Source organism: Pseudomonas frederiksbergensis, from assembly GCF_003732275.1.
Lineage (GTDB): Bacteria > Pseudomonadota > Gammaproteobacteria > Pseudomonadales > Pseudomonadaceae > Aquipseudomonas > Aquipseudomonas frederiksbergensis_H.
The window spans coordinates 1210817-1267390 of record NZ_MOBM01000038.1 but is presented as its reverse complement, the minus strand read 5'-3'; the positions used below and the strand labels follow the sequence as shown (position 1 = coordinate 1267390).

At 56.1% G+C, this 56574-nt stretch carries 55 protein-coding genes and 3 pseudogenes (2 of these 58 only partly in view); 24 read left to right on the top strand and 34 right to left on the bottom strand.

Going from position 1 to position 56574, the window contains the following annotated elements:
- On the bottom strand, nt 1-758 hold the 5' end (the start) of the coding sequence (locus BK662_RS25220; RefSeq protein WP_123359490.1) for a UvrD-helicase domain-containing protein. 1717 nt of this gene lie to the left of the window's left edge; the window shows 758 of its 2475 coding nt (coding positions 1-758); the start codon lies at nt 756-758; the stop codon falls past the left edge of the window.
- Between the two features lie 279 nt (nt 759-1037).
- Here BK662_RS25220 and BK662_RS25215 point away from each other — a divergent pair, with 279 nt between their 5' ends.
- Nucleotides 1038-1733, top strand: a complete 696-nt coding sequence (locus BK662_RS25215) for a pirin family protein (protein WP_123359491.1) — start codon at nt 1038-1040, stop codon at nt 1731-1733.
- A gap of 204 nt (nt 1734-1937) precedes the next feature.
- Here BK662_RS25215 and pgm read toward each other — a convergent pair whose 3' ends face one another.
- From pgm to BK662_RS25195, 4 genes are all read right to left on the bottom strand, one after another.
- Entirely contained in the window at nt 1938-3584 is a 1647-nt protein-coding gene (pgm, locus tag BK662_RS25210) for a phosphoglucomutase (alpha-D-glucose-1,6-bisphosphate-dependent) (RefSeq protein ID WP_123359492.1), read from the bottom strand.
- A 110-nt stretch (nt 3585-3694) separates the two neighbouring features.
- Complete coding sequence (locus tag BK662_RS25205) at nt 3695-5095, bottom strand: aminotransferase-like domain-containing protein (protein ID WP_123359493.1); 1401 nt, start codon at nt 5093-5095, stop codon at nt 3695-3697.
- A gap of 67 nt (nt 5096-5162) precedes the next feature.
- A complete protein-coding gene (locus tag BK662_RS25200; RefSeq protein WP_185047168.1) occupies nt 5163-6653 on the bottom strand; it encodes a hypothetical protein in 1491 nt (496 codons plus the stop codon).
- 567 nt (nt 6654-7220) lie between these two features.
- Nucleotides 7221-8243 (bottom strand): zinc-dependent alcohol dehydrogenase family protein, encoded by a 1023-nt coding sequence (locus tag BK662_RS25195; RefSeq protein ID WP_123359495.1) that lies wholly within the window; start codon nt 8241-8243, stop codon nt 7221-7223.
- Between the two features lie 268 nt (nt 8244-8511).
- Here BK662_RS25195 and BK662_RS25190 point away from each other — a divergent pair, with 268 nt between their 5' ends.
- On the top strand, nt 8512-9426 hold the full coding sequence (locus tag BK662_RS25190; protein WP_123359496.1) for a LysR family transcriptional regulator: 915 nt from the start codon (nt 8512-8514) through the stop codon (nt 9424-9426).
- Between the two features lie 547 nt (nt 9427-9973).
- Here the strand turns inward: BK662_RS25190 and BK662_RS25185 are convergent.
- Nucleotides 9974-10975 carry a DUF2971 domain-containing protein gene (locus tag BK662_RS25185; RefSeq protein ID WP_123359497.1) on the bottom strand — a complete coding sequence of 334 codons (1002 nt, stop codon included), beginning with the start codon at nt 10973-10975 and terminating at the stop codon, nt 9974-9976.
- Nucleotides 10976-11082: 107 nt separating this feature from the next.
- On the opposite strand from BK662_RS25185, the pseudogene BK662_RS35385 reads away from it, so the two are divergent.
- Nucleotides 11083-11375: pseudogene (locus BK662_RS35385) on the top strand (DUF892 family protein); the annotation flags it as partial.
- Between the two features lie 46 nt (nt 11376-11421).
- On the opposite strand, the gene BK662_RS25175 reads toward BK662_RS35385, so the two are convergent.
- The 10 genes from BK662_RS25175 to BK662_RS25130 form a co-directional block, all read right to left on the bottom strand.
- On the bottom strand, nt 11422-11922 hold the full coding sequence (locus BK662_RS25175) for a hypothetical protein (protein ID WP_148057942.1): 501 nt from the start codon (nt 11920-11922) through the stop codon (nt 11422-11424).
- A 185-nt stretch (nt 11923-12107) separates the two neighbouring features.
- On the bottom strand, nt 12108-13331 hold the full coding sequence (locus tag BK662_RS25170; protein WP_123359500.1) for a maltoporin: 1224 nt from the start codon (nt 13329-13331) through the stop codon (nt 12108-12110).
- 204 nt (nt 13332-13535) lie between these two features.
- Nucleotides 13536-14537, bottom strand: a complete 1002-nt coding sequence (locus tag BK662_RS25165; RefSeq protein ID WP_123359501.1) for an ABC transporter permease — start codon at nt 14535-14537, stop codon at nt 13536-13538.
- 37 nt (nt 14538-14574) lie between these two features.
- Nucleotides 14575-16137, bottom strand: coding sequence for a sugar ABC transporter ATP-binding protein (locus tag BK662_RS25160; protein ID WP_123359502.1), 1563 nt, complete (start codon nt 16135-16137; stop codon nt 14575-14577).
- A gap of 86 nt (nt 16138-16223) precedes the next feature.
- On the bottom strand, nt 16224-17177 hold the full coding sequence (locus BK662_RS25155; protein ID WP_123359503.1) for a substrate-binding domain-containing protein: 954 nt from the start codon (nt 17175-17177) through the stop codon (nt 16224-16226).
- A 66-nt stretch (nt 17178-17243) separates the two neighbouring features.
- Nucleotides 17244-18197, bottom strand: coding sequence for a sugar ABC transporter substrate-binding protein (locus BK662_RS25150; protein ID WP_123359504.1), 954 nt, complete (start codon nt 18195-18197; stop codon nt 17244-17246).
- Nucleotides 18198-18283: 86 nt separating this feature from the next.
- Entirely contained in the window at nt 18284-19009 is a 726-nt protein-coding gene (locus tag BK662_RS25145; RefSeq protein WP_123359505.1) for an SDR family NAD(P)-dependent oxidoreductase, read from the bottom strand.
- A gap of 118 nt (nt 19010-19127) precedes the next feature.
- The gene (locus BK662_RS25140) at nt 19128-20441 is read right to left on the bottom strand and encodes a sugar MFS transporter (protein ID WP_259695944.1); all 1314 of its coding nucleotides are present in this window, start codon (nt 20439-20441) and stop codon (nt 19128-19130) included.
- 137 nt (nt 20442-20578) lie between these two features.
- The gene (gene iolG, locus BK662_RS25135; RefSeq protein ID WP_123359506.1) at nt 20579-21580 is read right to left on the bottom strand and encodes an inositol 2-dehydrogenase; all 1002 of its coding nucleotides are present in this window, start codon (nt 21578-21580) and stop codon (nt 20579-20581) included.
- A gap of 92 nt (nt 21581-21672) precedes the next feature.
- Nucleotides 21673-22527 carry a sugar phosphate isomerase/epimerase family protein gene (locus BK662_RS25130; protein WP_063321102.1) on the bottom strand — a complete coding sequence of 285 codons (855 nt, stop codon included), beginning with the start codon at nt 22525-22527 and terminating at the stop codon, nt 21673-21675.
- Nucleotides 22528-22781: 254 nt separating this feature from the next.
- Between BK662_RS25130 and BK662_RS34860 the strand changes: the two genes are divergently transcribed.
- The 3 genes from BK662_RS34860 (at nt 22782) to BK662_RS25115 (ending at nt 24814) form a co-directional block, all read left to right on the top strand.
- Entirely contained in the window at nt 22782-22943 is a 162-nt protein-coding gene (locus tag BK662_RS34860) for a hypothetical protein (protein ID WP_185047169.1), read from the top strand.
- Nucleotides 22944-23288: 345 nt separating this feature from the next.
- On the top strand, nt 23289-23672 hold the full coding sequence (locus BK662_RS25120; protein WP_123359508.1) for a nuclear transport factor 2 family protein: 384 nt from the start codon (nt 23289-23291) through the stop codon (nt 23670-23672).
- Nucleotides 23673-23749: 77 nt separating this feature from the next.
- Nucleotides 23750-24814 (top strand): maleylacetate reductase, encoded by a 1065-nt coding sequence (locus tag BK662_RS25115; protein WP_123359509.1) that lies wholly within the window; start codon nt 23750-23752, stop codon nt 24812-24814.
- 54 nt (nt 24815-24868) lie between these two features.
- Here BK662_RS25115 and BK662_RS25110 read toward each other — a convergent pair whose 3' ends face one another.
- The gene (locus BK662_RS25110) at nt 24869-25783 is read right to left on the bottom strand and encodes a LysR family transcriptional regulator (RefSeq protein ID WP_123359510.1); all 915 of its coding nucleotides are present in this window, start codon (nt 25781-25783) and stop codon (nt 24869-24871) included.
- A 205-nt stretch (nt 25784-25988) separates the two neighbouring features.
- Here BK662_RS25110 and BK662_RS25105 point away from each other — a divergent pair, with 205 nt between their 5' ends.
- The 4 genes from BK662_RS25105 (at nt 25989) to BK662_RS25090 (ending at nt 29311) form a co-directional block, all read left to right on the top strand.
- A complete protein-coding gene (locus tag BK662_RS25105; RefSeq protein WP_123359511.1) occupies nt 25989-26849 on the top strand; it encodes an intradiol ring-cleavage dioxygenase in 861 nt (286 codons plus the stop codon).
- A 79-nt stretch (nt 26850-26928) separates the two neighbouring features.
- Nucleotides 26929-27234, top strand: coding sequence for a Dabb family protein (locus BK662_RS25100; protein ID WP_123359512.1), 306 nt, complete (start codon nt 26929-26931; stop codon nt 27232-27234).
- Between the two features lie 84 nt (nt 27235-27318).
- Entirely contained in the window at nt 27319-28122 is an 804-nt protein-coding gene (locus BK662_RS25095; RefSeq protein ID WP_123359513.1) for an SDR family NAD(P)-dependent oxidoreductase, read from the top strand.
- A 100-nt stretch (nt 28123-28222) separates the two neighbouring features.
- Entirely contained in the window at nt 28223-29311 is a 1089-nt protein-coding gene (locus BK662_RS25090; protein WP_123359514.1) for a Gfo/Idh/MocA family protein, read from the top strand.
- 109 nt (nt 29312-29420) lie between these two features.
- Here BK662_RS25090 and BK662_RS25085 read toward each other — a convergent pair whose 3' ends face one another.
- A complete protein-coding gene (locus BK662_RS25085; protein WP_123359515.1) occupies nt 29421-30335 on the bottom strand; it encodes a LysR family transcriptional regulator in 915 nt (304 codons plus the stop codon).
- A gap of 106 nt (nt 30336-30441) precedes the next feature.
- Between BK662_RS25085 and BK662_RS25080 the strand changes: the two genes are divergently transcribed.
- The 6 genes from BK662_RS25080 (at nt 30442) to BK662_RS25055 (ending at nt 35817) form a co-directional block, all read left to right on the top strand.
- Nucleotides 30442-31299 carry a sugar phosphate isomerase/epimerase family protein gene (locus BK662_RS25080; RefSeq protein WP_123359516.1) on the top strand — a complete coding sequence of 286 codons (858 nt, stop codon included), beginning with the start codon at nt 30442-30444 and terminating at the stop codon, nt 31297-31299.
- 79 nt (nt 31300-31378) lie between these two features.
- On the top strand, nt 31379-31783 hold the full coding sequence (locus tag BK662_RS25075) for a nuclear transport factor 2 family protein (RefSeq protein WP_185047170.1): 405 nt from the start codon (nt 31379-31381) through the stop codon (nt 31781-31783).
- Entirely contained in the window at nt 31780-32745 is a 966-nt protein-coding gene (locus BK662_RS25070; protein WP_123359518.1) for an LLM class oxidoreductase, read from the top strand. The genes BK662_RS25075 and BK662_RS25070 overlap by 4 nt, the downstream gene beginning before the upstream one ends.
- 25 nt (nt 32746-32770) lie before the next feature.
- Nucleotides 32771-33985 carry a multidrug effflux MFS transporter gene (locus tag BK662_RS25065; RefSeq protein WP_123359519.1) on the top strand — a complete coding sequence of 405 codons (1215 nt, stop codon included), beginning with the start codon at nt 32771-32773 and terminating at the stop codon, nt 33983-33985.
- A 34-nt stretch (nt 33986-34019) separates the two neighbouring features.
- Entirely contained in the window at nt 34020-34580 is a 561-nt protein-coding gene (locus BK662_RS25060) for an NADPH-dependent FMN reductase (protein ID WP_123359520.1), read from the top strand.
- A 244-nt stretch (nt 34581-34824) separates the two neighbouring features.
- Nucleotides 34825-35817: an LLM class flavin-dependent oxidoreductase gene (locus tag BK662_RS25055; protein ID WP_063321084.1), complete on the top strand. Its 993-nt coding sequence runs from the start codon at nt 34825-34827 to the stop codon at nt 35815-35817.
- An 89-nt stretch (nt 35818-35906) separates the two neighbouring features.
- Here BK662_RS25055 and BK662_RS25050 read toward each other — a convergent pair whose 3' ends face one another.
- Together BK662_RS25050 and BK662_RS25045 are read right to left on the bottom strand one after the other, a co-directional pair.
- Complete coding sequence (locus tag BK662_RS25050) at nt 35907-36620, bottom strand: NAD(P)H-dependent oxidoreductase (protein WP_123359521.1); 714 nt, start codon at nt 36618-36620, stop codon at nt 35907-35909.
- 31 nt (nt 36621-36651) lie between these two features.
- Nucleotides 36652-37899: an acyl-CoA dehydrogenase family protein gene (locus BK662_RS25045; protein ID WP_123359522.1), complete on the bottom strand. Its 1248-nt coding sequence runs from the start codon at nt 37897-37899 to the stop codon at nt 36652-36654.
- A 128-nt stretch (nt 37900-38027) separates the two neighbouring features.
- Here BK662_RS25045 and BK662_RS25040 point away from each other — a divergent pair, with 128 nt between their 5' ends.
- Nucleotides 38028-39020 (top strand): GlxA family transcriptional regulator, encoded by a 993-nt coding sequence (locus tag BK662_RS25040; RefSeq protein ID WP_123359523.1) that lies wholly within the window; start codon nt 38028-38030, stop codon nt 39018-39020.
- A gap of 202 nt (nt 39021-39222) precedes the next feature.
- Here the strand turns inward: BK662_RS25040 and BK662_RS25035 are convergent, their stop codons facing one another.
- The 5 genes from BK662_RS25035 to BK662_RS25015 all read right to left on the bottom strand — a co-directional run bounded on the left by BK662_RS25035 (nt 39223) and on the right by BK662_RS25015 (nt 44128).
- Nucleotides 39223-40086, bottom strand: a complete 864-nt coding sequence (locus tag BK662_RS25035; protein ID WP_123359524.1) for an enoyl-CoA hydratase/isomerase family protein — start codon at nt 40084-40086, stop codon at nt 39223-39225.
- A gap of 26 nt (nt 40087-40112) precedes the next feature.
- Complete coding sequence (gene acuI, locus BK662_RS25030; protein ID WP_123359928.1) at nt 40113-41099, bottom strand: acrylyl-CoA reductase (NADPH); 987 nt, start codon at nt 41097-41099, stop codon at nt 40113-40115.
- A gap of 69 nt (nt 41100-41168) precedes the next feature.
- Nucleotides 41169-42065, bottom strand: a complete 897-nt coding sequence (locus tag BK662_RS25025) for an alpha/beta fold hydrolase (protein ID WP_123359525.1) — start codon at nt 42063-42065, stop codon at nt 41169-41171.
- 111 nt (nt 42066-42176) lie between these two features.
- Nucleotides 42177-42965, bottom strand: a complete 789-nt coding sequence (locus tag BK662_RS25020) for an SDR family NAD(P)-dependent oxidoreductase (protein ID WP_123359526.1) — start codon at nt 42963-42965, stop codon at nt 42177-42179.
- A 68-nt stretch (nt 42966-43033) separates the two neighbouring features.
- Entirely contained in the window at nt 43034-44128 is a 1095-nt protein-coding gene (locus BK662_RS25015) for an alkene reductase (RefSeq protein ID WP_123359929.1), read from the bottom strand.
- Nucleotides 44129-44349: 221 nt separating this feature from the next.
- Between BK662_RS25015 and BK662_RS25010 the strand changes: the two genes are divergently transcribed.
- The gene (locus BK662_RS25010; protein ID WP_123359527.1) at nt 44350-44928 is read left to right on the top strand and encodes a TetR/AcrR family transcriptional regulator; all 579 of its coding nucleotides are present in this window, start codon (nt 44350-44352) and stop codon (nt 44926-44928) included.
- Between the two features lie 132 nt (nt 44929-45060).
- Here BK662_RS25010 and BK662_RS25005 read toward each other — a convergent pair whose 3' ends face one another.
- The 3 genes from BK662_RS25005 to BK662_RS24995 are packed head-to-tail and all read right to left on the bottom strand — an operon-like array spanning nt 45061 to nt 47436.
- A complete protein-coding gene (locus BK662_RS25005; protein WP_123359528.1) occupies nt 45061-45957 on the bottom strand; it encodes an alpha/beta fold hydrolase in 897 nt (298 codons plus the stop codon).
- 12 nt (nt 45958-45969) lie between these two features.
- On the bottom strand, nt 45970-46971 hold the full coding sequence (locus BK662_RS25000) for an NADP-dependent oxidoreductase (RefSeq protein WP_123359529.1): 1002 nt from the start codon (nt 46969-46971) through the stop codon (nt 45970-45972).
- Between the two features lie 9 nt (nt 46972-46980).
- The gene (locus BK662_RS24995) at nt 46981-47436 is read right to left on the bottom strand and encodes a DUF2147 domain-containing protein (RefSeq protein ID WP_123359530.1); all 456 of its coding nucleotides are present in this window, start codon (nt 47434-47436) and stop codon (nt 46981-46983) included.
- 195 nt (nt 47437-47631) lie between these two features.
- Here BK662_RS24995 and BK662_RS24990 point away from each other — a divergent pair, with 195 nt between their 5' ends.
- Entirely contained in the window at nt 47632-48315 is a 684-nt protein-coding gene (locus tag BK662_RS24990; RefSeq protein WP_123359531.1) for a TetR/AcrR family transcriptional regulator, read from the top strand.
- 153 nt (nt 48316-48468) lie between these two features.
- Here BK662_RS24990 and BK662_RS24985 read toward each other — a convergent pair whose 3' ends face one another.
- From BK662_RS24985 to BK662_RS24970, 4 genes are read right to left on the bottom strand one after another with little or no spacing between them, the layout of a single operon-like run.
- Nucleotides 48469-50175, bottom strand: a complete 1707-nt coding sequence (locus tag BK662_RS24985) for a GMC oxidoreductase (RefSeq protein WP_123359532.1) — start codon at nt 50173-50175, stop codon at nt 48469-48471.
- A 56-nt stretch (nt 50176-50231) separates the two neighbouring features.
- Nucleotides 50232-51692 (bottom strand): class I adenylate-forming enzyme family protein, encoded by a 1461-nt coding sequence (locus BK662_RS24980; protein ID WP_123359533.1) that lies wholly within the window; start codon nt 51690-51692, stop codon nt 50232-50234.
- A 38-nt stretch (nt 51693-51730) separates the two neighbouring features.
- Nucleotides 51731-52648 carry an alpha/beta hydrolase gene (locus BK662_RS24975; protein WP_123359930.1) on the bottom strand — a complete coding sequence of 306 codons (918 nt, stop codon included), beginning with the start codon at nt 52646-52648 and terminating at the stop codon, nt 51731-51733.
- A 5-nt stretch (nt 52649-52653) separates the two neighbouring features.
- Nucleotides 52654-53628, bottom strand: a complete 975-nt coding sequence (locus BK662_RS24970; protein ID WP_259695945.1) for an enoyl-CoA hydratase/isomerase family protein — start codon at nt 53626-53628, stop codon at nt 52654-52656.
- Nucleotides 53629-53716: 88 nt separating this feature from the next.
- Between BK662_RS24970 and BK662_RS24965 the strand changes: the two are divergent.
- Nucleotides 53717-54283, top strand: a pseudogene (locus tag BK662_RS24965) (SDR family NAD(P)-dependent oxidoreductase); the annotation flags it as partial.
- A gap of 4 nt (nt 54284-54287) precedes the next feature.
- Nucleotides 54288-54413 (top strand): annotated as a pseudogene (locus BK662_RS35935) (SDR family NAD(P)-dependent oxidoreductase); the annotation flags it as partial.
- Between the two features lie 50 nt (nt 54414-54463).
- Here BK662_RS35935 and BK662_RS35390 read toward each other — a convergent pair.
- Entirely contained in the window at nt 54464-54589 is a 126-nt protein-coding gene (locus BK662_RS35390; RefSeq protein ID WP_259695946.1) for a hypothetical protein, read from the bottom strand.
- Between the two features lie 183 nt (nt 54590-54772).
- Here BK662_RS35390 and BK662_RS24960 point away from each other — a divergent pair, with 183 nt between their 5' ends.
- On the top strand, nt 54773-55066 hold the full coding sequence (locus tag BK662_RS24960; RefSeq protein ID WP_123359535.1) for a hypothetical protein: 294 nt from the start codon (nt 54773-54775) through the stop codon (nt 55064-55066).
- A complete protein-coding gene (locus BK662_RS24955) occupies nt 55063-55722 on the top strand; it encodes a winged helix-turn-helix transcriptional regulator (protein ID WP_123359536.1) in 660 nt (219 codons plus the stop codon). Before BK662_RS24960 ends, BK662_RS24955 begins: the two co-directional genes overlap by 4 nt.
- 278 nt (nt 55723-56000) lie before the next feature.
- Here BK662_RS24955 and BK662_RS34865 read toward each other — a convergent pair whose 3' ends face one another.
- A complete protein-coding gene (locus tag BK662_RS34865) occupies nt 56001-56171 on the bottom strand; it encodes a hypothetical protein (protein ID WP_185047171.1) in 171 nt (56 codons plus the stop codon).
- 108 nt (nt 56172-56279) lie between these two features.
- On the opposite strand from BK662_RS34865, the gene BK662_RS24950 reads away from it, so the two are divergent.
- Nucleotides 56280-56574, top strand: partial view of an outer membrane protein transport protein gene (locus BK662_RS24950; RefSeq protein WP_123359931.1) — the 5' portion only. 953 nt of this gene lie beyond the right edge of the window; the window shows 295 of its 1248 coding nt (coding positions 1-295); it begins with the start codon at nt 56280-56282; its stop codon lies beyond the right edge, outside the window.

Sequence of the window (56574 nt, the reverse complement as noted above, 5' to 3'; positions counted from 1 at the left end):
GGGTTGCTGTCGACCTCCTCGTCGCCGCCTTGCGCGCGGTGACTGAGGTTTTCGAAGGCTTGCAGCCGCTCGAAACCCGGCAGGCTGCGGACCATCGGCAGGATGCGCGAATGGAAAGTGCGCACCAGATCCCGCGCTTCTTTAAGGTTGATTCCCCGGCCCCACACTGCAAACAGCTCGATCAGCTTATTGATGAAGTCCTTGCGCGATTCGCGAGTGAAGGTCACCACGGTCATCGAGCTCAACTCAAACCCCAGGTAGTGGCTGAGCAGCAGAATTCGCAGCACCAGGGTGGTCGACTTGCCCGCGCCCGCCCCGGCGATCACCGAGGTCGACGGTGTGTCGCTGAAAATCATCTTCCATTGGGCGGCGCTCGGTTGGGCATGCGCGGGCAGCAGTCGCGCCACGTCGGCCTTCATGCGCTTCTTCAGCTCAGCACTCAATGGCAGGCGCCAATCGTCGAACAGATTGTCATCGACATTGGGCGGTCGATGTTCGGTTGAGCGCGAGTCACGAATCAACAGAACCTGCCGACCTTCCTCCAGCCCCTCGAGTTTGCCTTCCTTATAGCCGTACTCCACGCCGGCGCTGTGACCGCTGCGAAAACCGTCGGCTTGGCCATGCAGCCAGGACGCACGGTGTTGCGCGCGCAGACGGGTAAGACCGTGGCCAAAGAACCGGGCGGCCAGGCGCTTGAACAAAGGCATCTCGGCCAAGGGACGAAGTTCGGGGGGAAGATCGGGGGTGTGTTGCGGCACGCTGACGGACTCCAGGGTGTGAGGCTGTTGAGGGCTATGGTGTCTGCATTTGCCGTTGAGTTCTAGTGAAATGCTTATAGGTCATTGGCTTATACGATGAAGTGAAGGCTGGGTGAGAATGTTTCGAGGTTATTTGATATCAGCTAATTCGATTGTATTGAGGCATTTTTTACGCTTTTTATCGATGATTGCCTGATAGATGATGCTTGCCATCAACCACCGGTTCTCGTTTGTGGCTCAGGCGTTCTGCCCCATGACGAACCTTTTCAGGAGACGATCATGCTTGAACTCAGACCTTTCAACTCGCTGGGTGGCGCGCATCATGGCTGGTTGGATGCCCATCACCACTTTTCGTTCGCCGAATACCACGACCCCAAACGCATGAACTGGGGCAACCTGCGGGTGTGGAACGACGATGTGATTGCCGCCGGTACCGGGTTCCCGCAACACCCGCACCGCGACATGGAAATCATCACCTACGTTCGTGAAGGCGCGATTACCCACCAAGACAACCTTGGCAACAAGGGCCGCACCGAAGCGGGCGACGTGCAGGTCATGAGCGCCGGCACCGGGATCGCTCACAGTGAGTACAACCTGGAAGCGACCGAGACCCGGATTTTTCAGATCTGGATCATCCCCAACGAAGTCGGTTCGGCGCCGTCGTGGGGTGCCAAACCGTTCCCTAAAGGCGAGCGCGAAGGTTTCGTGACCCTGGCCAGCGGCAAGGCCGGCGACGATCAAAGCCTGCACATTCGCGCTGATGCGCGTCTGGTGGCGGCGAATCTGAAGGCCGGTGAGTCCGCGGAGTATCACCTGGATAGCGGCCGTCGCGCCTATCTGGTCCCAGCCACTGGGGTCATTGAAGTCAATGGCTTACGTGCACAAGCTCGAGACGGTGTTGCGATTGCCGATGAGCAGGTGTTGCGCGTGACCGCGATTGAGGACAGTGAGATTGTGTTGGTGGATGTGGCTTGATGGGGTAAAGGCGGGACAAAAAAGGGGCGACCGTTAATGGTCGCCCCTTTTTTCATTTTCCATTTGTGGCGAGGGAGCTTGCTCCCGTCCGGCTGCGAAGCAGTTGTATCCAACCAGCGAGGTGTACCTGTTACACCTCGCCAACCGATTTGGGGCCGCTTCGCGCCCCAGCGGGAGCAAGCTCCCTCGCCACAGGGCCCTCAATCACTTCGCAGAAATCGCGCCATCCACAAGTGTCTGAGCTTCCGCTACCAACTGTTTGAGGTGGTCGTCGCTGACAAAGCTTTCCGCATAGATCTTGTAGATATCCTCAGTGCCCGACGGACGCGCCGCGAACCAACCGTTCTCGGTCATGACTTTCAGACCGCCAATGGCCTGGTCGTTGCCCGGCGCATGACTGAGGATGCTCTGGATCGCTTCACCCGCCAGTTGAGTCGAGGTGACCTGATCCGGCGACAATTTGCTCAGCAGCGCTTTCTGCTCAGGGTTTGCCTTGGCATCGACCCGTACCGAGAAAGGTTCGCCCAGCTCATCGGTCAATGCGCGATAGGCCTGGCTAGGGTCACGGCCCGTGCGAGCGGTCATTTCCGCGGCCAGCAATGCCGGAATCAAGCCGTCTTTGTCGGTACACCAGACACTGCCGTCCTTGCGCAGGAACGACGCGCCAGCACTTTCTTCACCGCCAAAACCGAGGGAGCCGTCGAACAGGCCGTCGGCAAACCATTTGAAGCCGACCGGCACTTCGTACAGACGACGGCCCAGACGCTTGGCAACACGATCGATCAAGCCACTGCTGACCACGGTTTTACCCACGGCCGCATCGGCGCGCCATAGCGGACGGTTCTGGAACAGGTAATCGATCGACACCGCGAGGTAGTTGTTGGGTGCCAGCAAACCGCCGGACGGGGTCACGATGCCATGGCGGTCGTGATCCGGGTCACAGGCAAAGGCCACGTCGAAACGCTCTTTCAGGCCGATCAGGCCTTGCATGGCGTGGCTGGACGATGGGTCCATGCGGATCTGCCCGTCCCAGTCGACGGTCATGAAACGGAATGTCGCATCAACCTCTTTATTCACCACCTCCAGGTCCAGGCGGTAGTGCTCGGCAATCGCCGACCAGTAGCGCACCCCTGCTCCGCCCAGCGGATCGACACCCAGACGCAGCTTCGCATCGCGGATGACGTCGAAGTCGATCACATTGATCAGGTCGGCGACATAGGTGTTGAGGTAATCGTGACGATGGGTGGTGCTAGCCTTCAGCGCCTGCTCGTAGCTGATGCGTTTGACACCGGCGAGTTTGGCCGCCAGCAACTCGTTGGCCTTGGCTTCGATCCACTTGGTGATGTGGGTATCGGCCGGGCCGCCGTTGGTAGGGTTGTACTTGTAGCCGCCGCTTTGTGGCGGGTTGTGGGACGGGGTGATGACGATACCGTCCGCCAGGCCCGAGGTGCGCCCACGGTTGTAGCAAAGAATCGCGTGGGAAATGGCCGGGGTCGGCGTGTATTCGTCGCCTTCGGCGATCATCACCGTCACACCGTTTGCCGCCAGGACTTCCAGGGCACTGGCACCGGCCGGCGTGGACAGCGCGTGGGTGTCGATCCCGACGAACAGCGGACCGTCGATGCCCTGGGCTTCGCGGTACAGGCAGATCGCCTGGCTGATGGCCAGAACGTGCCATTCGTTGAAACTCAGGTCGAACGAGCTACCTCGGTGTCCGGACGTGCCGAAGGCGACGCGTTGGGTAGAAATGGCTGCATCGGGCTGGCCGGTGTAATAGGCCGTTACCAGTCGCGGGATGTCGACCAACAGTTCTGCCGGTGCCGGTTTGCCCGCAAAAGGACTGAGTGTCATGCAAAACCTCTGAGAGAGAGTGGTTCGGGAATAGAACGCAGTTTACTGACAGTTTGCCCCTGGCGCGATGTTATCGATTGTCAGGTTCAGGGGAGGATTTGCACTTCGACTCAGTCGAGCGATTCCAGACGCAAGGCATCCCCCAAAAGTCCCAGTGCGTCGGCGAGGTCGTGGTGCCCACCGAAGGTGTGGCTCAGGCGCAAGTGCTGCCGGTGCAGGCCCTGCAAGCTGAACAATTCTCCCGGCGCAATGACTACATGCTGCTTGAGTAAACGCTCGAACACTCGACGCACATCAACCTGGCGCAACGAGCGGATCCAGATCGTCGCCCCGCCTTGGGGTTCAACGAAGTGCAGCGCATCAGGCAGACGTTCTTCAAGCAACTGAGTCATCTGCACCATGCGTTCCTTGAGTAATCGACGCAACACCAGCAGGTGTTGATCAATGCGTCCGTTGCTGTACAGCCGCGCAATGGCCTTCTGACGAATCAGCGACAAACGGAAAGCGCGTAGCAAAAAGTGCCGTTGCAATTCGGCACGCAGTTGTCGTGACAACAGATAGCCGAAGGGCGCCTCCGACCCGATGATCTTCTCGAATGTGGAAAACACGATCAGCCGATCCGGGTCCAGCAGATCGCGAAACCGCAGGCCGCCAGGCTCGAATTCGAGCTCGCCGTAACAGTCATTTTCCAGCACCCAACTGCCATGTCGTTCCAGAAGTTGTGCGGTGGTTTGCCTGTGGCCGTCAGGCGCCACACTGCCCCGGGGCATGTTCAGCCCCGATGAAAGCATCACCAGCCGCACCCGCTTGGTCTCAAGCAGCTCCTTCAACTGCTCAAGATCCAGGCCGCCATTGGCTTGCAGCGGCAGCTCGATCACCTGCACGTCCGCGTCCTGGAGCAGGCGCAGAATGACCCAGTCGCAAGGCGATTCGACCACCACCACAGCGTCTTTGAGGTCAAGGATGGCGATCAATATTTCCAGGACTCCTCGCAGGTCGGCGCCGATATAGACATCATCGGCATGCCAGCAACGTGTCGGCGAAGTGGTGTAGCGCGCCGCGAGAGCTGTACGCAGCTCCAGCTCGCCGCAGGGTTGCGAGGACGGTTGTGGCTGGCGCGGATACTGGCGCAGCAGTTCTCTCTCCAACAGCAGCAACGGGCTATCCAGGGGTTGTAATGACGCCGGCTCATCGGCGCTCAGCACCAGCATGCCGGGACGTCTGGCGTTGACATAAACCGTTTCGAGCAGGTCCTTGCCGCTACCGGGTATGCCGATTGAGGACACGGGGAGTGCGTAGTAGCCGGACTTGGCCACCGAGTAGACGCGCCCTTCCTTCTCCAACAGCGAGTAGGCGTACTGAATGGTCGAGATCGACACGCTCAGGCGGTGCGCCAGCTGTCGCAATGAAGGCAGGCGCACTTGCACGTCACTGCCCGGCTCATTGATCAGGTTAGTCAGGTAACGGTACACCGCCTGATACGCAAAATCGGTATCTCGTGGTCCTTTCATGGGTAATGGCCGAACAGGCTGCGAACGTCGTGACGCATCCTTGCTGAATCCGTCAAACCTGGCACTTTCACCGGCCCGTCGACCATTCGCCAGCCACGGTCGCTCCACTATCGGGTTCCGTGGTTTCAGCTTGCACTCCCACGTCGCCGCTTTCCATGACGAGCGCCCCGCCCTCATCCCGAACCAGCGGCCCCATGCGGTAAAGCGTACCGATCAGGCTCACGGGCAACCCGCTGACATCGACCATCCACTGCAGAACCTGCTCGGGTGCCGGACCGCCCTGCATCGCCCGGTGCAAGTCCGGTAACGCCACGAGCATGCCGGGATGGCATTGACGAAGAAAATGCTCAAGCGCCGCACCGTTATCGGCAAAAGGGGCGAACAGCAGACACACCAATTGAGCCTCGCTCAAACCGAGGTTCTTTTGTGCTTCGGCCGCCGCCAATGCGCGCTGGTCGGTCATTGTCATCGGGTTGCCGAAGGTCTCCATTGCCTGTTCGCAAAAGCGCTCTGGAACCTGTTTACGACGCATCATCACCAGCGCCCGCTGCAGGTATTCGCCGACGCCCCTCTCGTAGGTGCGACCGTGTACAAAGCACGCTTGCAAGCCACGAGGATGCGCGGATATCGACAGACTTACGTAGTCGTTATCACTGAGCTGAGCCGACAACTCGTCAGGTTGGAACCCGAGGAAATCGGTGAGCAGTGGCCAGCGATCTTCCAGATTACTGACCAGCATGTCGTGAATATCAATGAAGGTCGTGCGGCGACAGGTTTCAAAACGATCGGAGGGACGCCACGCAGCCTGGGCCGATTCAGGATAAAACTCGCGGTAGCAATCGCTGCCCAGTTCATCGAGTCGCGCGAACAGACACTCGTAGCCCGTTTCATGAGGGTCCGGTGTCTTGAGCCCGGCTTTGGCCGCCGCACGATTCAATCCCTCGAGAAACTGTTTCTGCCGACGGGGCGTATCGCTACTGATCAATGCATCCACCCCCTTGTCCCAGCGGGCGATCTGTCCGTAAAACTCACCGGTCGCCAGGTACCCGTCATCCCACAGATCAAGCGGCCCGTCCCAGGCACGGCGGTGCCCGACCATCAGCAGATTGAGCCGATTCGACTCGCGACCGGCTTCGGAAATCGGCGCCAGATGGTTGAACGGCAGGACTTCACGATTATCGACCATCAACACTTCGACCCGGGGATCGTCGTAGAGAAACAACGCAGAGCAGCTGCGATGAATATTTTCCAGGGCAGTCGAAGCAGTACCGTTCAAGCGCAAAGTCGCCACTCGCAATTGAAACGTCGCCGGAGCCCTGCCGGCGATACTCAGCTGCGCGGCGCGCAGTAGCGCCAGGGTGTAGCAGCTGTCGCGAGACCCGGACTGGATTGCCAGCACTTTGTAATCGCCAATACGCTCAAAACCTCCTGCGGACACCACCAGGCGCTGAATCAGCAATTGCAATGCCGTGCGCTCGGCGCGAGAGAAAAAACCCAGCAAACGCTGCAACATTTGCTGGTAAACATAGTTCATTGCCTGATCATGGGTAGCGGTCATCATTATTTACCTGTAACTCATAAGTTCAGTGCCACGCAAACAACGAAATGGAGTGCGCAACAGGTTATCTGTCATGAAATGGAATGCCGGGGTTGTTGTTCAAATGCTAGCACTTAAGCACTGTGTAATTATTTGAAATGATTGAATCTGACGGGCACCCCAAGGAGATACAAATCGCCGCAACGCCAGGCAGAATGGGCCTCTTGCGCTCCCGCGCGATTTCCTAGGAAATTTCCGACAGCGTCCCACAGACACTTAGCACAGGAAATAAAGAAAGAAGTTGCCAATGAATGTAAGACAACTGAGCGGCGCCGCATTATTTGTTGAGCATATATTGCCGGCGCGCATTGAGGAGTTTCAGCCAGATACTCAGCCATGACTCTTTCCTTGAGATGAAAATAATCATTCAATTATCAGGGCTTATATAATGATTAGAAGATACAGATTGAGAGCAAAAACCAGTTCAGTTGCTGAACCAGACCACCGACAGATCGATGGAACGTCTCATTTTGGAGCGACTGCCAGCAGAAGAGTCCGTGTTCACACGGACTCTTGCAGAGGAAGGGCTCAGGCAGACTCGACCTGAAGGGCGACCCGTTCGCGGCATGGGCATTCGTCCATATAGCGGTGGGCTTCGACAAACTCGGAAAATGGGAACACCCGGGTCTTGAGCGGCAGCAGCACACGGTCCGCGGTCAACTGGTTGATGTCACGCAGGGCACGTTGCAGTGCGGCCTGGTCCTGGATGATGCCCAGTTCTGGCTTGCCGGTGAAGTTACCGATGCAATGCACGAAGAACTGAATGTTCTTCTGGAACGCCGCGCAGGCGGGGAATGGCGTCTGGTTACCCCCTTGCAGGCCATAGAGCACCAGGCTGCCGCGAGGCGCCAGCACATCGCCGAGCAGCGACATCTGCGGCCCGCCAAGGCCATCGAACACTACGTCCACACCGCGATTGTCGGTAATTTTGTTGATCCGCATGAGCAGATCTTCTTCCTCGGTAACGATGACCTTCTCGGCGCCGAGGGACAGCAGGTACTCACGCTCATCCGCGGTTTTAGTCGCAGCGATCACTCGCACACCGAGGGCTTTGCCCAGTTGCACGAACGACGGTCCGGCACAGTGACTGGCATCGGTCACCAGGGCAAATTGCCCGGGTTTTACTCGCGCCAGATCGGCGTAGGCAAAATAAGCGATCAATAGTGGCGTGTAGTGCACGCTGGCTTCGATCGGGCTGAGCACGTCCGGGTAGAGAGTCAGTGCCGAGCGCGGCAGAACGATCTGTTCGCCGTAGACCGGGTAATCGTTGGGACTCTCGGCCGGGAAGCTGGCGACCTTGTCACCAACAGCCAGGTCATCGACGCCTTCGCCGACCATCGTGACCACGCCGGCCATTTCATGACCGAGGCCAGAAGGCAGACGAGCATGGGATGAAGCCAGGTTCTGGCGCCAGAGAATGTCGTACCAGCTGATGCCAATCGCTTCGACGCGCACCTGCACTTCGCCCGGCGCAGGCAGGGCTGCCGCATGCTCTTCGCATTTGAGCACCTCGGCCGGACCAAACTTGTGAAAACGGATCGTGCGGGACATCGCAAACCTCGTCAAAGAAACCTCTAATGCCCTGAACTTTATCTGGGCTTTCTACCCAAGACCATCAGTGGCTATTAATAGTCGACATGCCTGTCATTGATTCCGCAGCGACGGCGACATCATCCAATGCCGTAAAAACCGAAGCAGCCTTTCAGAAAAAACTGAATTACCCTGTGCAGAGTACCAGCCTTTGCCCGTAAGATTCATGCCGGCCATTGTTCTCATATGGTCGCTCACGTCAAGTTTGCTGAATCTGCCAGGACTCCAGATGAATCGTAATGACCTGCGTCGTGTCGACCTGAACCTGTTGATCGTTTTCGAAACACTGATGCACGAACGCAGCGTGACTCGCGCTGCGGAAAAACTGTTCCTCGGCCAACCGGCCATCAGCGCGGCGCTCTCGCGCCTGCGCGGGCTGTTCGATGACCCGCTCTTCGTGCGCACCGGCCGCAGCATGGAGCCTTCCGCCCGGGCGGTGGAAATCTTCGCCCTGCTCTCGCCGGCCCTGGATTCGATTTCCACCGCTGTCAGTCGTGCGGCGGAATTTGACCCGGCGACCAGCACCACGGTGTTCCGCATCGGCTTGTCGGACGATGTTGAATTTGCGCTGCTGCCAATGCTGCTCAAACGGCTGCGCGCTGAATCGCCGGGGATCGTGCTGGTGGTGCGTCGGGCCAACTACATCCTGATGCCCAGCCTGCTGGCTTCGGGCGAGATCTCCATCGGCGTCAGCTACACCGCCGACCTGCCGGCCAACGCCAAGCGCAAAGTGCTGCGCCGCAGCATGCCGAAACTGTTGCGAGCCGACACGGTGCCGGGGCCATTGAGCCTGGATGATTTCTGCGCCCGCCCCCACGCGTTGGTTTCGTTCGCGGGCGACCTGAGCGGCTTTATAGATGAAGAGCTCGAGAAACTCGGCCGCAAACGGCATGTGGTGCTGGCTGTACCGCAGTTTAACGGGCTCAGTACGCTGATCAGTGGCACCGATATTGTCGCGACCGTGCCCGATTACACGGCTGAAGCGTTGACCGCGGCTGGCGGTGTACGCGCCGAAGATCCGCCGTTGCCGGTGCGCAGTTTTGAATTGCACATGGCTTGGCGCGGGTCGCAGGATAATGACCCGGGTGAGCGGTGGTTAAGGTCGCGGATTCAGATGTTCTTCGGCGATCCTGAGAGTCTTTAGGTTTCGTCGGGCAGGCTGTTTAGCTGATCATTTCTGGCTTTTCATAGACCATGGAGATCTACACACTTCCAGAGGATGAGATACCTGGGGGCATATCGGAGGGCATGCTTTGGGGACGTTGAAACAGATGCCCCCAGTTCAAGGTCCAACACTCCCTTCGCGAAATATCACTCGCGGCTGTCCCCAGCCGCCGTAGAGCGCTATACAGCTACCTCAGTTGATGATCGACGGAGCGTTCTCAGTCATCAGATCGGAGGCTAGATCTTAGCCCGCAATCGTCATTTTCAGGTAATGAATGGCGGATACGCGTTTCACCTACATTCTCATTGAGCCATTTCCCAACAACCGGATGAGGCATGTCGACGATAAGGGCACTCACAGAGTTTCACAGCTTCGCCCACGAAAAGCATTCCATCCGGAACAAGGTCTACAAGATTAGCGTTCGGCGTGTAGCATCCCCTCTTCCGTCAGGTAGCACCAAAGAATGCCAAGTCAGGTGTTTCGTACCACCAGTGGCTCCCACTTCTCGTCCAAGCGAAGTTTCTGGTTACTCATGGATTAATTCCCACCGAGGCATGTTGCCCTGCTGCCGTCCCCCCCTGGAACACCAATCGTCCAAGCTGGTAGGCAACGAGACCATCCGGTACTCGTTTGGCGCAAGCGTGACTTTGTAGACTGGTATATCGATGCCTCTGCAGATCTTCAAGATCTCGAGCGCATCAGCATCTGGGATTTTGGCCCCTAGATGAACGGCCTTGAGGGGCGCGGGAAAGTTGGAGCCTTTCACCTCTCTATCGCCATCTGGAACTACCCAGCGCCACTCACGCTCGTACTGCCAGTCGACAGCCTTGCACAACGATGCAGCAATGCCAAAAAGAGCGTTGTAGTCTTTGCCCAAGTTGTGGGCTCTGAGGATCGGGGTGACGTCGAACAGCTTGTCTGTATAGGCAACCGGCCATAGCGTGAGGGTGGGAAGCTCATTCCGATGGAGCCTTGTGAAGTCGTACTCCATGGCAAAGCCGGTGTGGTTGTGGCCATAGTGACTCCACATCAGCACCGAATCCACACGCGCACTTAGGCTGCAGATTTTGTAGCTGGTTTTGAGCTGATCAATGAGGGTCGGGAGCTGCCCGGCCTGGTGATTCGGCGCCAAAACCTCTACTTCATGGAGCCATTGATCCACGTTCAGGCGGGGTGGCTCCTGAGCCGATGCCAGTGCTACTACCGCTGCAATGGGGTCATCGGAGGCCAGAGCAGTGACGACCTGATCATCGCTGAAGCTCAGTTCATCGAGTTTTTTCCAAGCAGCGAGCTTCCGGTAATCAATCCAGAACGCCGTGTCGTATGGGTCGTTGAACTCATTGGCGACGCCCAGATAGAGGGTTTTCTCAGCCAAATTTTTGAATGCGTACTCGCCGCATTTTCTGATTTTGAAAAGCCGATTGGGCGTGTGCAGAATTTTCCCGTTGACTAGCTTCGGGATGTCCATATCACCGATAGTGGCCGACGAAATGTTCTCAATGAAATCTCTTACCCATTCCCTATCCACACGAATTCCTTTGGCTATGTGCTGTGCTGATGCCGGAGAAATTACCACACCTAGAACCCCAGTTTGCCTACGCTGCCAGCATCCTTAGCAGCTTGTCACAATCATCAAAACTGAATGATGAATGTCTTTCCCGCCTTGGTGGCAGTTCTTCGAACCTCAAGGATGTGACCGGAAAGCTAATGGCGTTGGGACAAGCCATAGGCGGTTCGAGCATGAGTGATGAAGTAATCAAAGGTGAGATGGCTGGCTACGTTTTTGAGAACGTGGAAACCGCTACTTATGCGGTGCTGATTTCAGCAGCGGATGCCCCCTTGCGATGCAAGCCAGAGCAGTCTGCGAGCAAATTCAGTTTGGCCTTAACGTGCAGCGAACGCTGAATGCCGCTCAGTGGCTGTACTAGCCCCCATAGATGTTTGCCCTCGGCAGAGTGCTCCCACTTTCCTGAGCTATTTACTGGCGGCTGCTTGCTTTGGATCTTTCAAAGTCTCTTCGCCCAACGCCAGCATCACGCTAAGTAAAGTGAGACTGAAAACCATGACAAGCGTACGAGTTACATTCTCAGCGCTCAACGAGTCCGGTTCGACCCAGTGCCAAACCGTTAAGAATCCCAGTATCGCTCCTAGACCCGTTCTGCCTGCTGTCAAAAAACTTCCACCAATGTCACCTAAAAAAAGATGCACAGCGTCGAGCCAACGCTGATACCGAGCGGACATGAACCTCCACTTGTATTTAACGATTGCAGCCACCGCGAATGCTAAACACAGCCACGCGTAGTAGCCCATCAAAAAAGGGGCGGCGAGTAAAAGGTCTAGCATTGCCTTGAACTGTGCTGACGACTCTGAATTTAACAAAACTGGCACTCCTCCCAATGCGAAGGCGAGTGCCAGCTCCCGGGATGCCCTAGCAACAACGTGCAATTTTGGACGTGTTTTTTTAACCTTGAACATATCAATCCTCATCGTGCGTACTCGTTGGATCCGCGCTGGCTTTGCTCGGAGCAGCAACGATTAATGAAGACAACGAAAGCATGTGCAGGTCTCCCTTACAACTCGATAGTCGAAGCCCTACCTAGAGATAGCTGGCGGTAGGGCTTCCCGGAGGTCAGTTGACGTAACCCTGTTGGCTGACGCGCCTATTTCCACCAATACTCAAGCTGCACACCAACGTTCGAGCCATGCAAGGCGTTACCAAATGCACCTGTATCCGAAAGCGCTGACCCGGCGGCCATTTGATTCGCTGCGCGTTGGGCCGCTTCGTTCCAGGACGCATAGGTGTAATACAGACGAAGCTCTGGACGATTCCAGTAGCCAGGCCCTGCAGGAGACCAAGTTGGCGCAATGGTGAATTTCGTCAGTTTGCGCGTCCCACCGGGAGCCTCCACTTGGTCTCGGCCAATCTCAGTGCTCAATTTGAATTGATCAGTGAACGCATAGACCGGACGTACCCCCACAGAAAGCCAGTTTTGGTCATCCCCATCTGTACGTTTGTCCTTTTGGTAAACCACCTGGAACTGCCCACTGAATCGCGGAGTCATTTGCCAGTCGAAGTACTCCACAACGCGCCAACTCTGGTTGCTGTTGTCCAAGGTTGGGTCGCCGGTGTAACTCAAAGCCGTTCCCGGGCCTCGTCCGTACTGCACCGCGAAAGTATTGAGCCCTCCAAGAAAGCCTTTCTGCTTGTGTTGCGCGATGGCCGACCAACCACTGTGGGAGTCATCATCCTTGCTATCTGGCTTGTCGAGAAAGCTCACGCCCAGTTGCACACCACCGCCGGGGTTGGTATCGAAGCCACTGACGGTGAAATCGTGGCGGTTGATGTAGTCCTCTTGGAACAGGTTGTCTTTGCGCGAAAAAACGTAGCTGTACTTGAGATCACCGATACCTACTTGATCAAAGCCGAAACCATTCGAACTCTGGTTCCAATAGAAGTAGTCACTCATTTCGATGCTGTTTCGATTGTAGTAACGGCGGCCCGCCCAAAAGGATCCTCCGTTAAGAGCGGGCATTTTGCTCCACTCAGCGTACATCTGATTCATTCGTGCAAAGCCATAGTCCCCCGTAAACTTTGGAGTATGGCCGTACTGGTTGTACAACTGAGCCATACCTTCGACGCTAATGGCGGAGCCATCATCGAGCTTGAGAAGATCTTGCCGCAGATCAAGTTCAAAGTACTGTTCGCACTCATTACCCAACCGATACTTAGATTGCGCTCCCGGAAGCTGAAAGCAAGATTGACGGCCGCCCTGCAGGGCGTTACCTGTACCAGTACGAAGATAGCCGCTGAAATCCAGCGCATTTGCAGATAGGGGCATCGCTACAGCCACACCTACACTCCAGAAAACAGTCTTGAACGTCATATTGCGTCTCCACTTCTTATTTTTATTGGGCACAGCCGAACCCTGCCCGGAAGATTCCTCTTCCAGCGACGTGGTCTTTTCTTAAGTTTGGGTAGTGCGTTTACAGCCTGGAGCCAACCTTGCGATGTCGATCGGGAAAGACACCCACAGATACGGCTCCAGTGTGACGATTACAAGATCACCTTCTCCGGTGCTTCAGCCAAATCATGATTTGCCTCTGGATTTGGCATATGTATCGAAACCAACCGCCAGAACAATGATGATTCCAATGACCACTTGCTGGTAGTACGCGGACACGTTCATGATCACGAGGCCATTGATGAGCACGCCGATGAGCAACGCTCCGACAATCGTGCCGCCGACTCCGCCTAAACCACCAAACAGACTGGTACCACCGATCACCACTGAAGCGATAATGCGCAGTTCGTAACCCGTGCCGGCAACTGCCTCAGCCGATCCAAGTCGGGCAGAGAGCAGGAATCCAGCCAGCCCTGCGAGGAAGCCGGTGATTACATAAACACTCAGAACAACGGATTGAACACTTAAGCCTGAGAGTCGCGCTGCTTCGGGGTTACCGCCAACAGCATAAACCTGCCGGCCATATCGGGTGTAGCGCAGAGCGATGTATCCCACTAGAGCGACAACCAGAAAGACCAGGACAGGTACCGGTACGCCCAGTACGTCCCCTCTTCCCCACCAGCGGAAGGCTTCATTGAAACCGCTCACAGGCGCGCCATCATTCACAATGAGTGTCGCACCGCGCCATACGGTCAAACCGCCAAGCGTCACAATGAATGCGGGTACGCCGAACCGAGTCACCACCTTGCCATGGAGGTAGCCCGCCATAGTGCCGACAGCACACGCTGCGAGCATTGCAACGAGCCACCCCATGAAGAAGTCGCCGCCCAGTGCCTGCATCAAAAATGCACCGCTGATGGCTGCGAATGCGAGCAGCGACCCCACTGCAAGATCGATTCCCCCGGTGAGAATCACATAGGTCATTCCCACACCAATGATCCCGTAGATCGACACTTCGGTAAGAATGTTTTTGATGTTTCGCGCCGACAAGAACATTGGGTTGTATAGGGTGAAAATGACGATAAGTGCGACAAGAAACAACAACACGCCATACTTCTCAAAGAACCCGACTATCTCAATCTTTTTCCGGCGTTCCACGACTGATTCACTCGATGCTGGCTTGATCATTTTTATTTACTCGATAGACGATGCGGGTGCGACCCGTTCAGGCCACGCCTTGCTGCGAAAACGATGAACTCACTCCTTGAGCCATACGCGCCATGAGAAGCTCTTCAGTAGCCTCATCAGCGGAGACAATTCCGGTTATTTGTCCTTCACGGAACGTGACAATCCTGTCGCTGACCGCCATGACTTCAGGCAATTCGGAGGAAATGACGATTACGGCTATGCCGGCGCGGGCCATGTCGAACAGAAGTTGATGAACTTCCGCCTTGGCCCCTACATCGATGCCGCGCGTTGGCTCATCGACGATGAGCACCTTCGGCTTGAGGGCCATGCATCGGGCCAAGATCACTTTCTGCTGGTTGCCACCAGACAAGGTTCCAATGGCCACGCTGTCGTTAGGCATCTTGATGCGCAGTCGCTTCTGGTAGTCCTGGATGAGCTGGGTTTCAGCCCGGTCATCGATAAACATGCCCCAACGCTGCAATCCGCCCAGACTCGGCAAACTCATATTCCAACGGATTGAGTGGCTCAAAAAGCAGGCCTGTTGCTTCCTGTCCTCCGGAACAAGCGCAACGCCAGCGGCGATACCTTCTCTGGGAGATTTGAACGGAGAGACTTGGCGCCCATTGACGTAGATCATCCCTTCATCGCATCCGTCGGCACCGAAAATCACGCGAGCCAACTCAGTGCGGCCTGCCCCCACCAGCCCAGCGAAACCAACAATTTCCCCCGCCCGTACATCGACGGACATGTCAAGCAATGGCGTCGCATGAAGACTCCGTCCTCCACCAGCGGCTGTCCTGGAAACACTTTGCACCTTCAGCATCACCTCACCTGGTGCTCCCGTGAGCGGTTTGCGGACAAACTCCACGTCCCGGCCAACCATCAGTCGAACAATGTCATCAACACTAACGTCGCAAACGTCGCCAGAGGTGATGTAGGCTCCGTCGCGAAAAATGGTATAGCGATCACAACAAGCCTTCACTTCGTTGAGCTTGTGCGACACATAGATGATGCTGATCCCTTTAGCCTTCAAATCTGCAATGATTTCGTGCAGCTTGTCGACTTCACGGCCACTGAGCGCAGCAGTAGGTTCATCCATGATGATGAGCTTTGCATTCATGGTGAGCGCCTTGGCGATCTCGACCATTTGCTGCTCTGCCACGCTCAGCTTGCGAACCATCGTCCTTGGCGTAATGTGCAGACCAAGATCGTCCAGAACATGCTGCGCGTCACTGAACATCTGCTTCCAGTCAACGAAACCATGTCGTAGTGGTTCACGACCGAGGTACATATTTTCGGCGACTGACATGTCGGCGATAAGATTGAATTCCTGGTAGATCGTAATGATGCCTACCTCCTGGCGACGTATGGGGGTGTCATGCTCCCCAAGCACGTGACCATTGAATTCAAGTGAGCCTTGACCAGCATCCGCAGGCTGAGCCCCGGCCAGGATCTTTAGAATGGTGGACTTGCCAGCCCCGTTTTCACCCAGCAAAGCATGGGCTTCACCTTTCCCGACTTCGAGCTGTACGCCGTTGAGCGCGACGACACCCGGAAAGGTTTTCTTGATATTGCGAACTTGCAGCAGCCTATCGTTCATCTCGATGCCTCCCAGCTCTGGATTCGCTAGACACGGGAGGAAGCATTGCTCCCTCCCCCATCACCTTCAAAAGGTGAACCCATGGATTACTTGATAGCGCTGAACTGCTCGGCCTGATCAAGGTTTTCCCGAGTAACCATGAATGGCGTAATCGTCACTGACTCAATCTTGGTGCCGTTTCTGATGTTGTCCACAGCCAGACGCAGAGCAGTGCGAATCTGCTTGCTTGGACTCTGCTCGACGATGCCTGTAATCTCACCGGCCTTGATGCTTTTGAGCACTTCGGGATAGGCGTCATAGCCAATAATCCTTATCTTGTCGCTCAGCCCGATACCTCGCACGGCTTCGACTGCTCCAAGCGTCATATCGCCGGTGGAGCAGATGATCACATCAGGTGGGTTACCCGCCGAAGCGGTGAGAATGTTCTCTACCACCGACATCGCCTTGGCCCGATCAGCCTCCCCGGATTGTTCAGCGACGAGCTTGAACTTGCTGCCGGCTGCGCTCAGTGATTGATGCACGCCCTTGGCCCGATCCATCGCAGTCGTGGAACCGATCTGACCGGTGATGAGCACCACATTGGCGCCTGTCGGCAGGTTCTTTACTACCCAGTCGCCCATAAGCCGACCACCTGCCACGTTGTCTGCTGTGACGAATGGCACCGGTGAAGAAGTTCCCTCCACGCGGCGGTCAACTGCAATTACCGGCACCTTCTCGTCCAATACATCGTTGATCGCAGGCGCGAGCGCCGTGACATCGTTAGGCGTCAATACAACTGCGGCCACGCCTTGTGTCAGCGAATTTTCGATATCTGAACTCTGTTTGGAGGATGAAGCCTGGGCATCCTGGACAAGCAGCTTGACATCCAATGTTTTAGCCTCTTGAACAACCTGCTCGTGCATGAAGATGAAGAAGGGAATTGAAAGAGTCTGGAAGCTGACCGCAATCTTTTCGCCAGCGGCAAACGTGGATACGTTCGACATCAGCAGGACAGCGGCCACTGCGGTAGTTAGCACTCGACGTTTATTGTTCGTTTTCATTCTCGAATTCCTCAAATTGCATAGGTACATAAAGCATTCGGATTGACTGGGCGTAGAACAGCCCGGCTATTGAATGGCGCTGTATTGCTCTGCCTGACTCAGGTTTTCCTGGGTGACCATGAATGGCTGAACGATGACCGTTTCGAGTTCACCTTCGCCACGTACTTTCTTCACCGCCATCTGAAGGGCCGTTCTGATTTGTTTGCTCGGGCTTTGCTCCACGATACCGGCGATATCTCCGTCTCGAATGGCTCGCAGCACCTCTGGGTAGGCGTCAAATCCGATAACTTTGACCTTGCCTTTCAGCCCCATGGCCCTCACGGCTTCCGCAGCGCCCAGAGCCATGTCGCCGCTCGCACAGATAATTGCATCGGGAGGGTTTGCACTCAGCGAAGTCAGGATGTTTTCTGCCACCGACATGGCCTTGGCACGCTCCCACTCCCCTGACTGCTCAGCCACGAGTTGGAATTTTCCCCCGCCAGCTTTGAGTCCGTCGTGGACGCCTTTAGCGCGGTCAATGGCTGTCGACGAGCCTGGGGTACCGCCGATGAACGCTACACGAGCACCGTTTTTCACGTTGGATGTGACCAACTCGGCCATAAGTCGGCCACCTGCGACACTGTCCGCAGTGACGTAGGGCACTGGGGTATCGGTTCCTTCGACACGGCGGTCGACTGTCACCAAGGGTACTTTTTCAGATAGCACTTCGTTCAAGGCAGGTGCCAAGGCGGTCACATCATTGGGTGCGACGACCATTGCATCAACACCTTGCGTCAAGGCGTTTTCGACATCAGAGGACTGCTTAGTGGAAGAGGACTGAGCATCCTGCACAAGCAGTTCTACATTGAGAACCTTGGCTTCCTGCGAGGCCTGTTCATGCATGTAGATAAAGTAGGGAATGGATAACGTTTGGAAATTGATGAGAATCTTCTCACCGGCTGCGAATGCTGGTGATAGCTGGAACGTCAAACCTGCTGCCAAAACAACACTGCACAACAAACCACCTTTCTGCGCTTTCATTATTTTTGTTCTCCTCAGAGGGGTATCAAAACTACAACACGGGGTTGCCAGCGCTGCGATGCAAGCTCGGTGCGCGAACAGAGCACTTAGGGGGACGTGTAACCTCCGTCGACTACGAGTTCTGCCCCAGTGATGAAACTCGCTTCATCACTGGCAAGAAACAAAGCCGCGTAGGCAATTTCTTTAGGATCCGCAGCACGTTTCATAGGTGTCGCTGCGACTACGGCTGCCGTGATATCAGCGGCTTGTCGATCAATCATTGGTGTTTCGACCAGCCCCGGATGCAGCGAGTTGACGCGAATACCATTGGCCACGTAGGACAGAGCAGCGTTCTTGCTCATCATGCGTACAGCTGCTTTGCTAGCCTGGTACGCCGACACACCACTGGCACCGACGATGCCCCAGATCGAAGACACGTTAACGATGGAGCCCGCGTGCTGACGCTTCATGACAGGAATGACGGTTCTCATCCCGTAGAACACGCCGTTCTGATTAATATCAATGACCCGGTTCCAGTCATCGAGGGTGATCTCATCGATGGGAAGGTAGGAACCTACCAAGCCCGCATTATTCACGAGTACATCAACCTTGCCGTATTCACGCATTACCTCGTTAACGAGAAGTTCCCAGTCCTCCAGTTTTGAAACATCCAGATGTCTGGCAACGACGCTATCGTTCTTGTAAGGCTCAGGTTGGTGCACATCGCCAACAATGACGGTGGCTCCTTCTTCGGCGAAAAGCTCGGCGATCGCACGTCCAATCCCCATCCCACCGCCAGTCACCAATGCCACTTTGTTATGTAGTCGCTTCATATTGATTTTCCTGATCTGAAACTTGCCGATCACCAGTTATCAAGAATTTCGGGCAAGCCGAATCCGTTGCAGCAGGCCTTGCCATGCAGGGCCTACCACACGTCGCTCGAAATTTGAGTTAGTGAGCTTTAATAGTCGCCGTCACGGACGGCTGGCTCAGCCCATACCATGCGATGGCAGCGAAACATGCCAGCGGTATATAAAACGCCGCAGCAATGCCGAAGTGATCGGCGAGTGCTCCCATCAGCAATGGAACGAACGCCCCCCCGACGAGTGTCATCACCAGGCATGAACCGGCTTTCTTGGTTTGCGTGCCGAGTCCACGAATGCCCATCGCGAAAATCGTTGGGTACATCACCGACATGAACAGATAGATGGCGGCAACCGCGAAGATTGAGATCCGCTCAAATCCGGCGATGGCAATGATGCACAGCACCATGCTCACCAGGCTGTTGAGAATCAACAATGAACGTGCAGGAACGTAGCGCATTACCCATGTACCGGCGAATCGACCGACCATGTAGGCAAGCATCCCGAGCGAAAGGAGGTAGGAGGCTTTCTGAGCAGAAATCCCTTGCCAGTGATCTATCGCGTAGTTGATGAAGAACGCACCAATACCGACGTAAGCACCGACGTTACAGAACTGAGCGACGAGCGCGCCGGTGAAGTTGCTCTTCTTCCAGAGGCTTACTTCCCCCGCACTTGGCAACAGCACGTCAGAGGATTTTTCGTTGCGAATTTCAGGAAGTTGAATTCGAGCAAAGGCGACGAACATCAACATCACAATGATGGCCAACGCCGCATACGTCACCGAAACCAGATCGACGCGGCTGCCGTTGAATTCGATGGGCGGGGCGAAGAAAATCGCGCCACCAATGACCGGCCCGATGAACGCCCCCAGACCGTTGAAAGACTGAGCAAACGTCAGACGTTGTTCCGATTTTGCAGGATCGCCCAAGGCAGCTGCATATAGGTTTGCGGCGGTTTCCAGACATCCCAAGCCGCAGGCCAGGACAAACAACGCAACCAAAAATGGCATAAATGTTCCGACCATCGAAGCCGGAATGAACAGCAGCGCTCCGATGGCGAATAATGCGAGCCCTGCCAGAATCCCAGCCTTGTAACCAAAGCGCTCCATGAACAGACCGACTGGCAAGGCAATGATGAAATACGCCCCGAAGTAGGCCGTTTGAACCAGTCCTGACTGCCCGCGAGAGATATGAAGGGTGTCCTGGAAGTGCTTGTTCAGCACATCGAGAAGTCCATGGGATAGGCCCCACATGAAAAACAGACTTGTCACGAAAATAAATGCCAGCCGGGTCGAGGAGAGCTTTTCGTGATTATGAGTAAGCCCGCTCAGGGCTCTTGTATTTGTGTTCATGACCGGTACCTTTATTTTTGTGTTAACCGTCATCAGTGCACGCCAGGCCATGTTCAAGTCCTGGGCCAGGGCCGAATGCCAGCCCCTGCAACTATGTTTTGCTACGTCAACTTCAAACATCCTTTTCGGTTCTGGTGCTCCGTAAGGCGGAGCCCCTAGCAAGAGCTGGGGCTCACGACTTGGATAAATTAACGGTCGCCTACCCTTACAATCTTGCCCGTCTCAGCCGACTCACTCGCGCAGTTCGCCAAGCGAAGCGCCCGCAGGCCATCACGTGGTGTTGCTAGCATCGGGCTGTTATTCTCAACCGCATCCAGGAAGCTGTTGAGCTCGATCTTGTACGAGTCGGCGTGACGCTCCAGGAAGAAGTTGAGAAGAGGATCCGCCACGTCAGTTGCCTCCGCGCCATAACGACGGACACTGTTCGTACGATGGTTCTCGTTCAACAGCATGCCCTTGGAACCGGAAACCTCCAGGCGCTGATCAAAGCCATATACAGCCTCACGGCAACAGTTGATGTGGCATTGGCGACCAGAAGCAGTACGCATGAGCACCATGACACTGTCGTAGTCCGGAATCGATTCGAGCGTCGGATCCACCAGTCGACTACCCACCGCAAAAACCTCGACTGGCTCCTCGCCAAGCAGACTCCGAGCCATGTCGAAGTCGTGAATAGTCATGTCACGGAATATGCCCCCAGACGTTTCCAGGTAGGCCCTTGCGGCCAGCGCTGGATCACGACTGGTGATAATGACTTGTCGAACCACCCCGATTTCACCATCGTCGATCGCCCGACGCAGGCGCAGGTAGTCGGGGTCGAATCGGCGGTTGAATGCCAGCATCACACGGCCATTCAGGCGTTCAAGCTCATCGACAGCAGCCTTCGCGCGCTCGTAATCCATATCAATTGGCTTTTCGCAGATAACTGGCTTGCCCAGCCTCACCGCCTGTAGCATCAGTTCGATATGAAACTCAGTGGGAGTGCCGATAAAAACAGCATCGACGTCAGTACGCTCAATGGCCGAAGCATAGTCGTAGGCTGCCTCGCAACCCAGTTGCATAGCCAGCGCATTGACCCCCTCCTTCCACGGGTCAGCTACCACAACCAGTTTGGTACGAGGATTTGTAGCGACGTTAGCGGCGTGGATTTTTCCGATACGCCCAGCACCCAATACGGCAATACGCAACATGATAGTTCTTCCCTTGACAGCCTAGCTGCCTATTATTTTTAGGCGGGGCGCGGAGATCTTTCCCCGCGCAAAAACATGCGGATCTCTTAGCGTTACTTGAATTGAGACATGGTGGTTTCGAAGGTTCGCTGAGCCATCTCTTGCAGAGGCAGCTTGCGCACGACTTCCGACAGCACTTCCACACCCCATGGACCGGCGTACCCGGTAGCCTGAATAGCCTTAATAAAGCCAGGCACATCGAGCACACCTTCGCCCGGCAGACGACGGCGATGGATAGTGTCTTGCCACAGCGGCTCAACGGCGTATTTATCAGCGTCGTCCAACTCGACAGAGCCAATGAATTTTCCTGGGATACGAGCAATCTCACTGAAGTCGACGCCACCACGCGCCAAGTGCCAAATGTCCAGCAGCAGCTTGCCGTTGTCGTGGTTCGCGCCCTGAACCAGAGCCAGCGCAGTATCGATCGTACGCACGTTACTAAACGGCATTATTTCCAGGACGATGTCGGTACCGTAGGTCGCGGCTTCAGCGCTCAGGTTTCCAAAGTGCTCAACCATCAAAGGGATATTCGCTTCTTCCTGGTGTAGGCCTGGGGCGGTCTTGACCGCACGAGCACCCAGCTCCTGGGCTGCGTTGAAAAGCTCTGCACGCATCTTATTGGAGGCGCGGCGAGCCTCACCATCCAGGTACCAGTCGGTCAGGAACTCAAACTCAATGTGCTTAATTCCATTCGCTTCGAGGATGTGGCGCATCTCGCGGAAACCGATGCGATCAACTGTCGACATCAGGTCAACGTGAATCAGGCCCACACCCTTGTAACCAGCCTGAGCCGCTGCCTCTACACGATCCCGGAACGCGAATGGGCTGATTTCGGTTGGGCCGAACGGGTAGACGTCACCCGACAGGGTGAAGTAGGCGGCCAACAATTCGACGTTTTGATTGCTCATGTGTAACTCCTGAGATGCAGTTGCAAAGGTTGAGGCGTGCGAGCCCTGCTAGATCCAGGACAAGCTGTAAAAGGGAAACGCGTTTCCAGTTATGGCACTTCAATGCCAATCGGATACTGGAGAGGCGCTCGCGGATGCGATCTTCCGCTAAGCGGGCTCGACGCATCCCGGGAAAAACCCGAGGGATATCCCGACTTATGCCAAGGGAAAAGACTGATATTGAATAGAGGTTGCGCTGCTTCGACCGACTTAGCGTGAGCCGTCCACGCGGCGTGATGCATATTGCAGACAAGCATCAGCAACGCGTTCGCGGTGGCGATGAAGATTTGGAGGAAGGCAAGGAGCAAGTACATAGCTATGTCTCCGTTCTTGTTTTAGTGCAGCTTGAGGAGCTGTCGTTATGGGAACGATCTTAGGCATGCGTTTTAGGAAGAAAAATACCAGAAAGTGAAATCTCTTTTTCACTCAGTGGAAGAATCCAAGCCATAGAAGGGCCTGATGGACCGTTGCTCATCTTTGGGGGGGCAGAGTTGGGCCGACCTCGGGCGCTTCTATTCCATCAGGAATCAGAATGGGATGGCTCGAAGGATATTATTCCACCTATGAAATAAAGATTTCCAAAAGTGAGGTTTTATAAGCCCATTCGTAATTATAGGCTGGACCCGTTCGGAAGCTGGGAATAACAGCTTCAGGTGGCTAAAAGAAAAGGGCATGCCTCGACACTCGCTCACATGCCCACGAGAGACCCCAAGAGGCCTAGCATGAAGAACCATAACGCAGTGGAAGAATTGATTCGCGAGCTTGAAAGCAAACGCTACGAAGCGATCGTCGCTGGCGATTTCAATGCCTTCAAAACTTACGCGCATCCTGATCTGAGCTATGCCCACTCCACTGGAGTCGTCGATACGCTTGAGAGCTACCTCGACAAGTGCCTGGGTGGATTTTATGTCTATCACCATGTCGAACATCCGATCGAGTCCATCAAGGTCGTTGGGGACATTGCGCTCGTCTTCGGCGAGATGAACGGTGAGATCACGGCAGGCGGCGTCCAGAAGACGCTGCGTAATAAAGCCCTGGCCGTCTGGGAGCAGCGCGACGGCGAGTGGAAGCTTCTCGCTTATCAGCCGACGCCCATTCCAACATAAACGCGCACCGCCAGAGCGGATCTCTACTGCCCGAGAGATTGCCGCGCCAACTCTCAACGATAGGAACACCTGACAAAATGAAAAACTTTACTTACACCGGCCTGCCAGCTCGCGTGATCTTTGGCAAAGGATCCCTTCAACAGCTGGAGGCAGAGATTGACCGCCTCGAATCCCGACGCGCCCTTGTGCTGTGCACACCAGAGCAACGTGATCAGGCTGAGCGAATCGCCGACATCCTGGGCAAACGTGCTGCCGGGATCTTCGATAAAGCAGTTATGCATGTCCCAATCGAGACCGCTCGTGAAGCGCGAGAAGTTGCGAAAGAACTGGGGGCTGATTGCGCCATTGCCATTGGCGGCGGTTCCACTACCGGTCTGGGAAAGGCAATCGCGCTGGAATCAGGCCTACCAATCCTGGCGATCCCCACAACGTACGCCGGGTCGGAAATGACGCCCGTGTATGGCCTGACCGAAAACGGCATCAAGAAAACTGGCAAAGACCCACGAGTGTTGCCGAAAACCGTGATCTATGACCCAGAGCTTTCGGCCACCCTCCCCCTGGGCATGTCGATCATGAGCGGCATGAACGCTATCGCTCACGCTGCAGAAGGCCTTTATTCCCAAGATGGAAACCCTGTGATGTCGCTGATTGCAGAAGAAGGCATTCGTGCGATGGCCGAGGGACTGGAGCGCATCAACCAGACGCCTGACGATCTGGATGCCCGCAGCGATTGTCTCTATGGCGCCTGGTTGTGCAGCACCGTGCTCGGCCATGTAGGCATGGCCCTGCATCACAAGCTGTGTCACACGCTGGGTGGCAGCTTCAACCTCCCTCACGCCCAGACACACACTATCGTGCTGCCCCACGCTATCGCCTACAACGCCAGCGCTGCTCCGGACGCAGCCGCGCGCATCGTTCGAGCCCTGGGCGGGAAACATGATTCAGCCGGTGGCGCCTTATTCGATCTCGCGCAAAAACTCGGTGCACCCATGAAGCTGAGCGAGCTGGGGCTGACCGAGGCGGATCTTGATCGCGCGACAGACATTGCCCTCAGCAATCCTTATTGGAACCCGCGACCGATCGAGCGCGAGGGGATTCGCCAATTGCTGCAAGATGCATATGAAGGAAAACGTCCTGCTTAGATAACTATTGCCTCACCCACTCGGTGACCGTGAAGGAAGTCGAGTGGGCTTTTTTCATCGAGTCCAGTAACGCTCGTAGTCGCTGCGCTTGAAGTGATCGAGCAGGAAGTCGATGAAAAGGCGAGTCTTTGCGGGCATGTGACGTCGGTCCTGAAACGCCAGATTGATGGTCAATCGAGGCAGATCCCAATCATCCATCACGGGTATCAGTCTACCGGCTACCAGGTCGTCATAGATGATGTACTTGGGCTGTACCAGTATCCCTGCCCCCGCCAGTGCTGCTGCCCTGACGATCTGACCGTCGTTCGTCTCCAGGGCCGGTTGCACCTTGATGCTTTCATGCACCCCATCCCGAGTGAACTCCATCGTGTTGGGATGGTTCGCAAGGCTATAGATCAGCACATCATGCTCGGCCAAATCCTGCACGGTCCTGGGGATCCCCTTGCGCTGGAGGTATTTGGGCGAAGCTGCGAGTACACGCCTCGTCTCGGCCAGCCGACGGACAGTAATGTTCGAATCGGCTTCGTATTCACGCGTTCGAACCGCTAAATCAATCTCGCTGTCGATGATGTCGTAGTACCGGTTGGCGCCGATGATCTTGACCTTGATTCCGGGGTAGCGGCGCTGAAACTCGGGCACGATGGGTGCGATATGCAACATGCAAAAAGAGATGGTGGCGCTGATCGTCAGAGTGCCCGTTGGCTCAATCAGAGCGGCACTGACCGTGGCCTCTGCATCCGCTAGCTCAGCGAGTAGGCTTTTGCATTTGGCATAAAAATCATGCCCTGAGTTGGTAAGTGATAAACGGCGCGTACTCCGCTCCACCAGTCGAACTCCGAGCCGTGTTTCGAGCGCGGCGAGGTGACGACTTGCAGCGGCATTGGAAATTTCCAGCTTCTCAGCCGCGCGACTCAGCGTTCCCAGTTCAGCCGTGTATACGAAAAGCTCGAGCTCAGTAAATCGATCCATCCTTAGGCATCCACACGAAAAAGGGGAAGATTATTTCTGTGGTGAAAGAAAGATTTTCATTTTTAGTATTTTATTCCACCGTCTGTGACTTTAGCGTATCGCTATAGTTTCGGGAACAGGCATCTGCCAGCCAACAGCTGATGTTCCCCAGGGAGTAGGTCACCTCAGGTCTCTCCTGACTCAAATAAAAAAAGGATGCATCTCCATGCGAAACCTAGATGAGCAGACGATCACACAAGCTGTCCTCACTCGAAATGCAGGGACCGAAAATCAGCGCCTACATGAGATCGTGACTTCACTCGTTCAGCACCTCCACGCATTTGCGCGGGAGACTAATTTGACCGAGGAGGAATGGGAAAAGGGAATCGAGTTTCTGACCGCAATCGGTCATATCACGACCGACAAACGACAGGAATTCATCCTCCTGTCCGATACGCTGGGCCTGTCGACGTTGGTTATCGCCCAGAATCACAAGAAGCCGGAAGGCTGCACTGAAGCCACGGTTTTCGGCCCCTTCCATGTCGCCAACGCCCCTCGTTACGACTTGGGCGAAGACATAAGTGGTGGGCTTCCAGGCTCGCCATGGTTTGTGAAGGGCGCCGTCACGGCCAAAGATGGCACCCCCATCCCACATGCGACCATCGAAGTCTGGCAAGCCGACGACGCCGGCTTTTACGACGTTCAGAAGCCAGATATGGGGGACTACCACGGACGGGCGATTATCCAGGCCGACGCCAATGGGCATTACCACTTCCGCACGATTGTCCCTGAGTGCTACCCCATTCCCTATGACGGCCCGGTTGGCAAGATGCTGGAGGCGTTAAATCGGCATCCATGGCGCCCTGCCCACCTGCATTTCATGATCACTGCCCCTGGATATCAGCGTCTAGTCACCCACGTGTTCCGAGAGGGTGGCGACTATCTGGATTCGGATGCGGTATTCGGTGTCCGTTCGTCCTTGATTGCAGACTGGGTTCGCCATGAGAGTGGAATCGATCCGTACGGTAACTCGATCGACTCGCTTTATTACACCCTGGATTTTGACTTCATCCTGCACAACGCTTAGCGCACATACATTTCTTGTCTACCAGGCTTGCAGTGTGCAGGCCATAGCCAGTACTCGCACACTTACCTCGGAGAGGACTATGCGACCCGTCAAACACATCGTCATGTGGAACCTGCTTGGCGAAACTGAGCATGAGCGCTCAGCCAATATAGAAAAGCTCAAAAGTGCTTTCGAAGGTCTTCGCAGCGTAATTCCTGGCCTTCTCAAGCTAGAGATCGGCGTCGACTTCAGCAAGATCGATTATGCCTGCGACGTGGTGCTGTATTCGGAATTCGATTCCATGGAAGCGCTGCAGGGTTATGCCACGCACCCTGCTCATTTACGAGTTCGCGAAGAACTCGGAAACGTTCGCACCGCCAGGCACCAGGTTGACTACTTCATGTAATAAACACCTGTTCTAACTGAACTTCGAATCAATAAGAAACGAGCACCACGTGCTTCAACAGCTCAAAAAAAGAAGGTATCAGATATGAAAACTAACCTTGCCGGCAAGATCGTGCTCATCACCGGCGCAGCGAAAGGTATCGGTCGCGCCACAGCGCTGGCGTTTGCAGGCGAAGGCAGCCAGCTCGCGTTGTTGGACTGGGATGAAGGAGCCCTCGCAGAACTGAAGCACGAGGCTGAGGCTCTGGGCGCCACCGTGGCTGTCAGTAAAGCTGACCTCAGCAGTTTGAGCGGTATGAACGATGGCATCGATAGCGTTCTGGCCATCTACGGCGGCAAGGTTGATGTGCTCGTCAACAACGTTGGCTCTGGCGCCGTGCGGATGTTCGACGACCTGACTGACGAAGACTGGGAAGCAACCATGCAGCTCAATTTTATGAGCTACGTACGTGCTTGTCGCAAAATCCTGCCGGTGATGCGCGCTCAACAAAGCGGCGTCATTATCAACAACGCCTCCGACCTTGCCCGACAGCCAGAACCCTGCCCGCTTGACTACTCCGCCTCTAAAGCAGCTGTTCTCGCCGTAACCAAAGGCTTGGCCCGCAGTGAAGGCCCGCACATCCGTGTCAACGCCGTTGCGCCGGGCCCTATCTGGACGCCTTTCTGGACCAAGTCGGGCGGCTTCGCTGAGACCATGGCCAAAGTCCACGGGATGGAACCTCAAGCCGCAGTGGAGCATGAGATGTCGCTACGCCAACTCCCTCTTGATCGCCTTGGCACTCCGGAAGAGGTGGCTAACGTCATTGTCTTCATGGCGTCTGATCTTGCGTCCTTTGTGACCTCCAGTGTTTGGGGTGTCGACGGTGGCAGCATCCGCTCGGTGATATGACCGCCCACCAACTTTGGCACGCGCGCCCGGGGAGCAAGACTCCTGGAAGCCTCTGCCATACGTGGCATCCGTACTGACCACAAAAACAAAAGGATAGATGATGGCTACCAAGATCGAGAATCAAACCAAGCTGGGTGTGGCGTGCCTGGGAATCACCCACCCTCACACGTCAGGGCGTGTAAAGGCCTTCCAGCGTCTCCCGGGCGTAGAGTTTTTCGGGGCTTACGACGACAGTCCGCTGCTTGAACCTTTTGCCGACGCGCTGGGCCTTCAGGCGCGCAGCAAAGACGACATTCTAAGCGACCCCAACGTACACATCGTCCTGGTGCATCCCAAAAGTTATTTGATGGCTGACTGGGCCATCGAGGCATTGGAAGCAGGTAAGGCGGTGCTGTGTGAGAAACCTGCAGGTCGCCACTCGACCGATACCTTGCGCATCGTGGAAGCGGTTGAGCGCACAGGCAACCTATTCCAGGTTGGTTACTGCTGGAGGTTCTCGCCGGCAGTGGAAAAAATGCAGCAAGTGCTCCAAAGCGGAGAGATCGGCAAGGTACTTCAGGTGCGGGCTCATGCAGGTTGCTCGCACGACGAGGCCGACACCAACCACATGAAACAGCCAGGCGACCTGGGTGGCGCCTTCTACGTAATTGGCTGCCACACAATTGACCGGATCTTGCTGCACTTTGGTATGCCTAAATTCGTGAACGCCAGGATCACCAAGTTTGCAGGTCAAATGAGTAACTCTGCGCGCGAAGACGCCGCCGTCGCGATACTGAATTACGATGACAAAGTCGTCACCATCGACTTCATGTCATGGGATCCCATGCCCTGGACGGAAAGCTGGGACGTGACAGCCTACGGTACGCACGGTGTGATGCACTCCACCCCAATGCCCGCCTCTTACAAGCTGTATCACGATGGAAAGATTGGTCACTCGCAAGGCTGGACGCATTGGAACGAAACGAGTTTCCCCGAAGTATGGGCTGTGCGAAAAACCGTGTATTCACCTGAGATCGCTGAAATTGGCAACCCGGTTTATTTTGATCGAGAAGCTGCCGCCTTCGTTAAATCGCTTACTGAAGGCTTGCCATCTCAAGTTCCCGCAACTCAGGCACACAATATCAACCTGATCCTCGAGGCGCTTTTCAAATCGTCAGAACTTCTCGGGCAGGAAGTAACCTTGGTCTGAAGTTATTTTTGCTGCCCAGACCCAGCCTGGGCAGCGGAATACTCCCCATGACCGATAAACGCCACTGGGGCTTTCCTGCTGGCGCGCATTCGAGATCGCAAAACGCTATTCAATCCAGCGCCCCACGCTCTGCCCGCAGTACGAGTTCATCCACGACACGCCGAACCTTCGGTAGCAGGTGACGTGTTTGGGGCCATACCGCATGGATCTCCACGTCACCTGGATTGTATTTTTCAAGAACCTGAACGAGCCGCCCCGCCTCAAGATGATCTCGAACTAAAGAGCTCGGCATCTGGCAAATACCCTGCCCAGCCACCGTCATGGAAACGATGGCATCGCCATCTCCAACTTCATGAGTTCCGGGGGGAGTGATGCGTGTGAGTTCTCCGTCCCCATCCAGGACGCTCCAACTTACCCGCTGCCCACGTCGGTAATTCACGATGCAACTGTGGTTCTGCAGCTCCTCCAGAGATTCAGGGCAGCCGTGCTTAGCGAGATACTTGGGTGAGGCACATATAAGCTGCTTCTGCACGGTAAGTCGACGAGCTACAAGGCCGCTGGAATCCTTCAATGTCCCAAAGCGGATACTGAGATCGATCCCCTCTTCGATCAGGTCAATGACGGCGTCGGTGAAGGTTACCGTCAACTTGAGGTCAGGATTTGCATCCAAGATTTCCAGCAACACCGGCAGCACAACGCTCCGGCCATAAGCGGCAGGCAGATCAACCCTCAGGCGTCCACTGGGCGTTTGTTGGTGGCTGGTCAATGATGCCTCGGCAGCGAGGATTTCATCTACTGCAGCCGAGCAGCTTGCGAAGTAGGCCTCGCCATCTACGGTCAAGCCCGAGCTCCGTGTTGTTCGATGAAAGAGTTTGCATCCGAGCCTTTCTTCGAGCTTCGCAATGCTTTTCCCCACCGCTGACTTGGTAATGCCAAGCCGATCAGCAGCCACTGTAAAGCTTCCAGCCCGTGCCGCTGTCACGAAGATCAGCACACCACTTAACGCCTGTTCAACCTGCGCCATTGTCCACCTTTACTCCACTCTGAAAGGAGTCTAATGAGGTTTATCGCAACAACGCTCTACCCTAGTCTGTTCTCAAGTTGATTCCAACCCTAATGAGGACAGAGAAATGAATACTCAAAACATTGAGCTGCTTGCTGCGTATTGGACTATTGCAGGTGACATCTTTCCGATGGGCCCGACCGAGGTCAGCCCGTACTCGTTCGAGGATCGGATGGAAGCTGCCGGCAACGCGGGCTTTAAAGGCATCGGCCTGGTTCACAACGGCATGATGGATACCGTCGACAAGATTGGATATCCCGCCATGAAAGCCATTCTCGAAAAGAACGGTATCAAGCATGTCGAGCTGGAATTCCTGGTGGACTGGTATCACACCGGCGAACGTCGTCGTCAGTCGGACAAGGTTCGTCAGGAACTGCTCGAAGCAGCCAAAGCCTTGGGCGCTCGCTCCATCAAGATCGGCCCTGGCATCGGTGAGGACACTGCGGACATCGACCTGATGGTCAAAGAGTTCACCCTGCTCAGCCAACAGGCTGCAGAAGTCGGTGCCAACGTCGTTCTGGAAATCATGCCTTTCAGCAACGTGCGCACGATTGAAACCGCTTTGGCCATCGTGGAAGGTGCCAACCAGCCAAACGGCGGCCTGCTGCTCGACATCTGGCACCTGCAGCGTGGTGGAATCGACTTCAACGATATCTCCAAGATTCCGGCTCGCTTCATCAAGTCGATCGAGCTCAACGATGCACACAAGTACGCCATTGAGCCACTGTGGATGGACACCATCCACAAACGCGTCCTGCCGGGCGACGGCACCTTCGACGTCCCAGCATTCATCAAGGCTGTTCAGGCTGCTGGCTATGACGGCCCGTGGGGCCTAGAAGTGTTGTCCGACACCCACCGCAAGCTCCCTCTGGAGCAGATGGCCAATCGCGCCTACGAAATGACCATCAGCCAATTCGGCAAGTAACTCACTCGTCACACCTGCTTTCAGCTCCCCACGCGGAGCTGAAAGCATTCCCCCTTTTCTAAATCGGAGCCGGGACACTGTGAGCACTGAAAAAACAATCGAAGTCATCCGCACCCTTTTTGCAAAAATCTCGTCCGGACAAAGTCCGGAAGCCATTGCGGAGTGCTTTAGCCAAGATGTGGACTGGAGCATTCCTGGAGCCTCTGACATCGCACCTTGGGTTGGCGAGCGCAAAGGCCGCGCTGCAGTGGCTGCGTTCTATCGCGACTTTGGAACCTACCTGCAACCCAAAGAATTCAACATCAAGTCGCAAATGGCCGATTATGAACGTGGTGTCGCGCTGGGTTCACTGCAGTGCCAAGTAATTCGTACTGGCAAAACCATCACCAGCGAGTTCGCGATCGAATTTGAAGTCATCAACGAGCTGATCACGCGCTACCGCTTCTTCGAAGACTCCTACGGCGTTGCAGTGGCTGCCCAATGAGTTTTGGCGTCGACCTGAATCACCACACTGGATTCGAGCGCGCCTTTCAGCAAGGGCGCCTCACCCTCGGCTTCATCATGGCCATCGAGTCCTACAAGGGCGCAGTACCGACGCTGGCCAATCACGCAGAACTCGCCTGCCGGGCTGAGCAACTTGGCTTTGCAGCACTCTGGGCTCGCGATGTTCCGCTGTTCGACCCCAATTTTGGCGACGTCGGCCAGGTGTTCGACCCTTTCGTTTACTTGGGATACCTAGCCGCCAAGACCGAATGCATAGCGCTGGGGACATCCAGCACGGTGCTGCCGTTGCGCCATCCGATTCACTTGGCGAAAGCCGCTGCATCTGTCGATCAGTTATCCGGAGGACGACTACTGCTGGGCGTAGCATCCGGTGATCGCCCTATCGAGTACCCTGCTTTTGATATTGATTTCGAGACGCGAGGACAAAGGTTTCAAGACACCTTCCACGCGTTGCGCCAACTGACAGAAGAAACGTTCCCGAAGGTGGGTGCCAAGGGCCTGATCAGCATGAATGGGCAAACGGATCTTCTGCCCAAACCAGTGCATAGCCGCATACCGAAGCTGGTGACAGGCACGAGCCGACAATCACTGCCATGGATCGCGGAACACGCTGACGGATGGCTCTACTACATCCTTGATCACCAAACGCTTCGCACTGCAGCCAAGGACTGGCAAACGCTTGTTGCTGAGTATTGCCCTGGCAAATTCAAGCCTCTGCTTCAGGGTATGAATTTCGACCTGGCAGCGAACCCGAATGAGATGCCCCAGAAGATTCACTCAGGCTATCGGATGGGCCGAAATGCGCTGATTCAGTTCCTGCAAGAGGATGAGCGTATCGGCGTTTCGCATATGGCGTTAAACCTCAAATATGGCTCAAGACCGGCAGATGAGGTCATGGAAGAGCTCGCCGAATTTGTCCTTCCACATTTCCCTAGCCACTAGGCTTCAAGCCTACGAGTACTGATTGATGTCCGTGTCACGCCCTCTGTGGCTTTACATTTTATTGTTGGGTGCCGTCACAGCGCTCCCACCACTCTCAATCGATATGGGATTGCCGGCCATTGCCGACATCAGTCACGCGCTTGGTGTCTCTCTAGCGTTCGCCTCTCAAACCCTGAGCGTGTTTATCTTCGGATTCGTGCTGGGGCCATTGTTGTTTGGGCCACTGTCCGACCGGATCGGTCGACGCCCTATCCTTCTTGCCGGCTTAGGGGTGTTCACCATCGCAGGCATTGCCTGCACCTTTGCCCAGGACATCAACCTATTGCTCAGTGCGCGCTTCCTACAAGGATGCGCAGCCGGAGCTGCCGCAACACTACCCATCGCCATTGTCCGAGACCAATTTGAGGGTGTTCAAGCGCGCAAGCTGCAAAGCCATCTGGCACTGGTCAACAACCTTGCGCCGCTGATAGCACCACTACTCGGCTCAGCGATTCTGGTGGTGGGTAACTGGCGGTGGATCTATGCCGCGCTGGCGGTATGTGGTGTGATTCTCTGGCTCCGTGCCCAAACGAGTTTTGATGAAACCGCTACGCGCAAAAGCTCCAATGCCGCCGCTTCACTCCTCACTTCCTACCTGAGCGTTCTGAAGAGCAGGAGGTTCTTGGTTTCGACCTTAATCATGGCTTTCAACTTCGCAGGTATGTTCGCCTATATCGCAGCCTCGCCCTTGGTGTTCATGAACAACCTGGGCATGACCAGCGCTGGCTTTGCTGTGCTATTTGCCCTGACAGCCATGGGCACAATCGCAGGCTCTTGGGTCAATGGGAGGTTGATACACGCAGGCTTTGCAGAGCACCGGGTGCTTGGCGGGGCCTTGCTCGCCAGCTTGCTGATCAGCCTGGGATTGGTGGTCGAGTCCCAACTGGCCATTTACCCGATTTACATCCTTACTGCGCTGGTTGTCATGAGCAACTTGTGTACCGGCATTGTCATGCCAAACGCCACTCACTCGGCGCTTGAGGATCTATCTACAACTGCCGGGGCGGGTGCAGCTCTGCTACGTGCCACTCAAATGCTTGGCGGGGCCTGTGCAAGCCTGCTGGCCGGCGCGTTCTATGACGGCCAAACATCTCATGCCATGGCGGGTGTGATGCTCGCGTGTGCGGTGTTGGGTGCCCTGACTTTCTTGATCGGCCACCGCTCAATCATGCCACACCCAGTCGGAGAACAAGCCGGCTGACTCTTTCTTCATCCCCACTTATAAGGACTTCAAGATGCAACCACTGCGATTTGTCGTACTCCTCGGTAGCCTGAGGAAAGCCTCGTTTAATGCCACACTGGCACGCTCGCTACCGTCCCTGGCGCCTGAAGGCGTTTCGATTGAGTTTCTGGAATCTGTGGGGGACATCCCGCATTACGATGCGGATGTTCAAGCCGAAGGTTTTCCGGAGTCAGTAGTGAAGATGGGCAAGGCCATCAAACAGGCCGATGCTGTCATCATCGTTTCTCCCGAATACAACTATTCAGTGCCTGGCGTACTGAAGAATGCCTTGGACTGGATCTCGCGTCTCCCCGACACTCCATTTGCCGGGAAGCCCGTTGCGATTCAAACAGGGTCACCTGGCCTGATCGGCGGGGCCCGCGCGCAGTATCACCTGCGGCAGATCCTAGTGTTTTTTGATGCACTCGTGCTCAACAAACCTGAGGTGATGGTGGGCCAGATCCCCAGCAAGGTCGACCAGGAAAAAGACGCGATCAGCGACGCCGCGACCCGTGACTTCGTTGCTAATCAGCTGGCTGCCCTGAGCAAAATGGCTGCGCTGCACAAGGCATGAGGCCTGCCAAAGGTGTGGCGACTAAGTCGTCACACCTTCTTTCTGAATTATAGAAAGCATTGTGGAGCAACACCGACACGAGTAAACCCAGAGCTACTTTCCATTTGGGTAAAGTAGCCAGGGTTTACTCATCATCCTAAAGCCAATGTAGCGCTTTACTCAACTCTGAAACGAGTTGCATGGCGTTTATAAACATTCGTTCAACTGAAACACTGGGTAACATGTTTTTTAGGAGCGTGAACCCATGACTGCACTGTCTATCCTTGACCTCATCCCCATCAACGTCGGCAGCACCCTGGCTCAAACCTATGAGAACTCAGTAAAGCTTGCTCAGCATGCCGAGGCATGCGGATACCGGCGGTACTGGCTCGCCGAACACCACAACATGCCAGGCATCGGTTCCTCGGCAACCACACTGCTAATGAGCCATCTCGCCGCCAACACCAACTCAATCCGCATCGGTTCTGGGGGAATCATGCTGCCGAATCATTCGCCGCTCACAGTGGCTGAACAGTTCGGTACCTTGGAAACACTTTATCCTGGTCGCATCGACCTCGGGCTCGGCAGGGCGCCAGGCGCAGATGGCGTAACCATGCGAGCCTTGCGGCGATCCACTGAAACCAGCGCTGACCAATTCCCACGTGACGTCGTCGAGATTCTCGACTACTTCGAAGACAACGGTCGCCAGCCTGTGCGCGCGGTCCCTGGCGCCGGGCAAGACATTCCTGTCTGGATTCTTGGTTCCAGTACCTATGGGGCAAGCCTAGCCGCACACCTGGGATTGCCCTATGCCTTCGCCTCCCACTTTGCTCCGAGGTTGATCAAGGAAGCTCTGCAAGTTTATCGCTCGCAATTCCAGCCATCCCACTACCTGGACAAGCCCTACGTGATGGCCGGGATCAACGTCTTTGCTGCCGAAACGCGCGCTGAAGCGGAATTCATCGCCAGCTCCCATCGGAAGTGGGTCGCAGGCGTCCACACGGGGGACATCACCCTCTTGCCGGCGCCTGTTGAAGACTATATGCAGGGCATTGCGCCGAGTCTTCGAGCAAGTCTTGACCGTGAACTCGCCTTCACAGCAATCGGTACGCAGGAGGACGTGCGCTCGACGATGATGGAATTCATCGAATTCACAGGTGCTGATGAACTCATGGTCGACGCCCGAATATTCGACCCAGCAGCGCGGCGTAAATCCTATGAGATTGCTGCTCAAGCGCTCGCTGATCAGCTCGCTTAAGGGACGAGCCGAGCGGCGATGAGCCGCTCGCTTGTTGGCTACATGGAGTACCGATGGTGAGAAAACTATGTAGGCAAACGTGGTGTCTGCTAGGGATTCGGAGCGGAAATCGGGTGCAATTTCTCATCGAACTCATCAAGTGAGACGAATGAAAGCCCTTGCAGTGTGTCCAGCGAACGCAGGTGCTGTCGATACATTGCTAACTGAGTGACACGTGCTTCCTGGGAAATGTACGGCACGTGATAGGCAACAAAGGTCGGAAGCACAGTCATCCCGGTATAGGCCAACGTTCCACGCAGGATAGGACGGAGCATATCGTTGAGTTCACCGTGCACGCCGCCGCTCACCAACATGTGTGGTTGACCGCCGACAGTAATGGCGAGCATGGCCTTCTTGCCAGCCAGGCCTCCCAGGTCGTAAAAGCGCTTTCCGCCATAGCAGACGCCAGAAACCAATACTCGGTCTATCCAGCCTTTCATGATCGCCGGCATCGAGAACCAATAGATTGGGAAGTTGAAGATCACCAGATCGGCCTTCAGTAACTTGTCCAGCTCCGCCTGGATATCCGGCGCCAGTGTGCGTAGCGAGCAATTGTGACGCTGTTCCAAGGCATACGTCAGGTACTCTGAATTTACGCGGCTGCCAAAGTCAGCCGCGCTGGCGATCGGATTCCAGCTCATGGCATACAGGTCAGACACTTCGACAGAGTGCCCTTGCCCCCGCAGTTCTTCGACCGCCAGATCTTTCATGGCCGCATTGAACGATTGCGGCTCGTTGTGCGCGTGGATAATGAGGATGTGCATTGGACAGCTCTCCATTGGGTTGGCCATCCAATCAGCCGGTGATGTCTTTACCGAAGATGGCACGTGCAATGACTAGCTTCTGAATCTCATTGGTTCCCTCATAGATTTCGGCGATCTTGCAGTCGCGATAGATCTCTTCGACACGGTAGTGCGAACCATCCGCCGCGAGCTCGCGCATAAAGCCGTAGCCACCAAAGATCTGTACCGCGTCGCGGGCGAATTCACCGGCAAGGTTGGTGCCGTACCATTTGGCCATCGCGGCCTCGGGCTCCGGAAAAGCGAGCCCTTCGTCCATGCGCAACGCCGCCTTGAGATACAGGTTGCGGGCGTTCTCGATTTCAGTGGCGCGCTCGGCCATCTTGAACTGCCAGTGTTGGAACTGCGCAATGGCTTTGCCAAAAGCCCGGCGCGTCTTGAGCCGCGCGATACTGTGATCAAACAATGCCTGAGCCATGCCGGTCCCGCTGGCGGCAATCCCGATGCGCCCGAACGTCAGTGTTTGCAACGCTATCTTGAGACCATCACCGGGCTGGCCAACGACGTTCGTCATGGGCACTTTGACGCTATCGAAATAGATATCCGCCGTCAGTTGACCATGGTTGCCCATTTTCTTGTCGGGTTCGCCAACACGAACACCTGGCCAATTCAACTCGACCACCAACTCGGTCATGCGCGCGCCATCGACACAGAGCAGTACAACAAAGTCGGCAACTGGGGCGTTGGAAATGAAACGCTTGCGGCCGTTGACGATGTAGCCATCTTCGGTGCGCGTAGCGTGGGTGCCCATGGCTTCAACGCTCAAGTCGGTACTGGCATCCGGCTCGGTAGTTGCGAAGCTCCCGATCTTGTCGCCGCTGAGCAAAGGCCTGAGATAGCGTTGCTTGATCGAGTCCGCCCCGTGGTTCAGCGCATTACCCGCGAGAATGCAATGCACGTCCACGATGGCGGCCACCGAGTTCGAATGGTAAGCCAACTCCTCGATCATCACGGCAGTGGCCGTGGTGGGGTATTTGAGCCCTCGCCCACCCGCATCGGCGGTAAAGGGAATGCCAAATAAACCGGCCTTGGCCATTTTGGCGAACAAGTCACGCGGGAACGCTGCAACGGACTCCTCTGTGTGGCCAATGGCGTAGGCCACCGGGGCGACATGTTCGTCGGCGAAGCGACGAATCTCCTGGCGGATAGCGAGGATTTCCTGCGGGGTATCCAGGTCGTGATACAGGCGATCCTGGTGACGCGCAACAGTCGCATTGACCGAAGTATTGGCAAGATGGGTCATGGTTATCTCTTCTGTAGCCTGGGGAAGCAACGTGGTGTGAACGGTATGGAAACTGATGGAATGACGTAATAGGCAAAAACGACGGTAAATATGCGAATATCGCCATCCATGCCAAAAAAGGTTCCGCCATGACCACCGTTGCGATTCTGGGTTTTGACGACTCCTATGCCTCCGTTGTGGGAGGTTTTGCTGACATGCTTCAGGTTGCCAACGCGCACATGTCAAAACAGGGGATGCCACCGTCAGGTCTGTTTGAATGGCATTTCATATCGCAGAACGGGCTGCCTGTGCGCGCGAGCAATGGCCTCGAACTCGGCATGCGGGCGCTGCCGAAGAACCAGCATTACGATTTGGTCTTTATTCCCAGCCTGCATTATCGCGGCTGGCAGCATTTCCAGGGTTTCCTGGAAAAACAGGGAGCTGTGCGTGACTGGCTGGTTAGCCAATGGCGAAATGGTGCATGGCTCTGTGCCAATTGCACGGGTACCTTCCTGCTTGCTGAGACGGGTTTGCTCGACAACAAAGTGGCGACGACCACTTGGTGGCTGGAGGGGCATTTCCGCAGCAGATTCCCGAAGGTTGATCTGCAAATGCGTCCAGTGGTGACTGAATCTGAACGTCTGGTATGCGGTGGCGCACATGCCACATTTTTGTTGCAAGCGGTTCACGTGCTTAACAAATTCGCGGGAGAGGCCATCGCCAGACAATGCGCCCGCAGCATGCTGATCGATTTGACCCAAACGACGCAGACACCTTTCCAGCCGCTTATCGCCGACAAGACCCACAATGATCCCTTGATTCAACGCGCGCAAAAGTGGCTTCAGGATCACTTGGCGGACCAGGTGCGCATGACAGACCTGGCGCAGAAGTTGGCCGTGAGCGAACGTACATTGATACGCCGCTTCAATAAGGTGCTTGAACAGTCACCGCTCACCTATCTGCAGAACCTACGCGTTGATACGGCGCGAGCTTTACTGGAGGCTGGCGACCTGAGTACCGAGCGAATCGCTCACTATGTCGGCTACAGTGATATCAGCTCGTTTTCACGCCTGTTCCGTGAGCGCGTTGGGTTCACGCCAGGCGCTTATCGAGCCAGGTTTCAGTTACCCATGGAAGACTGACCAAGCACTGTCGCAAAGTGAAGGCCATCGCGACCACTGTGCTGAGCCGCACCGGGTTGCCGACGTAGCTCCCAGACTCTGATCCGACAGCGGTTGGGCGTCGCAGCTTCGGCGACCCTGAGAGTCTTTGAAAAAGACTAACCGTGCCCCTCCGGTCAATGCTCTCGTTCGCCACCTTCGACCCGAATCTTTAATAAAGTCGCTAAGGTCGCAATAACAAGCTTCGCCAGATAAAAGGTGGTTGATTTGTGAGACCTATGTAATACCCCAGGCGCGACTCCACCTTCTCGATCCCTTTTTCAGCAATATGCATCCGAAGCAGAGGTAGTCGCGCCTGGTCCACCGCCCACGTCAACGACTCAACGTACTCACCATGAGCCATCAAGAGATCCGCATCCGGCGGCAGTGTTACTCTGTTGACTTGGGCTTTGGCAGCCGCCAGTGCTGATTTGTCGAATAACGCAAGTCGGGACACCATGCCCTCCACAAATCGGTCCAATTCCTCGTCAGGGATAGGTCGCGTCACCCATCCATAGCGTTCTGCCAGATCAGCGTCATAGTCATCGCTGCTTAATATCGCTTCGAGCCCGCGATCACGTCCGATGAGACGTGGAAGGCGCTCACTGCACCCGCCGCTCGGCAGAATTCCGATACCGACCTCGGGTTGGCCGAACACTGCATGCTCCCGGCTGGCGTAACGTAGATCGCACGCCAACGCCAATTCGTTCCCGCCGCCTCTCGTCCGCCCACGGATTGAAGCAATGCTGATGAACGGAGCTTTGGAAAGCCTCACGACGAGATCGATCCACGTCGGCATCCCTTCCACACCTGCCAGCATCGGAAATTTTCCGGCTTCATCAAGATCAAAATGGTTGAAGAAGTAGCCAAAGACGGTGCTGCTGAAAATGACCACTTGAACATTCTCGTCCTCACTCAGTTCCTTTACGACTTCATGCAGGCGATTGACGGTCTCGGGCACGATCAAATTAGTCGGTGGATTCGAGAACTTGATCTTGCAGACTTTCGGTGAAAGTCGCGCAATGCTGATCGTACTTGGTTGCGTCATTTCGCATTCCTTGATGGAGCTCATGGTCACGCGTTGACGTCGACCACTACGCGTCCCTGGACTTTGCCTTCGAACATTCGGCCGATCACCGCGGGCACCTCTGCGAGACCAACCACCTGCGTCGTGCGCGCGAGTTTGCTCAGATTGAGATCGCTCGCCAGGCGCGTCCAGGCCTGGAGTCGGGACTCGTACGGGGCATTGACGGAGTCGATGCCAGCGAGGGTTATATTGCGCAGGATGAAGGGCAGCACCGACCCTGGAAGATCCATACCCTGAGCCAGACCACAGGCCGTCACCACACCGCGATACTGGGTCTGCGCCAATACGTTCGCTAGCGTATGACTGCCGACCGAGTCCACAACGCCAGCCCATTTTTCAGTCGCTATCGGTGCTCCTTGGGCAGACAGCGTTCGGCGATCGATGATCTGCGCCGCACCTAAACGGGTCAGATAATCTTGCTCCTCAACACGCCCGGTCGACGCGACCACGCGATAGCCGAGATCGGAGAGAATCGCAATCGCGATCGAGCCGACTCCGCCATTGGCGCCAGTGACGAGGACGTCACCGCGAGCCGGTGTGAGACCGCCATGCTCCAGCGCCAGTACCGACAGCATCGCCGTATACCCTGCCGTGCCGATAGCCATTGCGTCCTTGGTCGAGAAGACGTCCGGAAGCTTGACCAGCCACTCGCCTTTTACGCGTGCCTTCTGAGAAAATCCGCCATGATGGGTCTGGCTCAGCCCCCAACCATTGGCGACTACGCGGTCCCCCACGGCGATGCCGGGATAGGCAGAGGTTTCGACGGTGCCGGCAAAATCGATGCCGGCAATCAATGGAAACTGCTTGATGACGTCGGCGTACCCACTAAGGGCTAGAGCGTCCTTGTAGTTCACGGTCGAATAGTCGATTTTTACGGTAACGTCTCCTGGCATAAGATCTTGCTCATGCGCGTCAACTACGCTGGCCGAAATCCTGTCACCAGTCTTTGTTGCGAGCAGTGCTTTGAACGTCATCATCGTCTCCTCAATGACCATGCTGGTCGAAATCAACTCAAGGCACCTACGCCTCGCGTATCCGAAAAACTAGTGCGGGTCAGGTAACTTTTTTTCAGGATGTCCGGGATCGAGAAAAGCTAGCGCCTTCGCCACGAAATTGGCGTGATTCTGGAAAATCGCACCATGTCCGGCATCTTCGTAAATGATCAGTTGCGAGTTCGGGATGCGGCGCGCCATATCAGTAGAGTTCACTGTCGGCACCATGATGTCGTTATCACCATTGGCGATCAGTACCGGGATCTGGATACTGCCGAGATCCTGGGGTGCCTGCCGCCCCCACGCTTTGATCGCCTTCAACTGTCGCGAGAAGGCACTTGGCGTGGGTCCCTTGTCCCGATCCGTTTTGCGCTCCTTCAGTCGCTTCAAGAAGGCCTTCGCGGCTTGGCGACCATTGGCCGAGGCTGTGAAGAACAGATAGAACTTCGGATCCCGTAGCGTCAGTAAGCCCTTGATCATCAATGGCCACGACACCGACCCTACCTTGTCAATGTCTTTGCCGCCCGCCGGCCCGGTACCGGCCAAAATGAGCTTGCACACCAAGTCGGGTGCTTTCAGCACGATGTCCTGTGCCACGAATCCGCCAAGGGAAAAACCGATTAGATCGACCTTCTCCAAGCCCAGCCCGTGAATCAGGGCTATCGCATCCCGCGCCATTTCATCAATGGTCAGGGGCGCTGTTCCTCCCGATGCGCCGATGCCCCGGTAGTCAGTGGCGATGACGCGATGCTTGCTGGCAAGACCATCGATGATCCGCGGGTCGAAGTTGTCCAATACCGCGCCCCAATGGTTAAGAAGAATCAGCGGCACTCCGCTGCGAGGCCCCAGATCACGGTAGGCAAACACAGTCCCTGCGACATTGATCGAGCGGTTTACGGCAGTTACATAGGACGTACCCGATCCAAGGTAATTGTCGGAATGGGTCATTGTTTACTCCGTGCGTCTGGTGTGGACCGGGAGTCCTGAGATGGGGAGATCCCGGTCTGCTTCATGTTGATTGAAAGTGATGACGCCCCTACCTCTGCGTCGCCGGAATACTTACGAGGGCGTGCGATACCGCTCTGCCACATGCGCTTGTCTAATGTCTGAAATGAGCGCTTGTCGCGCGGCATCCAGGGCCGTCCAGTGACTTGCGTCGTGCAGTGGCGGGATGGTCACAAGCTCACGCCGATCGAAGCCCGCCAGCGCGGCATCCACCAGCTCACCCACCTCCATCAGTTCCGGCAGCGCGTTGATGTCGATGCCCGCACGCCCCCAAATCTCGGTGCGGGTTCCGGCAGGAAGTACGGCCTGGACATAGACACCCTTGGGCGTGAGTTCCAGACTCAGTCCCTGGGAGAGGAACAACACAAAGGCCTTGGTGGCGCCATAGACCGACATGCCGAATTCCGGCGCCAAGCCAACCACTGAGCCGATATTGACGATCGCGCCTTCACCGGCCTGCGCAAGCCGAGGGGCGATTGCGCTGGCGAGTCGCACCAACGAGGTTGTGTTGAGCGCGACGAGTCGAGCGACATCGTCGGTCGTCTGCTCGATGAAGCTGCCAGACTGGGCTGCCCCGGCGTTGTTAATGAGGATGCCGATTCGCGAATCATCGCGCAGGCGCGTCTCGACGACGGCCAAGTCGCTGGGCCTGGTGAGATCGGCCTGGAGGATATCGACAGCGACGCTGTTTTCCTCGCGCAGGCGAGCCGCAAGTGCCTCCAGCCTCACTTTGTCGCGGGCAACCAGCACGAGATCGTGGCCGCGACGTGCGAAGCGCTCGGCGTAGGTAGCGCCGATGCCGGAGGAAGCGCCGGTAATGAGGACTGCGGGATGGGTAGTCATGTATTTGCTCTCTTGATCAGGTGAACACATGTAGGGCATGCAACGTACAAATCGACACCGCGCCAGTGTTACAGGGCGCTGGCGTCAGCGAGGGCCGGATAGTCGATGTATCCCGCAGCACCACCGCCGAAAAGCGTGGTCGGATCGAACGCCGCCAACGGCGCTGCGGTCTTCAGACGTTCCACCAGATCCGGGTTAGCAATGAACGGGCGCCCGAACGCGAAGAGGTCTGCCTTGCCTTCGGTGAGTCGGGAAGTAGCGAGATCCAGGTCATAGCCATTGTTGGCGATGTAGGTGTTCCTGAATCGCCGACGCAGGGATTCAAAGTCGAACGGTGCGACCTCGCGCGGCCCGCCGGTCGCGCCCTCGACGACATGGAGATAGACGATGCCCAAGGCATCGAGCTGGTCGACGATGTAGTCGAACTGCCCCTGTGGATCGCTGCTCGAGACACCATTGGTGGGCGAAACCGGCGAGATACGAATACCGGTGCGCTCGGCGCCGATCTCGCCCACCACTGCTGCCGTCACCTCCAGCAGCAGCCGCGCGCGATTTTCGATAGACCCGCCGTAGGCATCGGTGCGTACGTTGGCACCGTCCTTGACGAACTGGTCCAGCAGATAGCCATTGGCGCCGTGGATCTCGACGCCATCGAAGCCTGCGGCGATGGCGTTTGCCGCGGCCTGGCGGAAATCGTTGACGATCCCGGGCAGTTCGTCGAGCTCCAGCGCCCGAGGCTCGGAAACGTCGACAAAGCTGTTGTTGACGAACGTCTTGGTTGCGGCTCGAATGGCCGAGGGCGCCACCGGAGCGGCGCCGTTCTCCTGCAGATCAACATGCGAAACTCGCCCGACGTGCCACAACTGCAGGAAAATTTTCCCGCTCTTCGCATGGACGGCATCGGTGACCTCACGCCAACCGTCGATCTGCGCTTGCGAGTAGATGCCGGGCGTATCCTGGTAGCCCTGCCCCTGCTGCGAAATCTGTGTGGCCTCGGAAATCTGCAGACCGGCCGACGCCCGCTGGCTGTAATACGTTGCAGCGAACTCGCTTGGAACGAAGCCCGCGCCGGCGCGGTTGCGCGTCAGCGGCGCCAGGACCACCCGATTGGAGAGCGTCAGGGAGCCGAGGGTGTAGGGCTCAAATAAAGTTTCTTCGGTCATATTTTGTTTCTCCCACGTTGACTGATGATCGTTGTTGCGAGTGCGCATCACCATACGATCGGCGCTTTCAGGCGGGCGTCGCTCATGGCCTGAGCCCTTCCAAAAGTTAGCGAGCCGTTATGATGATGATCATAATCTTAATCGTCAATAACTTTGATGATGATTGACATCAATGTATATTGGTCGCCTGACAGTCAGCAGATTCAAAGAGGCATGTGGGTATGAGGGTCACCAAAGCGCAGGCACAGGCGAATCGGGCGCACATCGTCGAGACGGCCTCCGCCCTGTTTCGTGAACGCGGTTATGACGGTGTGGGGGTGGCGGAACTGATGGCCGCTGCCGGGTTCACCCATGGCGGGTTCTACAAGCACTTTCGCTCCAAAGCCGATTTGATGGCTGAAGCAGCGGCGAGCGGGCTTTCGCAGAGCCTGGTCAATAGCGCAGGCCTCGACGCCACCGAGTTCGTCAATCTTTACATGTCACGAGATCACCGTGATGGCCGCAGCGTTGGCTGCACGATGGCGGCCCTCTGCGGGGACGCTGCGCGTCAATCGGAGGAGGTCAAGGCAACGTTTGCTGACGGGATCGAAAGCATGCTGGCAGTCCTTGAGCCTGAGGACTCGCTGGACGACGTGGATCCGCACACAGTGCGAGCACAGATGATCGACATGCTTGCCCATGTGGTCGGCGCAGTCGTGCTGTCGCGGGCTTGTCCGGATGATTCCCCGCTGGCGGATGAGATTCTGGAGGTCTGCCGCGAAAAAATTCTCGCGACACTGTCACCGTCGCAGGCCACGTAGTCGTTGTCTCAGCGGTCCTCCCGAGAAGTGGCTGCGTGCCCATGGGGTGGAGCCATTCGCAGCCGGCGTCGCTGAGCGTTATCCGCTATCAACAGGGCGTGGCAGACATCGACATCGATGCACGGGAGGTTTTCAGCAAGATTGCAAGGGATGGCTTGCCAAAAATGCGGCGACTCGCTCAATGACCTCGTCCGGCCGGGAATCAGAGAAAAAATGTCCGCCCACTATCGCAGAAGCCTCCATCACCGTGCAGCGATCTACCCAAGTGGCGGGTAAATCATAGTGCTTGGCCATCGCACCTGAGGCGCCATAGAGGATCAGCGCGGGCGCGGTGATACGTCGTCCGGAGTCTGACAAATCGTCCTCCAGATCCACAGTGAGCGTGGCGCGATAGTCGTTGCAAAACCCAGCGATCGTCGCCGGATCACGCCAGGCTTTCCGATACGCCGCCAGTTGGTCAGCATCAAAATCTTCCAGCCCTGCGGCGCCCCAGCCGAAAAGGCAGCTCTCGAAAAAGAAATCGGGATCTGCCTCAATCATCCGCTCCGGGAAGGGTTCGGGCTGAGAAAGGAAAAACCAGTGCCAGTAACTGTGGGCTACGTCCTTGCGCAGATCTGTCAGCATCACAGCCGTAGGAACGATGTCCATCAGCGTGACGCTCGCCACCTTCTCTGGATAATCCAGCGTCATCCGGTATGCAGTGCGCGCGCCACGGTCGTGTCCAACAAGATGGAACCGTTCATGCCCGAGCACACGCATCAGTCCGACCTGATCCGCGGCCATGGCGCGAAATCCGTAATTTGACAGATCCGCTTGAAGCGGCGGCTTATCCGATGCGCCATACCCACGCAAATCAGCACAGACAACCCGATAGCCACGCGCGACCAGCCCAGGCGCGATACGTGCCCAGAGCGCCATGGTCTGCGGAAAGCCGTGGAGCATCAGGATGGGTTCGCCTTTACCCGCTGCAACACAGGCAATTTCCACATCGCCTACGGTAATTTGCTGCGTTTCGAAGTTTTCGAACATGGGGTCGTCTCGTTATTTTACCTTGACGATGACCTTGCCTTTTGCCCGACCGGTTTCAACATAGGCCAAGGCATCCGGGGTCAACTCGAACGGAAAAACCCGGTCCACAACCGGACGTATGACCCGCGAATCGATGAGCGCGGTAAGCTCACGCAATTGGTCGCCGTTGGCTCTCATGTAAAGGAATGAATAGCTGACGCCACGGCGTTTGGCTTTTTTCCTGATCCCGTAACTCAACAGACGCGTGACTAGTTTCAGGAACCCGGACAACCCAGCGCTTTTCGCAAAGTCCACATCCGGTGGTCCAGAGATCGAAATGAGCTTTCCACCCGGCTTTAGGATGCGTAACGACTTCTCGAGAGTCTCTGTGCCCAGGCTGTTCAAGACCACATCGTAGTCGTGCAGGACCTTTTCAAAATCGTCTTTGCGGTAATCGATCACGATATCCGCACCGAGGCGCTTCACCCACTCGACATTCGCCGTGCTCGTGGTCGTCGCTACGGTCGCCCCCAGGTGTTTGGCCAGCTGAATGGCCAGTGTTCCCACACCACCGGAGCCCGCATGAATTAACACCTTTTGACCTTTCTTCAGGTCCGCTTTTTCGACCAGCGCCTGCCAGGCCGTCAAGCCAACCAGAGGGATAGAAGCCGCTTCTTCCATGGTGAGATCTTTCGGCTTGATCGCCAGCGAGCCTTGATTGATCGCAATGAATTCGGCGAATGCACCAATTCGATTGTCATCGGGCCGTGCATAGACCTCATCACCCGCCTTGAATTGCAGCACTCCTGAGCCGACCCGTACGACAACCCCGGCCAAATCATTCCCCAGAATAAGTGGCATGCGATAAGGCAAAATCATTTTGAACTCACCGTCCCTGATTTTTAAATCCAGAGGGTTTACACCGGCAGCATGGATCTGGACTAAAACATCATCCTTGCCCAATTCAGGTTCTGGCATTTCGGTCGCCCGTAACGCAACCTTTTTTCCATAGCGATCGATAATGAATGCTTTCATCGTGCTTCCTTATTCCTGGCGTACCCAGGTCTGTGAACGCCCCAGCAGCGGCGTGCCAATGTAGCCGCGCACGCTGAGCTTTTTGCCGTTGTCGGTCAGGTGGACTTTACTGCTATAGACCTTACCGTTATCCGGATCGAGGATTTGGCCATCGGTGTATTCTTCGCCATCCTTTCGCAAACCGGTCAGAATGGTCAGGCCTACAATCGGCACATTTTTGTTCACGCCTTCACATTTCTCGCACTTCGGACTCTGATCTTCTTTGGGGGTGGGAAACGCTTTTTCGATAATGCCCTTAAGAGTGCCATTGGATTCGGTGATTCGAATCAACGCCCTCGGCTTGCCACTGACATCGTCGATGTTTTGCCACAGGCCAATCGGCGAATTGTCGTCTGCCCACAGTGCCGATGATATGACTGCTGCTGCCAGGGTGAGTCCGAAGACACCTGCTTTGAGCGTACGCATTGTCTGAATCCTCATGATTGAGCGAATTTTCTTGTCGGCTTGATGCCATTTTCAGTGTATGAAATTGGCCCTGTGGCTCACGCTATCGGATTGCGCTTGCTGTGTTCAGATCGCTTTCTGAGCAAGCTTCCAGTCGCGCCAGCCATATAACGCTGTTATTTGATAAACATAACGCCGTTATGGCAGTATTGCAACATGACCACTGATAACTCACTCCCTAATGCCCCCACCCGCCTCGTCGAGGCAACCATCCGTGTGCTTGCGACTAACGGCCCGTCCGAAGTCAAGGCCCGTTCGGTAGCGAGCGAAGCCGGCCTGTCGACGATGGGGGTTTATACACACTTCGGCGGAGTGCCGGAACTTCTACAAGCAGTCGCTGACGAGGGATTCAAGCGGTTGGCTGCAGTCTTCAAGCGTGTGCCAATCACGGATGATCCGATAACCGACTTATGTGCGATGCTCCTGGCTTGCCGAGACCTTGCACGAAGCAATCCCCATCTGTACGACTTAATGTTTGGTCTTTCGATTGACGGCAGATATAGCCCCTCACGAGGTACCATGAAAGCGATTGCAGATGGGCAATCGGAAGCCTTCAAGGCGACATACGCGATTCTGATCAACGCGTGCGCTCGCTTGGTTGATGCCAAATGCGTTCGCAAAATCGATCCTGCTCTCATCGCGCCACAGCTGTGGAGTGCCGCGCACGGATTCATCATGCTCGAACTCGCTGGCCACTTCTCAGGCATGGAAAATCCTGCTTCGCAGATCCTGGTAGCGACGTGTAACAACATTGTTGTCGGCTTGGGAGCGAAGCGCGAAAAAGTGGAATCTTCCACTGCTGGCGTAATTGCCGGGCAGGCAACTCCGTTAAAACCTTGAAAAAACCGCGCAACCATGCGGTAACGCGGAGCGAACAGTATTTCAGTTCAAGTACGCAGCCACTCGGCATGTTCAGAGGTTGGGTCAACCGGTTCGCTCATGCAGAGAAGGAACCGGTCATGACAGATGCTCGTATGTTTTGCGGCTCAATGCTCATATGTGCAGCAGGATAGGGATCTGTATCGAGGCCACGCGCTGATTATCAGGATGGCTGAGCACGCCACTGGACGGTTTCGTAGCTACCGCCTCACCTCGCTCATGAACACCTTCGTTATTGCGGGCCTGTGGAATCTGCGCCATTGCGTACTCGGCGAGTGCCGTGATGGTCAGCGCAGGATTAACCCCAGGATTTGCAGGCATCGCAGCGCCGTCACACACCAACATGTTTTGGTAACCAAAAACGTGTAGGTTCTGATCAATCACGCCGCTTTTGGCATTGGCGCCGATCACGGCACCGCCCAGCACATGGGCTGTTGTCGGAATGTTGCCCAGCGCTTCCAGTACGTTGCTCTGGGCAATACCGCCGGTGTGCCTGGCCAACCATTGAACCGCCTGGTTACCCATCTCGATGTAAGTCGGATTTGGCTTGTCGCGATTCTGCTCGGTGACGAGGCGGTAGCCGCGACCCAGCCAACGCTTGCGGGGGCGAAGTGCGATCGCATTGTCCAATGTCTGCATCACTAACAGCATTACCATGCGTCGGCTCCAGCCCCATGGCCATAGCGACTTGAGCCATCGCGCTGGGTGCAACACGATATTCCCCAGCCACTTCAGCGGCCGCGTCACGCGGTTACCCTTACCGACCAGCAGCGTGCAAAGCAAACTGAGGAAGTCGGCGTTGCGACCGTAGGTGAGAAACTCGATGTGGGTATCCTGATCGACATGCACACTGCTGCTGGCGGTAACATCGTTCCAGGTCTTGCGGTCCTCGGGCAGGCGCACGTTCAGAACCGATTCGCTGTTGGTGCGCACCAGTTCACCAAGGCGATCGCTGACCCGGGGCAACGAGCCGCCGTGCTTGCAGTTGGCCAATAATTCGTTGGTACCGAGAGCCCCGCCGGCGAAGATCACTCCACGGGCGGTGTAAGTATGGCGATCACGGGTGAACCAGGCGCCGGGGCGCTGGGCGGTCACACGGTAGCCGTCACTACCATCGGCTGCCCCGAGTGGGCTCACATCAACGACCTCGCGCTCTGCCAATATCTGCACGCCGCGTTTCTCTGCGAACCACAGGTAGTTTTTCACCAGCGAGTTCACGGCACCGACGCGGCATCCCACCATGCAGGCGCCGCAACGTATACACCCGGTACGGTCAGGCCCTTCCCCGCCGAAATAGGGGTCTTTGACGGTTTTGCCCGGTTCGCCAAAGAACACTCCGGTGGGTGCTCGAGTGAATGTGTCTTCGGTTCCGAAGTGTTGCGCCATCTCCCGGGCCAGGTGCTGGTTCGTCGAGTCGAATGGCACCGTCTTTACCCCAAGCATGCGTTCGGCCGTATCGTAGTGAGGCTGCAATAGCCTGTCCCAGTGGCCGAGCTCCCGCCACTGCACGTTTTCAAAGAACTCTGGCTTGGCACGGTACAACACACCGCCATACACGGTACTGCCGCCACCGACACCCGACTGGCTGGGAAAAAAGACATGGCGAAACAGCGACATGCGCATGATGCCCTTCAAACCCAATGCGGGTGCCCACAGATACTTGTTGAACTGCCAGGCCGACTTGGGAAGGTCTTCGTCGCGATAGCGACGGCCGCGCTCGAGTACCCCGACGCGATAGCCTTTCTCCACAAGGCGCAGCGCCGAGACGCTGCCGCCAAATCCCGATCCGATCACCAGCCAGTCGAAGTCTGCGTTTTTCATGATGTGTCCCCTTCTACGTGCTGATTGCTTTGCGCCTAAAGTCCATCAGGTACCTGTCAATCGACATATTCGGTCCACATCTTCCGCAGCCTCAGCTTGTCGACTTTGCCCACGGCATTCTTTGGCAGTCTGTCGATGATGTTGATTGTGGAAGGTCTTTTGTAACGCGTCAGCCGGTCAGTGCAGTGCTCGCTCAAGTCCTCCTGGGTACCGGCGAATCCCGCACGAAACGCGACGTAGGCCATCACAATTTCGCCGAAGGTCTCGTGGGGAACACCGATCGCTGCTGCTTCGAGAACGCCTGGAAATTCGAACAACACATCTTCGATCTCCTTGGGATAGATGTTCTCTCCACCACGAATGATCATCTCTTTAAGGCGCCCGACGATGGCCAGATAACCGTCTTCGTCGATCCGGCCAATGTCGCCGGTGTGCAGCCAGCCATCGACGATGGTCTTCGCTGTTTCCTCGGGCTTCCCAAGGTAACCACGCATGACGTTAGGACCTTGAACCAGCACCTCGCCAGTGGCGCCCTGCGGCAAATGCACACCGCTCGGGTCGGCGATTGCAATGCGTTGCCCGATGAAGGGCAACCCGACCGTACCGACCTTGCGTAGGCCGTCGAAGGGGTTGATGGTCGAAGCGCACGTGCCTTCGGACAGGCCATATCCCTCAAGCAGCGGAAAACCGAAGCGAGCTTCAAATTTTTTCAGTAGTTCCGCCGATGCAGGCGCCGCGCCGCAGATGCCATACCGAAGACTGGAGGTATAAGGTTTTACCTCGCGAGGTAACGCGTTAAGTATTGCGTAGATGGTTGGCACTGCAGAGAAGTACGTGGGTCGAAGCCACTCGACATCCTCAAAAAACGTGTCGACGTTGAAACGCTTGCGAATCGAAACCCGACCACCGCTTGATAGCGGGACGAGCGTGCTCACCACAATGCCGTTTACGTGAAAGAGTGGAAGTATCAATAAACAGTGGTCTGCTGCCGTGACCTTGAGTGAGTTTCGCCCCATTTCCGACATGGCCTCAATATTGGCGTGATCGAGCATCACGCCCTTCGGCAGGCCGGTAGTGCCACTGGTGTAGATCAACAGTGCCAGTGCGCCAGGCTCTTCAAAGGGTACGCCGGTGTAGGACGCCCCCGTTTCCAGAGTGGCGACAGGCAGGGACTGCAGATTCGGGACTATGACTTCGCCGCTGACGTTGATGAGCAGCTTCGCCCCCGAATCAACCAGTTGATGAGTGGCTTCCTTGCTGGTCAGCCCAGGATTGATCGGCGTGACCGCCGCCCCCAGACGCCAGGCGGCGAACATCGCCACCACAAACTCCACCTGGTTGGGCAACATGATCGCAACGACGTCTCCAACGCCCACCCCCCTGTCCACGAATACTCCCGCTGCCGCGAGGACTCTGGAATGGAACTGCCGGTTAGTCAGGTTGCTGCTGTCGTCAGCGATGCACAGACCCTCAGGCTCTGTCACCGCGCGCAAATCTGAAAGTTTGGAAAAGCACATTATTGTTGTTCTCTCTGAAAGTGACGGAAACGCTTGAATCAATTGGCTGAAGAGCCGAGTAGATATTTCGTCAGAAATTGAGTCTGATCCTTCACCAGTTCTTCGAACGCGTCGCCCATGTAGAACTCGAAATGCCCCGCCGCGTAGAGTTTGGTTTCTCCATGTGGCGCCTTGCGCACCAAGGCGATCGTCTGTTCCGGTGGTGTGACGGTGTCAGTGGTGCTGACGCAAAACAGGATGGGGAGCTTCACCTTGGAGGCAGAGCGTCCGGGTCGATAAGCCATGATTTCCGGGAGCACCCGTGCGGCGACGTGATTGACGAACACCATCCCCTTCGGCACCAAGGCCAGATAACCCGGCAGGGCGTCATGCGCATTCATCAAGGCTGGCTGACCGGGAGCGGCAGCGATTGGCACCATCACGGGCGGGCGACCCAGTAGCTTGGCCGCAAAATCACGCAAGAGCACCGGGGATACCTGCAGCGATCCCTTCACACCCAGTGCGGCGGCGGAGGCCAGACCGTCGGTAAAGGGGCACTGACTGATGGCAGCCAGTAACTCGGGATGCCGACTGGCCACGGTGATCGCATGCCCTCCCCCAAACGAGCTTCCCCATACTGCAACCCGGCGCCCATCGACATCCGCGCAGCCTTTGACGAAGCCCAGCGCTGCATCCCAGTCAGCCAGTTGCCGCTTCACAGACATCAACTGTCTGGGCCGACCACCGCTGTCTCCGAAATAACGGTAGGTGAAGGCCAATGTAGCGATTCCCGCAGCGGCGAATCGTTCGGAAAAGGCGTCCAGGCGCATCTCGCGAACCGCACCCAGTCCGTGTCCGAGCACTACAATCGGCGGTTTCTCTACGCCAACCGGCAGGTAGAGCCAGGCCGAACAGTAGGTCTCGCCCGAGTCAAAGCGAATATCCTGGCGAGTGAATGGGTAGGTAAGCGGTGACATTTGATTCATTTCCTCCCTCCCCCGTTTTGCAGGGGTAAAGAGCCTTGCTCAAGGGTTTGCTCGAAAATGGCCGGGTTGTAGAACGGCACGTTGCCGTCCCGATCGGTGCGCTCAAGGTATTCAACCATGAGCGATTGCGCAGTCTCGGTCGGCGAGACCTTGATGAATTCGGTACGCTCCATATGCAGCCCCTCGTCGAGGGTGGCTGACCCGCCGAAGTACACGGCTCGCTTGACTGCCTCAATCGCCCCTTTGGGTCGGGAACCCAGATACCCGGCCAGCTCGATGGCTCGATCAAGCAGCGCATCTGGAGCAACCACTTCGTCGATGTATCCTATTTCGAGCGCCTTCTGTGGTGACACCGGACGACCGTCAAGCATCAGCATCAGCGCGCGATGGGCGCCGACCAGTCGTGGTAATCGCTGAGTGCCTCCGCCACCAGGAAGGATTCCAAGTAGAACCTCGGGCTGCCCGATGAAAAAATCGCCATCCGCCATCAGGCGGACGTCACACGCTAACGCGAGCTCGCTGCCAAGTCCCAGCGCAGATCCATTCAGCGCGGCGACGAAAATGACGCCACTGCGACTCATCCGTAAAAAAGTGTCGTGCAGCTTGTCGAGTTGCATCCCGCCATCCAGCGGTGTCAGGGACGCAGCTGCCGCCAATGGCGCAATACCGCGAACGGTCTTGGCGGTTCGAGCGATCGCCGAGGCCATACTGCGCCCGACCGACGGGATACTCTTTCCACCTTCCTGCAGCCAACGAACGTCTGCATGACCGATGAAACGCTCAGGATGAGTTCCGGTGAGCACCACCGCTTTTACCGCGGTATCGGACTCCAGCTTGTCCAATAGCCCCGCAAGCTCATTGGCCATGTCCAACCCCATCAACCCGTGTGGACCTCCATCCAGCCGCGCAACCAACACAGAGCCACGGGACTCCATATCAAGGCATTCAGGCGGCGTATGCATCTTCGTCATCTCTTGGATCCTCCGGTGACAAACGTAAGGAGCAAGCGCTCCCATCAGTATTTCCACCTTCTGACCAGTCATCAGATCAGCCGGAGAGATGGATAACACTGTTATTGCAAAACATAACACCGTTATATTACTCTCGCAATATGCACTGACCTGTACACAAAACCTGAATGCTCAGCTCCTGAAGGGAACCTCTGAAATGAAACCGCACATCACTGTGGTACAGAGCAATCAAACAGGCAGAAATCCGACTGAATCCCTTCTTCCTGAATGGAGACCAGCCATCTTCGTCACAGGCGCGGCTTCGGGAATCGGTCGCGCCTGCGCTGAGTTGTTTGCGCGGCGCGGTTGGTTCGTGGGGCTATACGATATCGATTCAGAGGGTGTCGCTGCGGTCGCCGCGATCCTGGGAGAGGGCAACGCCGTCTCCGGTGCGCTCGACGTGAACGATCCCGAAGCATGGAAGCAAGCGCTTATGGATTTCTGGGCACATAGCGGCCAGCGGCTTGATGTGTTGCTCAATAACGCTGGGATTCTCGCTGCCGGTCAATTTGAAGCCGTACCGTTGACCAGACATCAAGCAATGCTTGACGTGAACGTTTCGGGAATGATCACCGGCTGTCACAGCGCTTTCCGGTACCTGCGAGGCACGCCCTGCTCTCATGTCATCAATGGCCTCCGCCACCGCAATCTACGGCCAGCCCGAACTTGCAACCTACTCGGCGAGCAAGTTCACCGTGCGCGGATTCACCGAAGGACTCGACCTCGAATGGGGAAAGTTCGGCATTCGCGTGAGCGATATCTGGCCGAGCTTCGTAAAGACCGCAATGGCTGATGACTACGGTCGTATCCCCAGCGCCAGATCGCTGGGTATTCGGCTCACGTCGCACGACGTCGCATCGACCGTGTGGGCTTGCGCGACGTCGAAACGACGAATCCACAAGACCCACTGGACAGTCGGCATGCAAGCCGGATTCTTCTCGTTCGCTACACGTCTCGCGCCTGCGGCTCTGACCCGCTGGGTCGTCCAACGCATTGCGCGATAGACAGGCTTACGACACAACTATACTTTTTATATAGCATCACAACTAAACGAACGGTATAGTGAAATCAATAAGAATTACTCAACCTGTTCAGTGAGCGATACATGAAAGCGACCATGAGATCAGCAGTAGAAAGTGCAGATACGACGCTCCCCATCCATTTGGCGTCGATGCGTGTAACCGCGCTGTCAGAAGAAGAAATTTCTACCCTAAAACCGCTGAAGCGTTTTTCGAGCTGCGTGACAGTGCACAACCACACGCTGATCGCGATTGTCACTCTTGATGAGGTGCGCGCCACCGTCCAAGGGCTTGGGACAACTCCCAATTCCTTCGACTTGAGGCAGCAGCGGCTTTCCACTGTATTTCAACTGAGCGGAATTTTGTACAATGCGGCATGACAAACAAAACTTACGGTCAACTCTGCCCCTTAGCCCGGTCGCTCGACGTACTCGGAGATCGCTGGACGCTGCTCTTGATTCGCGAACTCCTGTTAGGTCCGAAGCGTTTCAAGGATCTGCTCGCGATCCTGCCTGCCATGGGTACAAACCGACTGTCCGAACGCCTGGCCATGCTGGTGCAGAACGGCGTCATTCAACAGGTCACCCTGCACACACCTTCCGCCACGCCAGCTTACGAGCTGACGGACTTGGGCGAGCAACTACGCAAGCCGGTGATCGCGCTGGGATTCTGGGGGCTGAGCCTACCGATCGACGAACGCATCGATCCGTCCAGTGCTCGCGCGGAACTCATAGCTCTGTGCCTGACAGGCTCGAACGATTCGGCTGCGAGCACCGGTTTGCAGGAGTTGTACGAGTTCCAGGTGGGGGCGGAAGTCTTCCATATTCAAGTCAACGACGGGAACCTGTTGGCACGATCCGGGCCAAGCGAAGAACCCATCGACGTCAAAATACAATGCGACATGGAAACCTTCATTGCGTTAGTCCTGCGCCAGATCACTCCAACTCGCGCACTTCGCGAAGGTCATGCAAAGCTGTTGCAAGGGGATCGACCAGCATTCACACGAGTGTTCAAAGTACTCGAATACAAGCCCTAGGACTGCCGGCCTTTCCCCCTTCCCTCGCGCCATGCGGATCGAGGGGGACTTGCCCGCCCGGCATCCGTCATTGCCTCTTTATCAGCGAGCTGCTCGCAACCTTGTACCCGCGTCTGGCCCAAGGGTACTTGCCTGCCACGCAAGGCTCTTCTTGCCATCAACGCAACTTGCAACCCCAAAATATATAAATATGGCAATCGCCTGAGCATGTGATATTCCAGAGAGGGCTTTGCAACTAAAAAACAACTACGTGTCTGCAAGACCCAATTAACACTCTCCTACTCCAGCCCAGCCGGCACTGTTGATGTATACCGCCGCCCACGATTTCTATTCATCCCGACAACAACAACAACAACAACAACAACAACAACAACAACAACAACAACAACAACAACAACAACAACAACAACAACAACAACAACAGGTACCGCCAGATGAACCATCAACATCTTTCTGCACTTCGCCCTTCCCGGAGATCAGTGCTGCGTTTTAAGCGTCATCTTGAGACAGGGTCCACCCTGATACTCAAGTCAAGCAGAGCGTTGTTCATAACCACTATGTCATTGGCTATCTGTGGGCAGGCAACTTTATCTTTAGCCAATGGTTTATCTATAAACGAGCAAAGCGTTAGCAGCGCCGGAACTGCTTATGCCGGGCGCTCGTCCGCTGCTCTGGATGCGAGTACTGTCTATGGAAATCCGGCCGGCCTGAGCAAAATAAAGCGCAGGGAAGTGAGCGGAGGGTTCGCCTTGATCAAGGTTAATAGTGATATTAAAAACTCTCATAGCGATGCGCCAGGCACCAATAAAGGAGATTCCGTACCCCTGACGACAATCCCTTTTGGCTATTTAT

Bases quoted from the DNA above. Each gene is read 5' to 3' on its own strand.
- BK662_RS25215 (WP_123359491.1), top strand. From the start codon at position 1,038: ATGCTTGAACTCAGACCTTTCAACTCGCTGGGTGGCGCGCATCATGGC.
- pgm (WP_123359492.1), bottom strand. From the start codon at position 3,584: ATGACACTCAGTCCTTTTGCGGGCAAACCGGCACCGGCAGAACTGTTG.
- BK662_RS25205 (WP_123359493.1), bottom strand. From the start codon at position 5,095: ATGAAAGGACCACGAGATACCGATTTTGCGTATCAGGCGGTGTACCGT.
- BK662_RS25200 (WP_185047168.1), bottom strand. From the start codon at position 6,653: ATGACCGCTACCCATGATCAGGCAATGAACTATGTTTACCAGCAAATG.
- BK662_RS25195 (WP_123359495.1), bottom strand. From the start codon at position 8,243: ATGTCCCGCACGATCCGTTTTCACAAGTTTGGTCCGGCCGAGGTGCTC.
- BK662_RS25190 (WP_123359496.1), top strand. From the start codon at position 8,512: ATGAATCGTAATGACCTGCGTCGTGTCGACCTGAACCTGTTGATCGTT.
- BK662_RS25175 (WP_148057942.1), bottom strand. From the start codon at position 11,922: ATGTTCAAGGTTAAAAAAACACGTCCAAAATTGCACGTTGTTGCTAGG.
- BK662_RS25170 (WP_123359500.1), bottom strand. From the start codon at position 13,331: ATGACGTTCAAGACTGTTTTCTGGAGTGTAGGTGTGGCTGTAGCGATG.
- BK662_RS25165 (WP_123359501.1), bottom strand. From the start codon at position 14,537: ATGATCAAGCCAGCATCGAGTGAATCAGTCGTGGAACGCCGGAAAAAG.
- BK662_RS25160 (WP_123359502.1), bottom strand. From the start codon at position 16,137: ATGAACGATAGGCTGCTGCAAGTTCGCAATATCAAGAAAACCTTTCCG.
- BK662_RS25155 (WP_123359503.1), bottom strand. From the start codon at position 17,177: ATGAAAACGAACAATAAACGTCGAGTGCTAACTACCGCAGTGGCCGCT.
- BK662_RS25150 (WP_123359504.1), bottom strand. From the start codon at position 18,197: ATGAAAGCGCAGAAAGGTGGTTTGTTGTGCAGTGTTGTTTTGGCAGCA.
- BK662_RS25145 (WP_123359505.1), bottom strand. From the start codon at position 19,009: ATGAAGCGACTACATAACAAAGTGGCATTGGTGACTGGCGGTGGGATG.
- BK662_RS25140 (WP_259695944.1), bottom strand. From the start codon at position 20,441: ATGGCCTGGCGTGCACTGATGACGGTTAACACAAAAATAAAGGTACCG.
- iolG (WP_123359506.1), bottom strand. From the start codon at position 21,580: ATGTTGCGTATTGCCGTATTGGGTGCTGGGCGTATCGGAAAAATCCAC.
- BK662_RS25130 (WP_063321102.1), bottom strand. From the start codon at position 22,527: ATGAGCAATCAAAACGTCGAATTGTTGGCCGCCTACTTCACCCTGTCG.
- BK662_RS25120 (WP_123359508.1), top strand. From the start codon at position 23,289: ATGAAGAACCATAACGCAGTGGAAGAATTGATTCGCGAGCTTGAAAGC.
- BK662_RS25115 (WP_123359509.1), top strand. From the start codon at position 23,750: ATGAAAAACTTTACTTACACCGGCCTGCCAGCTCGCGTGATCTTTGGC.
- BK662_RS25110 (WP_123359510.1), bottom strand. From the start codon at position 25,783: ATGGATCGATTTACTGAGCTCGAGCTTTTCGTATACACGGCTGAACTG.
- BK662_RS25105 (WP_123359511.1), top strand. From the start codon at position 25,989: ATGCGAAACCTAGATGAGCAGACGATCACACAAGCTGTCCTCACTCGA.
- BK662_RS25100 (WP_123359512.1), top strand. From the start codon at position 26,929: ATGCGACCCGTCAAACACATCGTCATGTGGAACCTGCTTGGCGAAACT.
- BK662_RS25095 (WP_123359513.1), top strand. From the start codon at position 27,319: ATGAAAACTAACCTTGCCGGCAAGATCGTGCTCATCACCGGCGCAGCG.
- BK662_RS25090 (WP_123359514.1), top strand. From the start codon at position 28,223: ATGGCTACCAAGATCGAGAATCAAACCAAGCTGGGTGTGGCGTGCCTG.
- BK662_RS25085 (WP_123359515.1), bottom strand. From the start codon at position 30,335: ATGGCGCAGGTTGAACAGGCGTTAAGTGGTGTGCTGATCTTCGTGACA.
- BK662_RS25080 (WP_123359516.1), top strand. From the start codon at position 30,442: ATGAATACTCAAAACATTGAGCTGCTTGCTGCGTATTGGACTATTGCA.
- BK662_RS25070 (WP_123359518.1), top strand. From the start codon at position 31,780: ATGAGTTTTGGCGTCGACCTGAATCACCACACTGGATTCGAGCGCGCC.
- BK662_RS25065 (WP_123359519.1), top strand. From the start codon at position 32,771: ATGTCCGTGTCACGCCCTCTGTGGCTTTACATTTTATTGTTGGGTGCC.
- BK662_RS25060 (WP_123359520.1), top strand. From the start codon at position 34,020: ATGCAACCACTGCGATTTGTCGTACTCCTCGGTAGCCTGAGGAAAGCC.
- BK662_RS25055 (WP_063321084.1), top strand. From the start codon at position 34,825: ATGACTGCACTGTCTATCCTTGACCTCATCCCCATCAACGTCGGCAGC.
- BK662_RS25050 (WP_123359521.1), bottom strand. From the start codon at position 36,620: ATGCACATCCTCATTATCCACGCGCACAACGAGCCGCAATCGTTCAAT.
- BK662_RS25045 (WP_123359522.1), bottom strand. From the start codon at position 37,899: ATGACCCATCTTGCCAATACTTCGGTCAATGCGACTGTTGCGCGTCAC.
- BK662_RS25040 (WP_123359523.1), top strand. From the start codon at position 38,028: ATGACCACCGTTGCGATTCTGGGTTTTGACGACTCCTATGCCTCCGTT.
- BK662_RS25035 (WP_123359524.1), bottom strand. From the start codon at position 40,086: ATGACGCAACCAAGTACGATCAGCATTGCGCGACTTTCACCGAAAGTC.
- acuI (WP_123359928.1), bottom strand. From the start codon at position 41,099: ATGACGTTCAAAGCACTGCTCGCAACAAAGACTGGTGACAGGATTTCG.
- BK662_RS25025 (WP_123359525.1), bottom strand. From the start codon at position 42,065: ATGACCCATTCCGACAATTACCTTGGATCGGGTACGTCCTATGTAACT.
- BK662_RS25020 (WP_123359526.1), bottom strand. From the start codon at position 42,965: ATGACTACCCATCCCGCAGTCCTCATTACCGGCGCTTCCTCCGGCATC.
- BK662_RS25015 (WP_123359929.1), bottom strand. From the start codon at position 44,128: ATGACCGAAGAAACTTTATTTGAGCCCTACACCCTCGGCTCCCTGACG.
- BK662_RS25010 (WP_123359527.1), top strand. From the start codon at position 44,350: ATGAGGGTCACCAAAGCGCAGGCACAGGCGAATCGGGCGCACATCGTC.
- BK662_RS25005 (WP_123359528.1), bottom strand. From the start codon at position 45,957: ATGTTCGAAAACTTCGAAACGCAGCAAATTACCGTAGGCGATGTGGAA.
- BK662_RS25000 (WP_123359529.1), bottom strand. From the start codon at position 46,971: ATGAAAGCATTCATTATCGATCGCTATGGAAAAAAGGTTGCGTTACGG.
- BK662_RS24995 (WP_123359530.1), bottom strand. From the start codon at position 47,436: ATGCGTACGCTCAAAGCAGGTGTCTTCGGACTCACCCTGGCAGCAGCA.
- BK662_RS24990 (WP_123359531.1), top strand. From the start codon at position 47,632: ATGACCACTGATAACTCACTCCCTAATGCCCCCACCCGCCTCGTCGAG.
- BK662_RS24985 (WP_123359532.1), bottom strand. From the start codon at position 50,175: ATGAAAAACGCAGACTTCGACTGGCTGGTGATCGGATCGGGATTTGGC.
- BK662_RS24980 (WP_123359533.1), bottom strand. From the start codon at position 51,692: ATGTGCTTTTCCAAACTTTCAGATTTGCGCGCGGTGACAGAGCCTGAG.
- BK662_RS24975 (WP_123359930.1), bottom strand. From the start codon at position 52,648: ATGTCACCGCTTACCTACCCATTCACTCGCCAGGATATTCGCTTTGAC.
- BK662_RS24970 (WP_259695945.1), bottom strand. From the start codon at position 53,628: ATGACGAAGATGCATACGCCGCCTGAATGCCTTGATATGGAGTCCCGT.
- BK662_RS35390 (WP_259695946.1), bottom strand. From the start codon at position 54,589: ATGCCGACTGTCCAGTGGGTCTTGTGGATTCGTCGTTTCGACGTCGCG.
- BK662_RS24960 (WP_123359535.1), top strand. From the start codon at position 54,773: ATGAAAGCGACCATGAGATCAGCAGTAGAAAGTGCAGATACGACGCTC.
- BK662_RS24955 (WP_123359536.1), top strand. From the start codon at position 55,063: ATGACAAACAAAACTTACGGTCAACTCTGCCCCTTAGCCCGGTCGCTC.
- BK662_RS34865 (WP_185047171.1), bottom strand. From the start codon at position 56,171: ATGTTGATGGTTCATCTGGCGGTACCTGTTGTTGTTGTTGTTGTTGTT.